At 40.9% G+C, this 57,671-nt stretch carries 49 protein-coding genes, 1 tRNA gene and 1 pseudogene (2 of these 51 cut by a window edge); 42 read left to right on the plus strand and 9 right to left on the minus strand.

What is annotated here, in order from left to right; genetic code table 11:
- On the plus strand, positions 1-1,465 hold the 3' portion of the coding sequence (locus tag BET01_RS06125) for an ABC-F family ATP-binding cassette domain-containing protein (protein WP_120195911.1). It extends 65 nt beyond the left edge of the window; only the last 1,465 of its 1,530 coding nucleotides appear in the window; its start codon lies beyond the left edge, outside the window; it ends in the stop codon at positions 1,463-1,465.
- A gap of 67 nt (positions 1,466-1,532) precedes the next feature.
- Here BET01_RS06125 and BET01_RS06130 read toward each other — a convergent pair whose 3' ends face one another.
- Positions 1,533-2,123 (minus strand): methyltransferase family protein, encoded by a 591-nt coding sequence (locus BET01_RS06130; protein WP_158584992.1) that lies wholly within the window; start codon positions 2,121-2,123, stop codon positions 1,533-1,535.
- 113 nt (positions 2,124-2,236) lie between these two features.
- Between BET01_RS06130 and BET01_RS22495 the strand changes: the two genes are divergently transcribed.
- The 5 genes from BET01_RS22495 to BET01_RS06155 all read left to right on the plus strand — a co-directional run bounded on the left by BET01_RS22495 (position 2,237) and on the right by BET01_RS06155 (position 5,359).
- Entirely contained in the window at positions 2,237-2,371 is a 135-nt protein-coding gene (locus BET01_RS22495; RefSeq protein ID WP_279221925.1) for an AraC family ligand binding domain-containing protein, read from the plus strand.
- 206 nt (positions 2,372-2,577) lie between these two features.
- Entirely contained in the window at positions 2,578-3,180 is a 603-nt protein-coding gene (locus BET01_RS06140) for a uracil-DNA glycosylase family protein (RefSeq protein ID WP_120195915.1), read from the plus strand.
- 114 nt (positions 3,181-3,294) lie between these two features.
- Complete coding sequence (locus BET01_RS06145; RefSeq protein ID WP_120195916.1) at positions 3,295-3,864, plus strand: PadR family transcriptional regulator; 570 nt, start codon at positions 3,295-3,297, stop codon at positions 3,862-3,864.
- Positions 3,833-4,486: a class I SAM-dependent methyltransferase gene (locus BET01_RS06150; RefSeq protein WP_120195918.1), complete on the plus strand. Its 654-nt coding sequence runs from the start codon at positions 3,833-3,835 to the stop codon at positions 4,484-4,486. Before BET01_RS06145 ends, BET01_RS06150 begins: the two co-directional genes overlap by 32 nt.
- A gap of 168 nt (positions 4,487-4,654) precedes the next feature.
- Positions 4,655-5,359, plus strand: coding sequence for a hypothetical protein (locus tag BET01_RS06155; RefSeq protein WP_120195920.1), 705 nt, complete (start codon positions 4,655-4,657; stop codon positions 5,357-5,359).
- A gap of 110 nt (positions 5,360-5,469) precedes the next feature.
- On the opposite strand, the gene BET01_RS06160 is transcribed toward BET01_RS06155, so the two are convergent.
- Entirely contained in the window at positions 5,470-6,048 is a 579-nt protein-coding gene (locus BET01_RS06160) for a hypothetical protein (protein ID WP_120195921.1), read from the minus strand.
- Between the two features lie 688 nt (positions 6,049-6,736).
- Between BET01_RS06160 and BET01_RS06165 the strand changes: the two genes are divergently transcribed.
- Positions 6,737-12,856 (plus strand): glucoamylase family protein, encoded by a 6,120-nt coding sequence (locus BET01_RS06165; protein WP_158584993.1) that lies wholly within the window; start codon positions 6,737-6,739, stop codon positions 12,854-12,856.
- Positions 12,857-12,875: 19 nt separating this feature from the next.
- Positions 12,876-15,308 (plus strand): GH36-type glycosyl hydrolase domain-containing protein, encoded by a 2,433-nt coding sequence (locus tag BET01_RS06170; RefSeq protein WP_120195925.1) that lies wholly within the window; start codon positions 12,876-12,878, stop codon positions 15,306-15,308.
- 574 nt (positions 15,309-15,882) lie between these two features.
- On the opposite strand, the gene BET01_RS06175 is transcribed toward BET01_RS06170, so the two are convergent.
- Entirely contained in the window at positions 15,883-16,353 is a 471-nt protein-coding gene (locus tag BET01_RS06175) for a MarR family winged helix-turn-helix transcriptional regulator (RefSeq protein ID WP_120195927.1), read from the minus strand.
- Positions 16,354-16,739: 386 nt separating this feature from the next.
- Between BET01_RS06175 and BET01_RS06180 the strand changes: the two genes are divergently transcribed.
- The 9 genes and pseudogenes from BET01_RS06180 to BET01_RS06220 all read left to right on the plus strand — a co-directional run bounded on the left by BET01_RS06180 (position 16,740) and on the right by BET01_RS06220 (position 26,625).
- Positions 16,740-17,675, plus strand: coding sequence for an alpha/beta hydrolase (locus BET01_RS06180; protein ID WP_120195928.1), 936 nt, complete (start codon positions 16,740-16,742; stop codon positions 17,673-17,675).
- Positions 17,676-17,728: 53 nt separating this feature from the next.
- Positions 17,729-18,706, plus strand: coding sequence for an amidohydrolase family protein (locus BET01_RS06185; RefSeq protein WP_120195930.1), 978 nt, complete (start codon positions 17,729-17,731; stop codon positions 18,704-18,706).
- A gap of 727 nt (positions 18,707-19,433) precedes the next feature.
- Entirely contained in the window at positions 19,434-20,039 is a 606-nt protein-coding gene (locus tag BET01_RS06190; RefSeq protein ID WP_120195932.1) for a TetR/AcrR family transcriptional regulator, read from the plus strand.
- Between the two features lie 2 nt (positions 20,040-20,041).
- A complete protein-coding gene (locus tag BET01_RS06195) occupies positions 20,042-22,606 on the plus strand; it encodes a PEP/pyruvate-binding domain-containing protein (RefSeq protein WP_120195933.1) in 2,565 nt (854 codons plus the stop codon).
- A 172-nt stretch (positions 22,607-22,778) separates the two neighbouring features.
- Positions 22,779-23,042: pseudogene (tnpA, locus tag BET01_RS06200) on the plus strand (IS200/IS605 family transposase); the annotation flags it as partial.
- A 191-nt stretch (positions 23,043-23,233) separates the two neighbouring features.
- Positions 23,234-23,887 (plus strand): response regulator transcription factor, encoded by a 654-nt coding sequence (locus tag BET01_RS06205; RefSeq protein ID WP_120195934.1) that lies wholly within the window; start codon positions 23,234-23,236, stop codon positions 23,885-23,887.
- Entirely contained in the window at positions 23,888-25,306 is a 1,419-nt protein-coding gene (locus BET01_RS06210) for a sensor histidine kinase (RefSeq protein ID WP_120195935.1), read from the plus strand.
- Positions 25,290-25,838 (plus strand): hypothetical protein, encoded by a 549-nt coding sequence (locus BET01_RS06215; RefSeq protein ID WP_147422797.1) that lies wholly within the window; start codon positions 25,290-25,292, stop codon positions 25,836-25,838. The genes BET01_RS06210 and BET01_RS06215 overlap by 17 nt, the downstream gene beginning before the upstream one ends.
- A gap of 73 nt (positions 25,839-25,911) precedes the next feature.
- A complete protein-coding gene (locus tag BET01_RS06220) occupies positions 25,912-26,625 on the plus strand; it encodes a hypothetical protein (protein ID WP_120195937.1) in 714 nt (237 codons plus the stop codon).
- A 237-nt stretch (positions 26,626-26,862) separates the two neighbouring features.
- On the opposite strand, the gene BET01_RS06225 is transcribed toward BET01_RS06220, so the two are convergent.
- A tRNA-Ser gene (locus tag BET01_RS06225) sits at positions 26,863-26,950 on the minus strand.
- A gap of 372 nt (positions 26,951-27,322) precedes the next feature.
- Here BET01_RS06225 and BET01_RS06230 point away from each other — a divergent pair.
- The 3 genes from BET01_RS06230 to BET01_RS06240 all read left to right on the plus strand — a co-directional run bounded on the left by BET01_RS06230 (position 27,323) and on the right by BET01_RS06240 (position 30,107).
- Positions 27,323-27,544 (plus strand): HPr family phosphocarrier protein, encoded by a 222-nt coding sequence (locus tag BET01_RS06230; protein WP_120195990.1) that lies wholly within the window; start codon positions 27,323-27,325, stop codon positions 27,542-27,544.
- A 165-nt stretch (positions 27,545-27,709) separates the two neighbouring features.
- The gene (locus tag BET01_RS06235; RefSeq protein WP_120195938.1) at positions 27,710-29,293 is read left to right on the plus strand and encodes a ClC family H(+)/Cl(-) exchange transporter; all 1,584 of its coding nucleotides are present in this window, start codon (positions 27,710-27,712) and stop codon (positions 29,291-29,293) included.
- Positions 29,294-29,378: 85 nt separating this feature from the next.
- Positions 29,379-30,107 (plus strand): peptidoglycan recognition protein family protein, encoded by a 729-nt coding sequence (locus BET01_RS06240; RefSeq protein WP_120195939.1) that lies wholly within the window; start codon positions 29,379-29,381, stop codon positions 30,105-30,107.
- Here BET01_RS06240 and BET01_RS06245 read toward each other — a convergent pair.
- Both BET01_RS06245 and BET01_RS06250 read right to left on the minus strand, forming a co-directional pair.
- Positions 30,085-30,501: a C-GCAxxG-C-C family protein gene (locus BET01_RS06245; protein WP_120195940.1), complete on the minus strand. Its 417-nt coding sequence runs from the start codon at positions 30,499-30,501 to the stop codon at positions 30,085-30,087. The two genes, BET01_RS06240 and BET01_RS06245, sit on opposite strands and share 23 nt — an antisense overlap.
- Positions 30,502-30,518: 17 nt before the next feature.
- Positions 30,519-31,313, minus strand: coding sequence for a TMEM164 family acyltransferase (locus BET01_RS06250; protein WP_120195941.1), 795 nt, complete (start codon positions 31,311-31,313; stop codon positions 30,519-30,521).
- Between the two features lie 208 nt (positions 31,314-31,521).
- On the opposite strand from BET01_RS06250, the gene BET01_RS06255 reads away from it, so the two are divergent.
- From BET01_RS06255 to BET01_RS06265, 3 genes are read left to right on the plus strand one after another with little or no spacing between them, the layout of a single operon-like run.
- Positions 31,522-32,343, plus strand: coding sequence for a basic amino acid ABC transporter substrate-binding protein (locus BET01_RS06255; protein ID WP_120195942.1), 822 nt, complete (start codon positions 31,522-31,524; stop codon positions 32,341-32,343).
- Positions 32,344-32,360: 17 nt separating this feature from the next.
- Positions 32,361-33,053, plus strand: coding sequence for an amino acid ABC transporter permease (locus BET01_RS06260; protein WP_120195943.1), 693 nt, complete (start codon positions 32,361-32,363; stop codon positions 33,051-33,053).
- Positions 33,054-33,108: 55 nt separating this feature from the next.
- The gene (locus BET01_RS06265; RefSeq protein WP_279221926.1) at positions 33,109-33,792 is read left to right on the plus strand and encodes an amino acid ABC transporter ATP-binding protein; all 684 of its coding nucleotides are present in this window, start codon (positions 33,109-33,111) and stop codon (positions 33,790-33,792) included.
- A 42-nt stretch (positions 33,793-33,834) separates the two neighbouring features.
- Here BET01_RS06265 and BET01_RS06270 read toward each other — a convergent pair whose 3' ends face one another.
- Positions 33,835-34,329, minus strand: a complete 495-nt coding sequence (locus BET01_RS06270; RefSeq protein ID WP_120195945.1) for a GNAT family N-acetyltransferase — start codon at positions 34,327-34,329, stop codon at positions 33,835-33,837.
- Positions 34,330-34,490: 161 nt separating this feature from the next.
- On the opposite strand from BET01_RS06270, the gene hemA reads away from it, so the two are divergent.
- From hemA to BET01_RS06315, 9 genes are all read left to right on the plus strand, one after another.
- Entirely contained in the window at positions 34,491-35,654 is a 1,164-nt protein-coding gene (gene hemA, locus BET01_RS06275) for a glutamyl-tRNA reductase (protein WP_243117138.1), read from the plus strand.
- Positions 35,655-35,656: 2 nt separating this feature from the next.
- Complete coding sequence (locus BET01_RS06280) at positions 35,657-36,298, plus strand: precorrin-2 dehydrogenase/sirohydrochlorin ferrochelatase family protein (RefSeq protein ID WP_120195946.1); 642 nt, start codon at positions 35,657-35,659, stop codon at positions 36,296-36,298.
- Positions 36,288-37,190, plus strand: coding sequence for a hydroxymethylbilane synthase (gene hemC / locus BET01_RS06285; protein WP_120195947.1), 903 nt, complete (start codon positions 36,288-36,290; stop codon positions 37,188-37,190). Before BET01_RS06280 ends, hemC begins: the two co-directional genes overlap by 11 nt.
- A 12-nt stretch (positions 37,191-37,202) precedes the next feature.
- Positions 37,203-38,735: a uroporphyrinogen-III C-methyltransferase gene (gene cobA, locus BET01_RS06290; RefSeq protein WP_120195948.1), complete on the plus strand. Its 1,533-nt coding sequence runs from the start codon at positions 37,203-37,205 to the stop codon at positions 38,733-38,735.
- Positions 38,736-38,739: 4 nt separating this feature from the next.
- On the plus strand, positions 38,740-40,014 hold the full coding sequence (gene hemL, locus BET01_RS06295) for a glutamate-1-semialdehyde 2,1-aminomutase (protein WP_120195992.1): 1,275 nt from the start codon (positions 38,740-38,742) through the stop codon (positions 40,012-40,014).
- A gap of 184 nt (positions 40,015-40,198) precedes the next feature.
- Positions 40,199-40,741 carry a flavodoxin family protein gene (locus BET01_RS06300; RefSeq protein ID WP_120195949.1) on the plus strand — a complete coding sequence of 181 codons (543 nt, stop codon included), beginning with the start codon at positions 40,199-40,201 and terminating at the stop codon, positions 40,739-40,741.
- Positions 40,725-42,593 (plus strand): ATP-dependent zinc metalloprotease FtsH, encoded by a 1,869-nt coding sequence (gene ftsH / locus BET01_RS06305; protein WP_120195950.1) that lies wholly within the window; start codon positions 40,725-40,727, stop codon positions 42,591-42,593. The genes BET01_RS06300 and ftsH overlap by 17 nt, the downstream gene beginning before the upstream one ends.
- A gap of 217 nt (positions 42,594-42,810) precedes the next feature.
- Positions 42,811-43,428, plus strand: coding sequence for an RNA polymerase sigma factor (locus tag BET01_RS06310; RefSeq protein ID WP_120195951.1), 618 nt, complete (start codon positions 42,811-42,813; stop codon positions 43,426-43,428).
- The gene (locus BET01_RS06315) at positions 43,421-44,203 is read left to right on the plus strand and encodes a hypothetical protein (RefSeq protein ID WP_120195952.1); all 783 of its coding nucleotides are present in this window, start codon (positions 43,421-43,423) and stop codon (positions 44,201-44,203) included. The genes BET01_RS06310 and BET01_RS06315 overlap by 8 nt, the downstream gene beginning before the upstream one ends.
- Positions 44,204-44,288: 85 nt before the next feature.
- On the opposite strand, the gene BET01_RS06320 is transcribed toward BET01_RS06315, so the two are convergent.
- Complete coding sequence (locus BET01_RS06320; protein ID WP_120195953.1) at positions 44,289-45,239, minus strand: helix-turn-helix domain-containing protein; 951 nt, start codon at positions 45,237-45,239, stop codon at positions 44,289-44,291.
- A gap of 285 nt (positions 45,240-45,524) precedes the next feature.
- Here BET01_RS06320 and BET01_RS06325 point away from each other — a divergent pair, with 285 nt between their 5' ends.
- From BET01_RS06325 to gnpA, 5 genes are all read left to right on the plus strand, one after another.
- On the plus strand, positions 45,525-46,481 hold the full coding sequence (locus tag BET01_RS06325) for an ABC transporter permease (protein WP_120195954.1): 957 nt from the start codon (positions 45,525-45,527) through the stop codon (positions 46,479-46,481).
- 12 nt (positions 46,482-46,493) lie between these two features.
- On the plus strand, positions 46,494-47,408 hold the full coding sequence (locus BET01_RS06330; RefSeq protein WP_120195955.1) for a carbohydrate ABC transporter permease: 915 nt from the start codon (positions 46,494-46,496) through the stop codon (positions 47,406-47,408).
- Positions 47,409-47,441: 33 nt separating this feature from the next.
- Positions 47,442-49,118: an extracellular solute-binding protein gene (locus tag BET01_RS06335; RefSeq protein WP_120195956.1), complete on the plus strand. Its 1,677-nt coding sequence runs from the start codon at positions 47,442-47,444 to the stop codon at positions 49,116-49,118.
- Positions 49,119-49,205: 87 nt separating this feature from the next.
- The gene (locus BET01_RS06340; protein ID WP_120195957.1) at positions 49,206-50,447 is read left to right on the plus strand and encodes a rhamnogalacturonan acetylesterase; all 1,242 of its coding nucleotides are present in this window, start codon (positions 49,206-49,208) and stop codon (positions 50,445-50,447) included.
- Entirely contained in the window at positions 50,444-52,606 is a 2,163-nt protein-coding gene (gene gnpA / locus BET01_RS06345) for a 1,3-beta-galactosyl-N-acetylhexosamine phosphorylase (protein ID WP_120195958.1), read from the plus strand. Before BET01_RS06340 ends, gnpA begins: the two co-directional genes overlap by 4 nt.
- Positions 52,607-52,610: 4 nt before the next feature.
- Here the strand turns inward: gnpA and BET01_RS06350 are convergent, their stop codons facing one another.
- Positions 52,611-53,612 (minus strand): saccharopine dehydrogenase NADP-binding domain-containing protein, encoded by a 1,002-nt coding sequence (locus BET01_RS06350; protein ID WP_120195959.1) that lies wholly within the window; start codon positions 53,610-53,612, stop codon positions 52,611-52,613.
- A gap of 201 nt (positions 53,613-53,813) precedes the next feature.
- Here BET01_RS06350 and BET01_RS06355 point away from each other — a divergent pair, with 201 nt between their 5' ends.
- The 5 genes from BET01_RS06355 to BET01_RS06375 all read left to right on the plus strand — a co-directional run.
- The gene (locus tag BET01_RS06355) at positions 53,814-55,787 is read left to right on the plus strand and encodes a BglG family transcription antiterminator (protein ID WP_120195960.1); all 1,974 of its coding nucleotides are present in this window, start codon (positions 53,814-53,816) and stop codon (positions 55,785-55,787) included.
- Between the two features lie 132 nt (positions 55,788-55,919).
- Positions 55,920-56,327, plus strand: a complete 408-nt coding sequence (locus BET01_RS06360) for a PTS sugar transporter subunit IIA (protein ID WP_120195961.1) — start codon at positions 55,920-55,922, stop codon at positions 56,325-56,327.
- A gap of 16 nt (positions 56,328-56,343) precedes the next feature.
- Entirely contained in the window at positions 56,344-56,835 is a 492-nt protein-coding gene (locus tag BET01_RS06365; RefSeq protein WP_120195962.1) for a PTS system mannose/fructose/N-acetylgalactosamine-transporter subunit IIB, read from the plus strand.
- A 12-nt stretch (positions 56,836-56,847) separates the two neighbouring features.
- Positions 56,848-57,654, plus strand: coding sequence for a PTS mannose/fructose/sorbose/N-acetylgalactosamine transporter subunit IIC (locus BET01_RS06370; RefSeq protein ID WP_120195963.1), 807 nt, complete (start codon positions 56,848-56,850; stop codon positions 57,652-57,654).
- A protein-coding gene (locus tag BET01_RS06375; protein WP_120195964.1) for a PTS system mannose/fructose/sorbose family transporter subunit IID crosses the window boundary here: on the plus strand, positions 57,654-57,671 show its 5' end (the start). Its footprint extends 801 nt past the window's final position; only the first 18 of its 819 coding nucleotides appear in the window; it begins with the start codon at positions 57,654-57,656; the stop codon falls past the right edge of the window. Before BET01_RS06370 ends, BET01_RS06375 begins: the two co-directional genes overlap by 1 nt.

The raw sequence follows: 57,671 nt of genomic DNA on the forward strand, positions 1-57,671 counted from the left end.
AGAATTATCCTTAAACAAAGGGGAGCATATTGGAATTGTAGGCCAGAACGGAACAGGAAAAAGCACATTAATTAAGGTTTGCACGGAGCAGATTATACCAGATCAAGGACGAATTTCATGGCAGCCAAAGATAACGGTTGGGTATCTGGATCAGTATGCCAAAATCAATAGAGATGTCACAATTAATACCTTTTTAAAGTCTGCTTTTTCAAATCTTTATAAGATTGAGGAAGAAACGATAAAGTTATACGAAAAGGGGGCTTTAGGTTGTATGGAATCCTTAAGTCAGGCGGCTCGGTATCAAGAAGAGCTGGAAAGAAAAGGGTTTTATTCCATAGATACCAGCATTCAACAGGTATCCAGTGGATTAGGTCTGTCTGCTATCGGATTGGAACGATCAATAGATCAAATAAGCGGCGGCCAGCGGGCCAAAGTAATTCTTGCAAAGCTTCTTTTAGAAAAGCCAGATGTATTGTTGCTTGACGAACCAACTAATTTTCTGGACAGAGAGCATATTGCCTGGTTGTCAGAATATCTATCGGGGTTAGAACGTGCTTTTTTGGTGGTGTCTCATGATTTTAAGTTCTTAGATAGAATCACAAACCGAATCTGTGATATTGACAATAAAATCATAACAAAATATCACGGCACCTATTCTGAGTTCTTAGGAAAGAAAACACTCTTAAGAGAAGACTATATCAGACAATACACGGCTCAGCAAAAGGAGATTAAAAAGACAGAAGAATTTATCCGTAAAAATATAGCAGGACGGAAGTCGAAAATGGCAAGAGGGCGCCAAAAGCAGCTCGACCGCATGGATAAAATTCAGTCTTTGAATCTAAAAGAGATAAGACCAAACTTTCATTTCCCAGAGCTACCCTTAACAAATGGGGATCATTTGTCTGTGAGTAATCTAGCGGTGGGGTATCAAACATCTGTATTATCTCACATTGATTTCGGTATGAAAGGAGGTAAGAAAGCAGTTATTACCGGATTCAATGGAATTGGTAAGTCTACGTTACTAAAGACATTAATGGGCCAAATTCAGCCAAAAGATGGGGTATATCGATTCTCGGATCAGGTCAAGGTAGGATATTTTGAACAGGATTTATTATGGGAAGATGAAGGAAAAACACCAATAGAAGTTGTATCAGATGCCAACCCGGTTCTGACCGGAAAAGAAGTGCGTGAGCATCTTGCTCGAAATGGAATATCCAGTAAACATACTATGCAACCCATGGGAACATTAAGCGGAGGGGAGCAGGCTAAGGTTAAATTGTGCTTACTGTCATTAGTGCCATGCAACTTTTTAATTCTAGATGAGCCTACCAATCATTTGGATGCTCAGGCAAAAGATTCTCTTAGGTCAGCTTTGATTCATTTTACTGGCACGGTGCTCATTGTGTCTCATGAGGAAGCATTTTATTGTGATTGGATTGATCAGATTATAAAGATAGAGAAGTGATGAACTAAAAAATCCCCTGTCTGTAAGTTGGAGACAGGGGATGCAAAAGTGTTTTCTGTATAGAAGTTTACAAAAAGAGAAAGTATCTGGGGGTTTTCTTCTTATACTGCTTATATTCGTCACCAAAAATCCGAAATAAATATACTTCTTCTTCTAAAATCTGTAAATGCATAAATAAGAGTCCCCCAGCAGCGGCCACAGCAATGATTCCACTTGGCATAGCAAGGGCAGAGCCGATATAGAGAAGATCAAACCCCACAAATGCAGGATTACGGCTTATTTTGTAAATGCCACTTGTAACCATAGTAGTCTTCTGGCCTTCGTCGATACCGGCCCGCCAGCTATCTCTCATGGAAGTGATGGCAAGAATGAAGAAGAGAACCCCTAATCCGGTTAAGACGATACCGATCCATTGAATGACTGACGGTAGTTTAACTGGGAGCATATATCTCTGTAGGAAAAAGCCAGCATATTGAATGACTGCCATACCATATGTGATGGTGAGCAGGCATGATTCAATCATTGCCGTTTTTTTAGGCTTACTTCCTTTCGCCAGGCGGTTTGTAAAAATCCCCTTTTTTCTTAGAAGGATCTGCTTTGCAAAGTATGCAATGTAAAACGCGGTTATCAGTACAAATAATAAGAATTTAGTAATCATGAAATCACATCCTGACATTGTATTTGTGATTATTATAACACAGAGGCTGAGATTATACGATTAAAAATATGAACCATGAAACACGAATTATTAAGTATAATGCAAGCATAAAAATGGAAGCTTATCATTTTCAGGGAATTATGCAGAAGTTTCCGAACCATTTTCATGAATATTACGAGATTGGATATATTGAAAATGGTAAACGGAAGTTAACCTGTAAGGAAAGAGAGTATATGCCCTCTGAATGAGAGGCCACAGCAATTGCTATAGAGCTTGTATAAACATCAGAATTGCTATTAAAACGAAATAAATTAAACAATAACTTTGACTTTCACTGTCAAGGTTATTATTATATAATGAAACTATGAAAAGAATTGATTGAAAAAGTTTAGGTTTTCTGGATTTTAGTTGAATATTATAAGATGTGCTAAATCATTGTAAAGGAGCATGAGAAATGAATATCAAAAAAGAATTGGAAGAGATAACAGGCAAGGCTGACTGCTTATATTTCAATGATATTGAGATCGACCCTTTGACTATTAAAGCAGTAATGATTAATGAGGTGGTGCCGTCCGATCCCCTACAGGATTTTTATGGACAAGCTGACGCTGATTATATGAAGACAACAATTCCACTTTTTCAAGGGGCCGGAGCATCCGTCTCATCTATTGAGGACATATTAGGGCTGGGAATCTATATTACCAATGCTGTCAAAGCTCCTAAATCCCAATACACCATTGAAAAAAGCATGATTGAAAACAGTTTGCCTTACTTGGAAAAGGAGCTTGCTTTGTTTCCAAATGTTAAGGTAATTATGCTTATGGGTGACGTAGCAAAAAAAGCCTTTAATATGATTGCCAAAAAAGAGACCAAGAAAAATGTTGTACCCTCTATATCTACTTATAAGCTAAGAAACAGTGAATTGTATTATGGAAATGTACGGGTAATGCCTTCCTATATTATGACAGGCGGAAATATTTTGATTGAAAAATCAAAGATGAAGATGGGGACGGAGGATATTCATACAATGCTTCTTATGATTGGAGCACAGCCATAGGCACTGCTTGATATAAGAGGAAAAGAGAATCATAATTAAAAAAAATCTTGACAAATAGTCAGCGCTGAGTATACTGATACTCAGTACTGACTATTTGAGATAAGGAGCGATTTTATGATTCCACTATATATTCTTGGCCTTCTCTTACGGTTTGGCCCTCAGCACGGATACCAGATAAAGAAACTGATAGAAGAACAGTTGAAGGATTTTACACAGATTAAGCTACCAACAGTATATTACCATCTTGAAAAGATGGAAGCGTCAGGGCTAATTACAGCCACCTGTGAAAAGCAGGGAGAGCGTCCGGAAAAGACGGTGTATCAAGTAAGCAATATAGGAGCAGATAAGTTTGGAGAACTGCTTTCCCAGTCCTTGCAGATCAAGTACCACCCGACCTTTGATATTGATTGCACGTTTTATTTTTCTGATTCACTGGATCAAAATGAAATGGTGAATAGTCTCGAAATTCATATTGGTGTCATGAAAAAGACATTGGAAAAGTTAAATATTCACCATAGGGAAACCCTGGAGTATATGCCAGAAAGCTATAAAATCTCTGCAAATATTATTTTTGAACATCACATCATGCATTATAAAGCGGAACTTGCATGGGCGGAGCAATCTTGTAACACCTTGAAGGAGGTAAAATCATATGGGAAAGACCAGGATCATCGAGACCAATGAGGGAATTCAAAATGAAGTTACAGTGGAGATGTTTGATGTATTTGCCAGTAAGATGAGAGACAAAGGTTGGAACGGCGTTGACGGCATGATTGCTTCCGGCATTAAGGGCGGTGATCTGTTAGAGGTGGGGCCCGGCCCTGGCTATGTAGGACTCGAACTGGCAAAGAAGATACACCCTACTTCTCTTACTGGCTGTGAGATCAGCCCTGCCATGCTCCGCTTTGCTGAAAAGAATGCCGCCGAATACGGGATTTCTGCCCACTATGTCCTTGGAAACTGCATGAGTATGCCATTTAAAAATGAAAGTTTTGATTCTGTGATATCCAATGGCTCCATGCATGAATGGGAAGATCCAATTCTTGCCTTTGATGAAATCTATCGTGTATTGCGTACTAGCGGAAGGTATTGTATCACAGACTTATGCCGTGATGTGAGCCCAATGAAAAAAGCTATGGTGTATTTCTCTACCCAGCCAAAAGAAATGCGTCCCGGATTGGTGTCTTCATTAAATGCGGCATACACTGTTTCGGAAATCACAGAGCTTCTCCGCCATTCAAAGCTATGTGATGCGGTGGTGACCAGAGAATTCTTTGGTCTATGTATTGCTGGTCAAAAAGAATAGACTAATTGATCATAATATATTATTTGCTTGTATTTTTATAATGATATAAACTTTTATGATAAGCAGGTAAATTTATTTATATTAATTTAAACAATTTTTTGTCGATATTCTAAATAGATGAATTATTTATCATTCCAACGGAAAAAACATGAAAGGAAGTGATAATGTATGACAAATATTAATGTTGGCAGAATGTCTGGAGTTCAGTATCAATCTTTCTCACAAACATCAAAAGTCAGTGGCTTGGATTGGGAGAAGATACCACATAAAGGGATGGAACGCCCATCAGAAGCGGAATTTACAAGCAAGATTGACGAACTTGCTAAAGGCTTGGCAGAGGCGCGTTACAGCAATGACAACAGCAGATATAAAAGTCTTAGCTCGGAAGGCGAGAAGATGAGAGCACAGTATATATCATCTGTGTCACCAGATCGGAAGAACATGGTAGATGAGGCTTCAGAGCTTATGAATCAATCCCGTTCCAATGCCGGAAAAGAAGAAACAGATAAACCTCATGATTTTATGGACTATCTAAATAAGAAAGACGGAGTTGGAGAATATGCCAAGAAAGGGAGCCGTGGTTCAGCTTCTAAGTCCGGCACCACAGTCGTTCTTACGGGATCTGATTTACAGCCAGATACATTTGAGATAAAGGGCAGTAAAGCAGGTCAAACAGTGATGGGTTATGCATCTGGTAATTGGTATCATGTGAATACATCCGAAGAGCAGAACATGCAGCAAAATTTTCTTTCCAGACTGAATAAAGCGGAAGACCGATATTATAGACAGTATATAAATGCTGGCCCATTGAATACTGGGCAGGATTTTGATACAGCGTCAGCGACCAAAAACAGAGTGGATTATACCGCATAACTTTAAGGGCAAAAAGCAGGGACTTGATTAAAAACAAGTCCCTGTTTTTTGCTGTATTTAGTAAGTTGTCAACCTGCTTGGCCTAATTATTTCATATTATGGTAACTGAATTAATAACTGTATGTGACGCGGACCTTAGTCCCCCTGATGGTAAAGCCATCTGAACCTGTATAGTTACTGAGCACCCTGCCTTGAATCTGAATATAATAGGTGCTGTCAGCATTTAAACCGTTAAGAACCGTTGTATTACAAGGATTTGCAGTACTAGGATTGTCTGTCACCCAAAACTTAAAGAATCCAGATGCTTGTCCGCCGCAGAAGACTTGTACGTTCTCAATGGCTGTAAACTTTCCTTGAGAAATGTTGCTTTTTGAGGGATTCCAAGCCTGAACATTTGTTATCTTAGCACCGGTTGGAATGTTAGTAAACTTAAAGGTTGAGCTGGTGCCTACAATTGTTCCTGTAGCATTCTTAAACAGCCGTGCTTCAACTGGTCCTACTGTGGCTTCTTTGCTTGACGAAGCAGCTCTCACGGCTGCAAGTGTATCTGTCCCCATTAAGTCTGACAATTTATAGTCCGTATATCCTATGCGGGTTCCAGGAATTTGGGTGGTATCAGCAGCCCATGCAGATACAGTAAAACATAAGGTCATAACCATACTTAAAAACAGGGAAAATAGCTTTTTCATATAAATCCTCCTTCTATGCAGTTTGACAACTTACCTATATGTAAAATTTACTTACAACCGAGACTGATAAGACGATGGATTATATGGTTAGTATATATTTTTAGATAGCATATATCAAGTTAATTGATGGAACAAGGAAATACCTACGCTTCTTTTGTGAATAAGCTAGATCATAGGGGGAATTGGAGTTTATAAGGGGAGATTAACATAATAAAAACAGTTGCACTGCATCAATGTCTTATCCACCCATGACCTGCTGGTTTTTAGGGATGCGTGCCATAGTGAAGTGGTGCTTTCGTTAGTTGTTGATAACGGAAAAATGGTGTAAATACAATTGAGCTTTTAAAAAATGATAAATAAGTAAAAGGAGTTGTTCCATTGAACGGCTCCTTTTGTCATGAGGGCTGTTAAAAGTAGATTAAAAATTGCAATGGTTTTTGCAAAAGTACAAAATAAAATGCACTTTGCCATACATGGAGAATTGGCTGATGAAGTAGATAGTTAGCCATGGATAGGGTACGTTGGAACACAGAGTTTATAGAAATATTATAAATCTGACAGGAATTAATAAAAAACGTAAAAAGTGCTACAATATAATATTGTGCTATTTTTTATGAAAAACAGACAAACTAACTGTAAAGAGATGCCGTCTCGTCTGAAGGATCTCTTTAATAAGGAGGAGCCTCAATTGCAGATCTTGTTGGAAAAAATTAATTTATATATATATTCACCGCTTCTGCTGGCTATTTTACTGATACTAATTGCATTGTTCTGTTTCATTCTGTTAATGCTGTATTGCCGGTGCAACCATTTTGGTAAGAAATTACATTTTCCGCTTTGTTCTCCGGGAGAAGGAGATAAACCGGGTCCCAGCGAGTGGGAGAAGCAGATGCTTGATCTGGCAGAAAGCCACAGGCAGGTCAGATTGATTGGATATAGCTTTGTTCTTAATAATTATAATCAGGCGGCCTATAAAAAGCTGAATAAAATCAGAAACAGCATCTCTGCTGTGTCTGCCGATATGATTTCCCTGATTCCGGCAGCCCGCTGGCTCTATGACAATTTCCAGATGCTGTACCGGGAAATTAAAAAAGTGCGTAACTCGGGAACTGGCTATGCCGTACTGCCGGTGCTGAAGGGAAAGGAATACCGTAACTTTCCCCGTATTTATGTTGTGGCAAAAAAGATGGTGGCTCTTTCCGGTGGCCATTTAAGTGAGGAAAATATATCTGTGATGCTCAAGGCTTATCAGCAGAAGATACCGCTTACAGACAAGGAAATCTGGGTCTTGCCGGAAGTGCTGGGCTTTTGCCTTCTTGAAGAAATCATTGCAATCGCCAATGAAATCCTCCATATGATTGATGTGAAGTCGAAGGCAGAAAAATTTCTCCGGGATAAGCTTCCCCATAAGCAGGGACCGGCTTGTATATCAGCACTGTTTTGCAAAATAGAGGATAACTTAAGGCTGAACTATTCGTTTCATGCCCATGTAATATACCTGCTGAAAAATATGTCTTTTGATGAGGCATCCATTCAAAAATACCTGGAATTTCATTTTGCTTCCATGGAAAGACAGGTGAAGACTTCCGACATATTCATGGAAGAAGGAAAGATTGAATCATTTCTTGAGACGAATATGCGGACTCTGATTGTCAGCCTGAGGGATGTCAATGAAGTGGATGAGGAAAAATTCTTTGAGGAATATTCCTGCCTGGAGCAGATTTTATCACAGGATCCGGATGGGGTCTTTAAAAAGATGGATCTGGAATCCAGGGGCATGTACCGTGGGGTCATCGTTAAATTATCGCTCCGTTATCGCCTGAGGGAGGAAAAGATAGCGAAGGACTGCCTGGAGCTGGCAGTTCAGGGAAGGGAAGGACTGCATTGCTCTCATCATGTGGGAACCTATCTTTTGGGGAAGGGGTATCCAATTCTGAAAGCAAAGGTATTAGGAAAGCCAATCCCCAAAAGAATTAAAAATAGACGAAACGTAAATGGTTTCCTTTATTTCCTTACCCTATTTTTCATTATTCCGGGGCTGAGCTTCTGCCTGCTCTATGCTTTCAGGGCTCTTGGCGGGCTACAGGATAACAGCCGGAAGATCATTACTCTTCTGGCGGCAATGCCGCTGTTAATTGGGATCTCTATGGAGATTACAAACTTTATATTTACCAGAAGAATTAAGGTTCAAAAGATTCCTTCCCTGAACTATCTGAAAGAAATACGGTCAGAAGCAAGAACCTTTGTGGCCATGCCGGTCATCGTTTCCACGAAAGAACAGGGTATGGGATACATGGACCGTCTCCAAAAGCATTATCTGGCAAACCGGCAGCCCAACCTTTTTTTTGCATTGCTCCTTGATTTTGAGGATTGCCCGGACCCGTTCATGACAAAGGATGAGGTGATTGAAATTGCTCTAGCTGCACGAATGAAGGAACTGAATGAGCTCTATCCATCGGAGCACCAGCGTTTCTCGCTGTTCTTACGCTGCCGCAAATGGAATCAGGCGGAAAACTGTTATATGGGCTGGGAGCGAAAGAGAGGAAAGCTGGAAGAGTTTAATAACCTTTTAAACGGGGAAAAAAAAGAGAATACTACCTTTTCCTCCATTTACTGTGATGAAAAGCTTCTTTCCACCTTTCGGTATGTGATTACACTAGATGCGGATACAAATCTGCTTCGTGACAATGCCGCGAAACTGGTCGGACTGATTGATCATCCTTTAAATAAACCAATTCTGGATGCCAAAGGTCAAAAGGTGGAGGAAGGCTATGTCATCATTCAACCTTCGGTAAGAAACCATATCGTGGATAAGAACGGCAGCAGATTTACAAAAATCTTTGGAGGAGAATCAGGTCTTGCCCATTACGGAACCGTAATATCAGATATCTATCAGGATATTTTTAACGAAGGAATCTATACCGGGAAGGGCATCTATGACTTGTATGCTTTCTACAAGGTGCTTCAAAATAAGGTACCGGAAAACCGGATTCTCAGTCATGACCTTTTTGAGAGCTGCTATGCACGGACGGCTTTTTCCAGCACAGTCAAGATTATGGACAATTTTCCAAACAGCTTTTTATCTTTTACCAAAAGGGAACACCGATGGCTGCGCGGGGACTGGCAGCTTCTGCCCTGGTTGTTTATGAAGAAGGACTCGGAAGGGAGAAGCTTATGCGCATTGTCAAGATGGAAAATCTTTGACAACTTAAGGAGGAGCCTGGTTCCGCTGAGTAAGACGCTGTTGATATTGTTGAATCTGGCATGGATGCCCAAAGCATATTATCTTTGGGTACCTTTCGTTTTCTTTAATGATATATTTGTTATGGTGACTATGTTGTTTGCAGTGGTCACCCAGAAGCTGATCCGTCCGAAGCTTGTACTTGTTTATAAAGGCTTTTTTAAGGAACTTGCTGTGATGCTGGAAAGAGCATTCCTGGAGTTTACAATCACTCCTTACCGTGCTTATGTCGCATCCGATGCAATAGTCAGAACTTTGTATCGGGTCTTTATCAGCAAAAAAAATCTGCTTCGCTGGAATACGGCGGAAGCAGTGGATGCCTCCATTGTCAATACCAGAAAGGGATATTTTCTTACCATGTGGAGCTCTTTTCTTCCGGCGCTTGCGCTTGTAATAATTCCATTTATGGGATATTTGGAACCGGCGGGAATGATACTGACAGCAATCATAATTGCCGACTGGAGCGTTGCCTTTGAAATCGCATACCGGATCAGTCAGCCGGAAAGGAAGCTTCATCTAAGGGATAAAGCACAAGACAGTGAGCTGCTTCTGGATACTGCACGCAGAACCTGGCTGTTTTTTAAAGAGCTTTCCACGAAGGAAAATAACTGGCTCTGTCCGGATAATTACCAGATATCAATGGTTGAAAAAATCAGCGATAAAACATCGCCGACCAATATCGGACTTCAGTTTCTGGCAATCCTGTCAGCCAGGGATTTTGGGTTTGAAACTCTTAGCGCTACAGTTGAGACAGCAGAGAACCTGATGGAAACGGTTCAGAAAATGCTGAAATGGAAGGGACATCTCTATAACTGGTATCATATTAAAACCTTGGAGGTGCTAAACCCTGCCTATATATCAACCGTTGACAGCGGTAATTTCCTGGGACATCTGGTCGCCCTGAAAAACGGTCTTTTAGAGCAGATCGACAAGCCGGTTTATCCAGACAATTTTCTGCCTGAACTCAGAATTGCGCTAGAGAACAGCAATAATGAAATTCAGCTGAGAACAGGAAATCCCGCCGGAAATAAGCTTAGGGACGGGTATCAAAGGATCGGTGAACTGATAGAAGATATTGCGGATATTTGGGAAAACTTAAACGAGAGGGAGCTACGGCCACCAGCAGATTACCCATGGACCAGGCAATTGATGAACCTCATTGACAGCACTGTAAATGAAGCTGCGGCCTTAAAACTGAAGGAAGAGAGTTTTTCCCCTTATCTTGTGCTTAGTCGTATTGCAGCAGAGGACAATAAATTTGCAAATAGCATGATTGATCGCATCAAAGTACTCAGCAATAAAATTGACTACATGTTAGCAAATGTTAATTTCCATTTTCTATTTAATGAAAAGAGAATGCTGTTCCATATCGGATATCATGTATCCTCGCACATGTTGGATGACGGCTGTTACGACCTGATGGCTTCGGAATCTGCACTCACAAGCCTTCTTGCCATAGCTTTGGGGGAAGTGCCTTTAAAGCATTGGTATAAACTGGGAAGACCCCTGACCATTGCAGGGGGCATTCCATGTTTTGTGTCCTGGAGCGGTACGATGTTTGAATATCTGATGCCGAATCTTGTATTTAAAGAATATGAAGACTCCGTCTACGCGCAGACTTCCAGGGCAGCGGTACTCCAGCATATGAAGTATGCAAAGGAGGCAAATATCCCCTGGGGGATATCGGAATCCCAGTATTATCGTTTTGATTTAAACTCAAATTACCAGTACAAGGCTTTCGGTGTTCCGAAGATAAGACTCCAGCCGGTCCGAAAAAATCCCCTGGTGGTTGCTCCTTATGCAACGATGCTGGCACTGAATATCGCAGAAGAGGAATGCATGAGAAATTTAAAGCGGCTGAAGGAATTAGGTGCCTTCGGCACTTACGGATTCTATGAGTCCGTTGATTTTAACGTACCGAATTCAGTGGAATTGAAACCTTATTGCATTGTAAAATCCTATATGGCCCATCATCAGGGGATGAATCTGGCTGCCATCAATAATTATCTAAATGAGGGCATCCTTCGGGAGAGATTTCATGGCGAGATGATGATAAAGGCTTCAGAAGTTCTTCTGGAAGAAAAACGGCAGTCCCATCTGATTTCCATTGCCAGGCAGGGATATACAATAAAAATTGGAAAGCCTCTATTTAAAGAAGACAGTTACAGTAACCGATATGTCAACCGTGCAGGTGTGAATTCGCCGGTTGTAAATTATCTGTCAAACGGTAAGTATTCACTGATGATAACCACCGATGGGGACGGCTTCAGCAAATATGAGGATCGGATGATTTACCGCTGGCGGCCGGATATTTACGCGAATACAGGAAATTATATCTATATCAAGGACATGAAGCAGGAGAAGGTTTGGAGTGCCGCTTATCATCCGACAAGAACGGAGCCGGAGGATTACCAGGTGGTTTTCTGGCCGCACCAGGCGGAATTTAAGCGCAGGGACGGGGATATCTCATCACACATGATTGTCAGCCTGGATGCGGATCATAACTTTGAGATACGTAAGGTTACATTGACCAATCACGGGAAAGAGGAAAAGCAACTGGAAGTGACCAGCTATGTGGAGGTGGTGGATGATACCCATATGGCAGAGCTAAGCCATCCTGCGTTCAATAAGCTCTTTCTGGAAAGCGAGTACCTGGGAGAGCAGGAAATCTTCCTCTCAAAAAGACGACGGAAGAAGGATGATAATAATCCTTATGTGATGCACATGGTAAGTACAGGAACAAAGCTATGCAAAAAATTAGAATATGAAAATGACAGAAAACGCTTTATTGGAAGAAACAATACCCTGGAGAATCCAGATTCTGTTGTTAACAGCATTGCTTTTTTTAATAATTCGGGCTTTTGCAATGATCCGATTATGAGCCTGCGGGCACAATTTTTCATAGGAGCAGGTGAAACTGCCTGCATTTCTTTCATTACCGGAGTGTGTGGAAGTAAGGAAGAAGCAATAAAAATCGCAGAAGATTTGAAGGTAAGTTATCGGATTGATGATATCTTGGAGAAATTCAAGCTTCAAACAAACCTGGAGTTAAAGTATCTGGAGATTACTGGAACCCAGTTGAACGCTTTTCAGGAACTGATCAGCCCTGTCTTCTATCCTATGGGAATTTACCGTGGGCCGGATGAAAATATAAGACGGAACTTTATGAATCAGAGCTTCTTATGGAAATTCGGTGTATCCGGCGATAATCCAATTCTGCTTTTACTGGTTCGATCCATTGAAGAGGAAAGAATTGTGAAGGATGTATTAAAGGCTTATGAATATTTAAGAATCAACCGTGTTATGATGGATCTGATTATTCTGATTGATTCCAAGCATGGTTATCTTCAGGAGGTAGATGATTTTATCAACGATATGACAAGCTCTCTTCGGATTTATGACTCTAGAAGTGAGAAGCCAAGCTTCTTTACACTGCATACGTATGAGATGAAACCGGCAGAGATTGATTTGCTGTATACGGTAGCGCGGGTCGTATTTTCCGATAAGACAGGGATTTATTTTACCAATGGGAAAGAAAATATGTATGAGTTACTTGAGGAATATTAGGATTTAAGGAGGAAGTGGCTTGAATACAGCAGATGCACCATCAACACAGGAGAAAGAAATAGAGGATTATGAATTTTTTAATGGCTTCGGAGCATTTGTCTGTGAGGGCAGAGAATATGAAATTCTGCTGGAGGGAAATAACAGACCGCCGGCACCCTGGATTAATGTAATCTCAAACAAGAACTTTGGATTCCAGATATCGGAGTCGGGGGCAGGCTTTACCTGGAATATCAACAGCAGGGAGAATAAGCTCACGCCCTGGTCCAATGACCCAGTAAGTGACAGAGCCTCCGAGGCAATTTATATTTTGGATGAAATAACCGGTGAGGTCATGACACCCATGTCCCTTGGAAGGGAAGACCGGGGCATTTACCGGGTAAGGCATGGTTTTGGATATAGCAGGTTCCTTCATGAGGAAGCGCTGGTTGATCAGGAGCTGACGGTTTTTACTCCTTTGGATGAGTCCTTGAAGCTATGGAACTTAAAGCTGACGAACCGTTCGGATAAAGTGAAATATTTAAGCCTGACCTATTATGTGGAATGGGTTATGGGTACGCAGAGAGAGCAAACCGGTCCTTATATTCTGACCGCCTACGACAATGAGCATGAATGTTTATATGCAAAGAACATCTATACCATGAACTTTCAAAACAGCTATTCCTACTTGTTTTGCAGTGAGACAATCATTGGTTATACCGGCGACAGACAGGAGTTTTTGGGGCAGAGGGGCAGCATCCAAAAACCCCGGGGAGCAGAGGTCAAGCTATCCTGCAATACGGGTGTGTGTTATGATCCCTGCGGAGCAATTCAGGTATCAATAGCAATACAGCCGCAGGAAATAAAGACTGTGCAGTTCGGGCTGGGGCAGAGCAGTGATCTTAATGAGATATACAAAAGCGGATACAAATACAGGGATGCCGCTGCTGTGGATAACGAGCTTGACAGGGTGAAAGCCTACTGGGACAGGATGTTAGGGACGGTTAAAGTGAAGACGAAGGACCGGTCGGTCGATATCCTGGTTAACGGCTGGTTGCTCTATCAGACGGTGTCCTGCCGCATTCAGGCAAGGGCAGGCTATTATCAGTGCGGAGGAGCTTATGGATACCGGGACCAGCTTCAGGATGCCCTTTCGCTTCTCTTTACAGATTCCAGTATTCTGCGCAGGCAAATTCTAATTGCCTGCAGCAGGCAGTTTGAAGAAGGGGATGTTCAGCATTGGTGGCATCCTCCCATGGGGATCGGGGTAAGAACGAGAATATCCGATGATTTACTGTGGTTGCCTTATTGCACCGCCGCTTATATTAAATGCACCGGAGATTACGCAATTTTAAAGGAGCAGGTGCCTTACATCAAAGGCCCAGTTCTTAAGGAGGATCAGCAAGATATCATGTTTACCCCGGAAATATCCGGGCGTTCCGAATGTGTTTATGACCATTGCAAAAAAACCATCGACCGGACTTGCTTCGGAGAACATGGACTTCCTCTCATGGGCGGAGGCGACTGGAATGACGGGATGAATGAGGTAGGAATGATGGGAAAGGGAGAGAGTGTTTGGCTGGCCTGGTTTTTGTATACCGTATTGGGTGACTTCATTCCCTTGTGCTCTCAGGAAGGTGATGAGGCTTACGGCCGGGAGCTGGAGCGGAAACGGGAAACCCTGCTTCAAAGCATCGAAGAACATGCCTGGGATGGGGAGTGGTATCTTCGGGCCTTTTATGACGACGGAACGAAGCTTGGCTCAAAGGAAAACGATGAGTGCAAGATAGATTCCATCAGCCAATCCTGGAGTGTGATATCAAAAGGGGCCAAAAAGGAACGGACGAAAACAGCAATGCAGTCGGCATGGCGTTATCTGGTAAGGGAAGAGGACGCCCTTTCCTTACTTTTGGCACCTCCCTTTGATAAGACAAGAAAAAATCCGGGTTATATCAAAAATTATATCCCCGGAATCAGGGAAAACGGGGGCCAGTATACCCATGCGGCGGTTTGGCTGGCAATCGCCTCATCGATGCTGCACGACTATAACATGGCTCAAACCCTGTTCACCATACTTAATCCGATTTACATTACGCAAAACAGGAAGGATGCGCTCAGGTACGAGAAGGAACCCTATGTAATGACGGCGGATATATCCTTAAGCCCGCCCTATACCGGAAGAGGTGGTTGGAGTTGGTATACCGGTTCCGCAGGTTGGATGTATCAGGGGCTGTTAAGCTGGTTTTTGGGTATTCGGAAGGAAGGGAATGAGCTGATTATTGATCCGGCGACACCTGCAGGTTTCGGCGATTTTTCCATTGAATATAAGTATGGGAGTTCTCTCTATGAAATCAGGGTTGAGAGCAGAAGCAAGGGAACGCTGACAACGGAAACAATTACTGTGGATGACAGGTTAATTCAGGGGAACAGGGTTTTATTGGTTGATGATGGAGAAGAGCATCGGATCATTGTATAAATTAGAAAGGATCCGATGTTTCTCTTGGAATCAGAACCGCTCGTTCATCTGAGCAACAACAAACTCCATGGCAGTACTGGCTTATATAGTGTTAGCCATGGTCTGTACCCCCATTTTCAAAAGAGCTTTTAGAAAACACCAGGTTATGTAAAAAATATATAGTTGGGAAGCAATATAATTGCACCTGTTTTCATGAAATTCCACATAATGTACAGCATTCTCTAAATAGGAACATCTGATGTTGAAGTAATAACACTCTGTACAATCATGCACGAATAAGGTTAGAAATAATACATTTGGGAAAGCATATCGAACCATGATTGAAGAAGGTCTGGAGAGTATTATGGTTGGGCATATTGCATTACCTGAAATGAGTAGAAAACTTAGTCCTGGTATCAAAGAAGAAGAGATCATATACAGTTAATAAAAGAGTTTTTAAATCATTTAGAATAACATGTAATTACCAAAAAACGTAGCCTAAAAAATAGATGTGAGAGCAGGGGGGCGGACATTTTCTTGGACTGGTTAAACCACCAATCCGAGGCTTTGTCTGTATTCCCTGCTCCCTACTGCCTTAAATATCAATTTCATGATTAATATTAGATTCTATCAATTTATCATAATCTGCATTACCGGCTTTTTCAGCCATGATTTGAATCTGTTTAAATACGAAATCCAGAGTGTCTTTATCTATACCATCTGAAATATATTCAATCCATTTTTCTAATAAATTAAGAATTTGCTCTTTATAATTCAATCCTTTGTCAGTTAAATAAAGATTTTTGGCTCTTCTATCTTTTTTTGATATCGTTCTTATTAAAAATCCTTTAGTTTCCAAAGATTTTATCGTTTTTGCCGTGATTGCTTTATCAATTATTAAAAAGGAAGATAGTTCCTCCTGATTGATGCCTTCATTTTCATATAAGTTAGCCAAAAAAATGCATTCCGAATAACCTAAACCTATATCCTTAAATGCACTATTGATATAAGTTTGAAACTGTCTGTTCAATATTCCGAAGAATCTTGTATAATTCCTTATATTCATGTTTATATCCTCGCTTTATATAGTCATAGCCGCTTTTTACTTTCTCTACAGCTTAGGCTATGTTATTTGTCATGCAGTTTTCACGTTCCTAATTTATCTAAACTGTATTTCTGTGCTTAAAAAAATATTAGCTTAGGCGTTGTCTTTTAATAATTAGTCTATATTTAATTATTGATCTGCATTATATCTATTTTGGTTGACAATGTCAACTTATTTGATTGCGAATAATTTCAACTATCGCGATTGAAATTTTAAGTTTATTGAGTATCTTATTAAAATTACTTTGTTAAATCACAGCATTATTAGTTGACAAACTCAACTAATATTATTATAATTTAGTTGAGTTAGTTAACTAATAATCAATTAAATGAAAGAAGTGATTACTTATGCCGTTAAATCCAATATTTAACAAATTATTAGAAACAGATTTCGATCGTATGTATTCTTCTCTTAACATTGATCAGTTGAGAGAATATTACAAGAAAAGTTGGGATGATTTTAAAGGAGATACCATCGAGGTAGGGAGTGTTAGCAATTGTACTGTTAAAACTTCCATAAGAGATACTCCAATCAGGATCTATAATCCGAAAGCCAAAGGAGCTCACCCAGTATTTATCTGGATACATGGTGGCGGATTTTCTTTTGGAAGTATTGAAGTCTACGATTCCATATGCCGATCAATAACAAACAATGTGAATTGTATGGTGCTTTCTATTGATTACGGCCTTTCTCCGGAATATAAATTTCCTAAGCCAGTGGAAGAATGTTATCAAGTGGTAAAATGGGTATATGAAAATGCAAAGAAATTGAATATACAGCCAGGTAAAATTGCCATTGGAGGTGATAGCGCTGGTGGAACTATTACGGCGGTAATTGCTCAACTCTCAAGAGATAGAGGTGAATTTCCAATTGCTTATCAAGTAGAGGTTAATACTATGTTTGATTTGCTTGGAGAAACAAAACCTTTATCCAGAGTGGAAAACGCAAAAGGGTACAGACTGACCGTAGAAGCCAATAATACGTTTTTTGTTCCAAATTATTTAAATGATTTAAGCGAGGCTAAGAATCCTTTAGCTTCACCATTACTTGCAGTGAATTTCAAAGACCTACCTGCGGCATGTATCATTACATGCGAATATGATCCGTTAAGAGATGAGGGCGAGGACTATGCTAGGAGGTTGTCAGAGGCTGGCGTTGACGTATGTCTTAAGAGATATGACGGAATGATTCACGGCTTCTTTAACATGCAAAGGACAGTGGAAGAAGCGAGGGATGCTCTTGCATTGGTATGCACAAAATTGACGGAAGCATTTCAGCTGTAAGTCTGTTTATTGCAGCAACCAAAAATCAGATAAATTGAGAGGAAGTTAGACAAATGGATGCCTTCAAAAAAGAGAACATATCCAAAATAGATGTCCATGCACATTATTTACCGAAATCATATAAAGAAGCATTGTTGAAATATTGTGGAAAGTATCCTGACGATTATCCGACACCCGATTGGAACCCGGAAATGCATCTTGAAGTCATGAATCGTCTGGGTATCGCAACGTCAATTCTTTCTTTATCGTCCCCCCATTTTAATTTTGGGGACAGAGAGATTACAAAAGTATTGGCAAGAGAGTCTAATGAGGAAGGAGCAGCTCTTGTGAGAAAGTACCCTGGACGTTTTGGATTGTTTGCCTCTTTGCCATTGCCTGATGTGGAAGACAGCATTGCAGAGATTCAATACGGAATGAATATTTTGCATGTCGATGGGTTTACACTGCCTACAAACACACAAGGAGTATATTTGGGGAATAGGTGTCTGGATCCTGTTATGGAAGAACTAAATCGATATCAATCAGTTGTTGCGATTCATCCCAATAGACCAAGCAGTGTCCCAGCTGAAGTTGTGGAAGGATTGCCGATACCTGTTATGGAGTTTTTCTTTGATACAACCCGTACGGTAGTAAATATGATTTTAAAGGGTACAATGAAGCGTTTCCCGGACATTAAATTCATCATACCTCACGCCGGAGCGTTTCTGTCAATACTTTCGGACCGGCTTGCGTTATCTCTTCAAGCGTTACCAGGGACATTTGGTGAACCGATTAAGCCTAAGGAAATTGATGTCTACTCCTCACTGAAAGGCTTCTACTATGATCTTGCCGGCGTTTGCCTGCCAAGACAACTGCCTTGCCTGATGCAACTCGTTGACACAGATCACTTTTTGTACGGCAGTGATTATCCATATACGCCCGTGTCTGGGTGTATCACTTTGGCAGATATGCTTGATAAAACAGGAATACTGATGGAAGAACAGCGTCGCAGCATTCATTCAGAAAATGCTCTGGGTTTATTCCGAAGGTAAGTAGAAGATAAATACATAAAAAAGTTTGTTATTAAAAAGCAGATTTGAGCATACACCCAATACAGGCAAATGAAATGTGCAAAGGTACTTCCCAGCAGCTTACGGTCTATTGAATTATTGCACTGATGATAATATTCAGCAGGCATGATGAGGCTGCCCAAAATACAAAATGCGACAAAAAGAAAAGGGCTTGCAACACCATTGATTGCTGCAAGCCCATACTAGCGGAGACGGTGGGATTCGAACCTAAAGAACCCACGGCACCTTGCGGTTCAACTGATTTCGAGGCGCATGAAAGAGCAAAAACCCTTTATATCTACGTATTTCTTCCCGTCAGTTGTTCCCTGTAAAGCCTGTAAATACGGGCTTTTTTTATTTCATGTTATTTGTGTCCACAACTTCTCACAACACTATTTTTTCCGTCCGGGCACCATTTGGGCACCACGGATTTTAACCTGTTTTTGCTCAAAATAACACCGGAACACACATAATAGAAAGGTAAAAACGTCTTTTTGATTCGGGCTAATCGCATATGAGGCGTTGGACCGCACCTGTACACATTGTATAGGTGATTTGGTACAAGCTGAAATGATGTGATATGCTTTTGTAATTAAGAAAATAAATCATATAATGTTAATAAAAATAAATAATCTTGACAAGCGACTTACGGTCGCTATATAATGAGAATAAGAAGCGACCAGCGGTCGATATACGGAGGAATAGTCAAATGCCAAAAGGAATTATACTTACCCCTGAACAACAAGCAGAGCGCCGAGAAGAAATAGTGGGCATTGCTTTGCGCCTCATAGAGGAAAATGGATTTAAAAAAACATCAATGCGGGAAATAGCGGCTTTAGCAAACATGGGAAAGTCCAGCCTATATGATTTTTTCAAAACAAAGGACGAGATTGCCGTATACGCAGTTGAAAAACAAATAAAAGAAACCACTCAAGAAGCTCGTAGGATTGTTGCTGATGAATCTTCGCCGGAACAGTGTCTAAGAAAAATCATGCTCAATCATCTTGGAGTGCCAAAGCAGTATAGAACTGTGTTGATGTGGTTAAATACAGAATCTGACTATTTAGAAGAGGAATATCGAAATCGACTGCAAGCTATTCGCTACGCATATCAAGATGTTGTGCAATCCGTCATTGAGAATGGAGTTGCCCTGGGTGTTTTTCGTAAGACAGATGCCGCCCTTGCCTCCCGTTTGTTAATTAACTCCATGCTATCAATTGTCTACACGTCCCGGCCATCAACCAGCCCGGAAAAAATGCTGGATGAAACAATGAATATAATTCTACGAGGAATTATAAACCATGGAGGTGCATGAGTATGGTTTATATCCTGCCATTGGCGCATAAACAGGCGACCCTTGAAATGGTTGGTGGAAAAGGTATGTCTTTATCGAAGCTATTGACTGCGGGTATACCTGTTCCGGATGGATTTCATGTTACCATTGCCGCATACCAGAATTTTGTTGAAGCAAACCATATTCAGCCTCACATAAATAAGCGATTGGACTGTATTGATTCCAACAACATCAACCGGCTTGAAGATGTATCCAGACAAATTGGGATGCTTTTCCATGATGGAGAAATGCCTCAGAAAGTGGCGGCTGCGATTAAAACCGCTTATGCAGAATTGGGGAGCATTGCGGTAGCTGTTCGTTCTTCTGCGACCGCAGAGGATTTGCCTGATGCTTCTTTTGCGGGCCAGCAGGAAACTTATCTTAACATACAAGGTGAGAATGAAGTCATTGCCGCCATAAAGCGGTGCTGGGCTTCCCTGTGGACGGCTCGCGCGATTGCTTACCGCATGAAAAATCATATAAGGCAGGAGGAGGTCGCCCTTGCTGTTGTAGTACAAAAGCTTGCCTTTTCCGATGCGTCCGGCGTTATGTTTACGCGAAACCCGCTCAATGGCAGACGTGGAGAAATGATTATTAACGCTGCGTGGGGGCTTGGCGAATCAGTGGTTTCCAGCTTAGTCATCCCTGATACAATCGTTGTGGATAAGAAAGCCGAGCGAATCGTATTATATCAAGCGGCAAGTAAAGAGATTATGACAGTTCGTACCTCAGACGGAACGGAAGAAACTACGGTTTCCGAACGGTTGAGGAAAAAACATGCGCTTACCCGTAATCAAGTTATGCGGCTGGCACAGCTTGGAAAGAGAATTGAGCAGTATTATCAAATGCCTATGGATATAGAGTGGGCGCTTGAAAAAGATACATTGTATATTGTGCAGGCTCGTCCCATTACTGTCCTGCCGCCGGAATGGCTGTCCCCAGAAAGGGATGTTATATACACAAAGGGAAGTCTGGCGGAACATTTGCCAAATCCTGTTACGCCTCTGTTTGCCACGCTTGGTCTTGAAATCGTCAACCGCGCCTCGGAACTTTTGTGGGTAGATATGTTTGGTAAAAGCGCAACAAAGTTACTGCCTGATAATGGGGTATACGCGATTATTAACGGCTATGTCTATCTTTCTGCGAAAGCAAAGCCGCTTTTGATTGCCGTCAAATCCTTTTCGCCCCGCTCTTTGCGCCGGACGCTTACAAACAGCGTCGAGCGCTTTCAATCGGCAAGAGAAGAATTTGAAGCTGTAGTTAGAGAATGGGAAGGCAAGCCTCTGGACACTCTGAACGCTCATCAAATCATGGAGGGTATTCAGGTAGTATTTTATGCCGTGTGTACTTATTTCACAAGGATTCAACTTACACTGCCTGCCGCATCTCTCAGCGAAACATTATTTACAAAGGTGTTTCAGGGAGCGGCTCGCGGTGCTGGTATTGCGGATACTTCCGTTTTTCTGCTTGGCTTTGATACCATAGCCCTGCAATCGGAAAAGTCCCTGTTCAACCTCACCGAATGGGTAAAGCAAAATAACGCTTTCGACTTTTATCTGCAAAACAATTCCACAACAAAGATAGCGATAGATTTCATGTCTTCAGTTTTGCCAGCCGAAGTATCACAGGAAGCTTGGGCAGAATGGAAAACCCGAATTAATCAGTATTTCATAAAGTTTGGCCGTACCGCTTATGAATTCGATTTTGCGTACCCCACGCCCGGGGAAACGCTTACGCCGACCCTTGAATCTATAAAAACATTTGCGGCAGGAAAAGGGGAGAGTCCTTTTTTACGCCAAGCCACGCTTGAAAATCGCAGGAAACAGGCGGAACAAGAGATTTTGCAACACATACGAGCTCCTTGTAAAAAACTGTTTTTAAAGCTGCTCCGCTGGGCGCAGGAAACCGCCCCTATGCGCGAAAATGCTATCTATTTGATGGGAATGGGGCATCCGCAAATCCGCAGTATGTTTCATGAAATCTCAGAACGATTGATACAAAGCGGAGCAATTTCACAGCCGGCTGATATTTATTGGCTCACAAAATCAGAATTGGAAGCGCTCATAGTGCGGTTGGATGAAAATAAGTCTTTGTCTGATATGAGCGGAGCAATACCAGTTCGAAAAACTCAATTGGAAAAACAACGGGATTATATGCCGCCCTCTAAGCTGCCAGAGAAAATCGGAAAAATGATATCTGGCGCACCACAGAAGCGGAAAGACGGGAAAATCGTATTGACGGGTATTGGTACCAGTACCGGAATTGTGAAGGCTTCCGCCTGTGTACTGCACAGCCCGGCGGATTTTGAAAGCTTTCAGCCTGGATGCGTGTTGGTTGCAGTTACCACAACTCCCGCATGGACGCCTTTGTTTGCTTTTGCAAGTGCCATTGTAACGGACATTGGCGGCCCTCTCAGCCATTCAAGTATTGTCGCCCGTGAATACGGCATCCCCGCCGTCATGGCGACGCATACCGCCACACGATCCATCAAAAACGGACAAATGATAACGGTTGATGGCTCGGTGGGAGTGGTAATAATTGATGAATAAGAAACCCCGCGTAAACTCTTGATTTACGCGGGGTTTTTGTTGTATATCAGTCTTTTAATAAGCCACCTGCTATGCAGATGCGTCCATAGTCGCTTTAGCTTACAGAAAAAACCTCCAATGATACAATAAGTGTAGGTTCGCCAATCACACTAAATCAAAGGAGGTATCCTAAATGGATATTAACAGTTTATCACATACAAAATGGAATAGTAATTATCACATTGCTTTTGCACCAAAATATCGAAGAAAGATAGCATATGGGCAGTTAAAACAAGATATAGCAAATATACTGAGTACCCTATGAAAGAAAAGGTGTAAAGATTGTAGAAGCAGAAGTCTGCCCAGATTATGTACATTGCTGGTAGAATTGCTACGAAGTATAAGTGTTTCAAGTTTCGTAGGATACTTAAAAGGGAAAAGCACACTTATGATTTTTTAGATGGTATATTTTATTTACCTACGTGATACGCTAATTATTTACAAAATTGATACAAATATATGTTTTTTATATAATAAGAGGAACAATATAAAATAATAAGTAAAAGGTTATTGACAGATACCATAAATTAGTTTTTGTATCTGTTCTGTTCGTTGGGAAAAGAGGAATTGGTTAGAAAGGAAATGAAAATGTATAATATTTTGATTATAGAAGATGAAAAGCCCATATCTGATTTCATCAATCTAAGCTTGAGAGCTATGGGGTATGGATGTGAACAGGTTTATGACGGGGAAGAAGCGGCAGATAAAATTTTAGAAAAGAGGTATTCCTTGATTCTTTTGGATATTATGCTGCCGAAAGCCAATGGATTTGAATTAATGGAATTTATTCGTCCAATGGAGATCCCGGTAATTTTTTTGACTGCAAAAGCAAGTGTACAGGACAAAGTAAAGGGTTTCAAGTTGGGGGCTGATGATTACTTGACAAAACCCTTTCAGATTGAGGAATTGCAAGTTCGAATTGAAAACGTGCTTAGACGGTACTACAAAACAGATGAAATTCTGACTTATAAAGATATATCTGTGAATGTATCATCTCACAAAATTACAAAGGGTGAAAAGGAGATTCCCCTTACGGAAAAAGAATTTAAATTGCTGGTGCTGTTTATTAGCAATAAAAATCTGGCATTGTTTAGAGAGCAGATCTATGAAAAGGTATGGGATAGGGAGTATATTGGAGATAGTAGGACGGTGGATATGCATATACAAAGGCTGCGTAAAAAATTAGATTTATATGATCAGTTGGTGTCTGTGTTTAAAGTTGGATACCGTTTGGAGGAATAAATGAATCTTTCCTGGAAAATATTCTCAAATACCCTTCTAATGGTGCTATTTGCTTTAACGTTAGAAGGGGTTGTACTGCTGTCAATGACATTTCACAAAACATATTTATTGGAAGTTGAACGGGAAAAAGAAAATATTGAAAATATTCATAGAGAATTGGTAACAGTGCTTGCAAATGACAGCAGCACGATGTATAAGGAATCAATGAACAGTATTGAGGAAGCAATTGATATTTTAAAGGATAATTGGCAAGAAGAATCTTATAGAATAAGGGATGAAAGCGGAAAGGTGCTTTTTCAAAACAATGATGAAGAATTTTCAGATAAAGAGACCGCCGGATTATCTCCGTATAAGATTGTTTATGGTGTAGGAAAAAATGAAAACAGATATTTTTTGAAGATGTCGGTTTTGACAGAACTGTTGGATGAACCTGTTATCATAGAGACGCATAAAGACCTTACACAGATTTTTGCGGAGAAAGCAGAGCAGCAAAGAATCTTTCTTATAACTGTAATCCTGGTAGGAATCTTAAGTGCGTTCATCAATGCGTTTAATGCTATAAAATTAACAATGCCAATTCATAAATTGATTGATGCAGTTAAAAAAGTCAGATATGGAGACTATACGGAGAGAGTGGAATATAAAGGAAATGATGAAGTTGGCATCTTGGCAACTGATTTTAATAGCATGGCAGAGCAATTGGAAGAAAAAATCCAGTTGCTGAAGGAAACAGCAAAAAAGCAGGAGGAGTTGGCAGGAAGTCTGGCGCATGAGATCAGAACCCCCCTTACTGCAATGATAGGGTATGCAGATTTAATAAAGAGAAGCAAAATGAAAGAAGAAGATTTATTATATGCGGTAAACTATATTATTTCAGAAGGAAAGAGGCTGGAGGCACTTTCTAACAGGATGATGCAGCTATTGATAGATAAAAACGCAATGCCCAACATTACCATCAGTACAGTTCAAAATTTGTTGGAAGACGCACTGGAAGCAATGAAACCAGTCTTTGACAAAAAGAAAATTACGGTAAAAAAGTCTGTTGTAGATTTTCCTATAAGGGCAGATACAGAGCTTATGAAAAATGTATTATTAAATATATTGGACAATGGAGGAAAAGCGGCTGGAATCAATGGTAAGATAACCATTGAAGCTGGTTGCAAGAATGGGAATGTATGGATTTCTATAAAGGATAATGGAATTGGAATGCCTAAAGAGGAAATATCTAAAATTCAGGAAGCGTTTTACCGGGTGGATAAGTCTCGTTCCAGATCAGAGGGGGGAGCAGGCCTGGGGTTAGCCATCTGTTCTAACATTATGAATATTCATAATGGTGAAATGCTGTTTGAAAGCGAGGTTGGGAAAGGAACTACCGTAACATTGGTATGGAAGGGAATTGTGGATGAGCAGGATGTTTAACCATGTATTATATATAACAAAGATAGCTGCTTTAGCGTTTGGAATTCTAATCTTTCCATATTTTTATTTTCAATATGAAGACCAGAAGGTGTTTCGTGAGACAAAAGAAATGGATATGGAAGTTTTTCAGATTGACAAAGTAGAAAATAATGCCTTAACTCTAGAAGAAAAATTGAATCTGCTTGCTGACAGCAATGCCGATCTAAAGCTTACCCAACTTAAGACAGGAGACAGGTATAGCTTATATGAGGCACGCAGACAATGTTTCCGGGAGCTGTGCAAAATATCTGTTTTAGAGGCCAGTATCTATGGTCCTATCTTAAGTGAGATCGACATAACCCCTTATCTGTTAATCGACTCAGAGACACCGTCAAGCACGATGTTGATTTGGAAAGGCATCATTACAATAAAGGATATCAAATATCAAATTACGTTGGAAGAAGAGAGCGGTAAACTGCTATTTGTTCAGCCCATTGGAATAGAAGATGATGTTTTAAAAATGCAGTGGGAAAATTATTTAAAAAATTCGTAGGGATTATACAAGTTTGTTACATTCATTTGTGAAAATACAGTATAACATAAAAAACAGATGGAGGATTAAAAGAATGAAGAAAAGAAATCACAGGATGCTGCTGTTAGGAAGTCTTGCAGTTGCTGTTACATTGTCTATTAGCGCTTGCGGGAATAAAACATCTAACCTGCAGAAGGATCATAAGGCTACAAGCGCATCAGAGGAAACATCGGTTTCTAATGTATCTACAGTAGCTGATAACGTAAAGGCTGGAACAGACGAAATCCCAATGCTGACGCTACCGGAAGGCATAACAGGCATGAAAGCGGAGACAAAGCCCTTTAAAGAACTGAGAGATCTGATCATTGAAGATATGGTGGTACCGGAGGATTATTATGAAACAACACATTATTTCTATAACTATATTGATTTAAATGATGACGGGAAAAATGAAATATTTGCTATGGTTACGGGTCCCTATACCAGCGGCACCGGAGGAAGCAGTGCATTGCTGCTGTCTGAAAATGGCGGAAAGCTGCACATCACACAGGAGTTTACGTTAGTAAATGAACCAATCATTGTCAGTGATACGTTGGATAATGGTTATCATGATTTAATTATTCCTTATTATAGTGATAATAAAACTCAGTATTCTGTATTGAAGTATAATCACCAGGCTTACCCCAATGTACCGGATGGAGAAATCATTGATCATTTGGATGGCGTTAAGGGAAAAGCGATCATTGCCAATGACAGGATTAACGAAGTGCAGACAGGAATCATGGGGCTTAGTCTTTTAGATAAGTAAATATCTCAATGATGTTATAAGGATCAGACAAAATAAGGCCAGCACATTGTGCTGGTCTTTAAATATGCTGAATTATATAAAATCTCATACATTCCTGTGCCAGCTTATTACTGGTAAACGGTATATCAATGAAGCTAGTACAATGGAGATCCACTGAAACAAAAGAACTCTCTACTTAAAGAGTATATAATTCATTAAAGAGCCTATCGTAAATATATACAATAGATAGGCTTACAGCGGAGCGGGTGGGATTTGAACCCACGTGCCGGTTGCCCGACAACCTGATTTCGAGTCAGGCTCGTTATGACCACTTCGATACCGCTCCATATTTTATTTTTAATACATACAGCCTTTCCTAAAAAATCAAGGCAAAGTGTAGAAAAAACGTATTAATCGGTAAATAACTTAAATTTCAAAATTCCGTAAATTCAAATAAACTTCAGTTGATTCTGTGAAATCATTATCATCTTGCATTCCACCATCATAAGATAGATATGCAGACCATACGATTATACACGATAAAACTAAATTTGTGTAGTGGTTTTTTGTGAAATAAATCCATTTTAACAGAATAATGTTAGGAACAATGGAAAGAATAGGATTAAGTCGTAAATAAGTCCATATTTTTATGAAAATCCCAATCATTTTTGTGGAATACTTATATAAAACCAAAGAAATTCATGGAAGAGGTGTAGGAATGAGGAACATAAAACACACATTTTCAACAGTGGAAGAATTAGTTGCATTTGTGGTAAAGGCTGAAAAATGCAATTATGAAATCAAAGTCATTTGCAATCAGTTGGTAATAGATGGGAAATCCCTGATGGGAATTATGATTATAGGCATAGGGAGACAGGTAGAGATTGTCTGCTATAATGATACCGCCTCTCCAGAAGATTTAATCGATCATGCTGCTTGATGTCCAAACCATACAAAATGAACTCTTTTTGTTTTTCTTAGCAAACAAAAGGGGTTTATTTTTGATTTGTCGGTCTTTTTCTTGCAAACATCTGTAGTTAGGGCTATAATTTTAAATTGTTTCTTATAGAAGCAAGTATGAATGAAATTGACAGGAGGTATTGGAATGCAGGCAGAAGAACATTCTGTTAAAAATACAATGAATCGTTTTCGAAGTTTTCGTTACGCTTTGATATTGGAAGGAATCGTCGTGGGAGCCGTTTCAGGAGTAGTTGTGGTGTTCTTTCGGTATTTACTCAGCTATGCCGAAGAGTTGCTTCGCTCTCTTTTGGCATATGGGAAAACTCATACCTCATTAATCCCTTTCTGGTTTGTCTTCTTGGTGGTCTCGGCCATGATTGTTGCCAAACTTTTGACTTGGGAATCTTTCATATCAGGAAGCGGGATTCCCCAAGTGGAAGGGGAGATGATTGGTGCCATAGATCCTTGTTGGTGGAAAGTCCTTTCTGCAAAACTGATTGGTGGCTTGTTAAGCATTGGCTGCGGCTTATCACTTGGAAGAGAAGGCCCCAGCATTCAGCTTGGTGCTATGACAGCCAAGGGATTTTCCCGTCTAACCAAGCGGGTTAAAACAGAAGAGAGGCTTCTAATTACATGTGGAGCAAGTGCAGGTCTTTCTGCCGCCTTTAATGCACCCATAGCCGGAGTTTTATTTTCCTTGGAAGAAATACATAAGAATTTTTCTCCAGAGGTGCTTTTATCTACCATGGCATCCTCAATTACAGCGGACTTTGTTTCCAGGAATGTCTTTGGATTAAAACCTGTGTTTGATTTTCAGATTACCCGTATGATGCCTTTAAGCACTTATGGACATGTCATGATTTTAGGCGTGCTTCTTGGAGGCCTTGGAATCTTGTATAATACCTGTCTTTCCAAAACTCAGGACCTATTTCAAAAGATACCGAGGCAGACGATACGGTTTTTAATCCCCTTTTTATTGGCAGGAATCTTTGGTTTTACATACCCCTATGTATTAGGCGGAGGTCATTCACTGGTAGAAGGTTTGACCGCTGATCAGATGATGATAGGTGCGCTTTTGACCCTGTTTGTACTTAAGTTTTGTTTTTCCCTTATTAGTTTTGGCTCAGGTGCGCCAGGAGGGATCTTTTTGCCACTTTTGGTGTTAGGTGCTATCATCGGCAGCATTTATTATAAGGCGGTCCAGGGGGTAAGCAACTCGTTCGATGGTCTTTTAGGCAATTTTATTATTCTTGGTATGGCTGGGTATTTTTCAGCCATTGTACGGGCTCCCATTACGGGGATTATATTAATTAGTGAAATGACGGGAGGTTTCTCTCACCTTTTGACTCTTTCTATGGTGTCTCTAGTCGCTTATGTAATCCCGGATTTAGTGCATTGTGCTCCTGTGTACGATCAGCTCCTTAACCGACTGTTAACAAAACTTGATCCTAGAAAATGGTCTGAATCCAAAGGAGAAAAGGTTTTGGTAGAAGGTATGATATTTCATGGAAGTGAGGCTGAGGGGCGAAGGGTATCTGAAATCCACTGGCCCAGAACTTGCCTGTTAGTCTCTTTGATAAGGGGAGAGGCGGAATTTGTACCTAGAGGAGAAACTGCGCTCATGCCTGGAGACAAGATTGTGGTTCTGTGCGAAGAAACCGTTCAAAGGGATCTTCACCAACTGTTACAAGAAGTATGCCAGACCGTTAAAATGGAATCCAAGGCCTGATCATTTATGGAAATCCTGATTTTTGGTTGACTTTTTCCCGTGATAAGACGTAAACTAATAAAAAGTCATTTCAGGAGTTTAGCATATGAAAGATCAGACAAAGGATAGCTTTAACGAGCTGGAACGGCGCCGGCGCCAAAGAGAGAAACGCAGGAAACAAAAGAAGAAGCAGACATTATTAAATATCCTGTACATAATTGTAAAAATTTTAATCTTAGCCTCTGCCTTGACCGTGCTATTAATTGCACTCAGTCAGCTTTTTCAAAGAAATTATGTGGATTTAAAGACTGTTGCCATGCCAGAATGGGTAAAACAGGATTTTATCACACCAAATCAATATTCAAGGCCTCAGACCCAGATGAAACGGGTCAAACAAATTGTAATTCATTATGTTGCAAATCCAGGAACCACCGCCAAGCAGAATATGGCCTATTTTGACAGCTTAAAGGATCAAAAAGGGATTAAAAAAATTTCAGCCAGCAGTCATTTTATCATCGGTCTGGACGGTGAAGTTCTTCAAGGCATTCCAATCACAGAGATGGCATATGCCACATCAAAGGAAAAGAATTCAGATACCATTTCCATTGAATGTTGCCATCCCGATGAGACTGGAAAGTTTAATGAAGATACCTATGAATCTCTAGTAAGATTCACGGCATACCTTTGTGAGAATCTGGGATTGACTGAAAAAGATGTAATCCGTCATTACGATGCTACCGGTAAAGATTGTCCCAGATTTTTTGTCGCTCATGAAGATCTATGGAAACAATTTTTGCAGGATGTCAAAGGGGCTAGAAAAGAGTTTCATCAATAATCCGCACAGAGTCGGCGATGCAGTCATTACAGGAGCGCAGTACCGTTCCTGTTTCTGCTCCCTTTAAGTCCTTGCAGATTACGCTGCCATTTTGGTTCTTGAAGTTTGATAAGCACTGACTGGACATCTCATAAGAGAGCTTTTTAGAATCAGGGCTTTCCAGATGGGCAGAACTATTTTTTAGACCAGAGAGTATGGAGGCTGCGCCAATGGCGCCACAGGTGCCTTCCATGCCTCCCATACCAAGTCCCATGCCTTCGGTAAAACGAAACATGATTGCTTCGTTGATGCCTACTTTGTCGCAGAATACGCAGGAAACGGCCTGTGCACAGTTATAGCCCTTATCGTGTTTTTTTAAAGCTTCTTCTATTCTTTCTCTTGTTGTATCTGACATGTGAAAATTCCTCCTTTTTAATCAGCAGAAGTCATTGGCCTTTTGTAAGATACAGGCCGCAGATGAATTCTGTTAAAGATGCAGTGAAATACAAATCCACCAAAACAGGTAGCAAATAAATAAACCAGATTCCCAATTCCTATGCCCAAAGCGACTGCGATTTCATGAAATACAATCTGCGCGGAGGGATAGTAAGGGGAGATATAAAACATGTCAGCCTGACCCAAAGGCTTGGCAGTTCTATTAATAATAGAAGCGATGAAACAGCAAAGCAGAAACAAAGGTATGGTTTTTACAAACCCTTTTAAGGTGTCATCAGATAATTGGGAGAATGCAATGACCAGACCAATGTAAATCAAAAGCAGATGCCAGATAAGTCCGTGAAGGGTTAAAAGCCAATAAGGGTGGAACAGTCCGGAAGGCTCTGCCAGAGCCATGACCCCTCCTAAGAGATTAAAATCCTGCATAAAGGTGCATAGAATAGTTTGCCCCTTTTTCCCAGGAACAAAGGGGAGAATCAGACAAAAATACATGGGAAGGCTGCAAAGTTGAAATGGAAAATACCACCAGTTATAGGACTGCTCATTGACTACATAATAAAGAAAGAGTTGCTTATAAGCTTCTGTTCCTGCGAGGACAAGTCCACAGACGAAAAGTAGCCTGGTCAGATGTTTCTTATAAATGTGTTTGCTTGTAATATAAGCCAGCAAAACTGCCAGTGTAAGCCCAACCGCCAGAAAGAGAATGTGAAACAGGGAGTAGGGGAGAGGCGGATTCATAGGCCATGCGGTTCTTTCAAGAAAATCCCTCATTGATTGTTACCTTCATTTTTCCTGTTATCCAAATTTAAACTATATTATAATGGATTGGAAAAAAACATGCAAGATAAATGAAATTATGTATAAAATTAAGCGTTTTCTTCTAATGAAGTACTTGATTAATTCCGAAAATGCTATATAATGAATAACTGATACTTGGTTTAATAATTATGCAGATTTATGCATATAAGGAGGAATCATTATGAAAAAGAATGTAATTTTAATTGCCGCTGCTGTATGTATGGCTGCAGCTTTAACCGCGTGTGGCGGATCAGGAACGAAGACAGAAACAACTGCAAAAGCATCAGAAAAAGCAGGAGCAGAAAGCTCTGCAACAGAGACAAAGGCAGGGGAAAGCGCGACAGGCGGAAAACTTGTTATGGTTACTAATGCTGAATTCCCACCTTACGAATTTCATGAAAAGAACGAAATTGTTGGTATTGATGCTGAAATCGCAAAAGCGATTGCAGATAAATTAGGCATGGAGATAGAGATCCAGGATATGGCATTTGATTCTCTTATTCCAGCTGTTCAGACTGGCAAAGCAGATTTTACCGCTGCTGGTATGACAATTAATGAAGATCGTAAGAAAAACGTGGATTTTACTGATACCTATGCTAAGGCAGCTCAGGTTATCATTGTAAAAGAAGGAAGCGACATTGTTGAACCAGATAATCTGGAAGGAAAGAAAATCGGTGTTCAGACTGGTACTACCGGCGATATCTATGCTGCTGATATTAAAGACGGAGATATTAAAAGATATAACAAAGGTATGGATGCAGTTATGGCTCTTACTCAGGACAAGATTGATGCGGTTGTCATTGACCGTGAACCTGCAAAAGTATTTGTAAAAAACAATGCAGGTTTAAAAGTACTTGATAAAGCATTTACCGAAGAAGAGTATGCCATCGCCGTTAAAAAAGGCAACACAGAATTATTAGAAAAATTAAACGGGGCCATTAAAGATTTAAAGGATTCCGGTGAACTGCAAAAGATCGTAGATAAGTATATTACTGCAGAATAAAAAAAAGGAAGAGTGCCATGTGGGAAAAGCTAAGAGATGATTTTTATCAAAATTTTATCGTAGATGACCGTTGGAAGTACATTGTCGATGGTTTGCAAAATACGTTGAAGATTACGTTTTTTGCTGTTTTGATCGGTATTTTATTAGGATTTGTGGTTGCGATCATTCGTTCCACCTATGAAAATACCGGCAAATTAAAGATTTTAAATGCCATTTGCAGTGTATACCTGACGGTGATCCGCGGAACGCCAGTTGTTGTACAGCTCATGATCATGTATTTCATTATTTTTGCATTTCATGATCCAGGTCAGATTTTTACGGCAATCCTGGCATTCGGAATCAACTCCGGCGCCTATGTGGCAGAGATTTTCCGCAGTGGAATCAGTTCTATAGAGCGGGGACAGTTTGAGGCAGGGCGGAGCCTGGGATTTAATTATGCCCAGACCATGTTGTTTATCATCATGCCTCAGGCGTTTAAAAATGTAGTCCCAACTCTGGCTAACGAATTCATCGTTCTTTTGAAGGAGACGTCTGTAGCAGGATACATAGGACTCCAGGATCTGACAAAGGGCGGCGATATTATTAAAAGCCGTACGTATAACGCATTTATGCCTCTGATCTCTGTGGCCATTATTTACCTGATCATGGTAATGGTATTTTCATATCTAGTCACATTACTTGAGAGGAGGCTGCATAAGAGTGAACATTAATGAAATAGGAACCCCACTGATTCAGGTTCAAAATCTGGGTAAAAAATTTGGTGATATGGAAGTACTTAAGGACATCTCCGTTGATATTTATAAAGGAGATGTAGTCTGTGTGATTGGACCTTCTGGTTCTGGTAAGAGTACCTTTCTTCGGTGCTTAAACCGTCTGGAGGAGCCTAGCGGCGGACATATCCTTTTTGAGGGGACTGACATCGTAGATAAGAAGACGGATATAGACAAGCACCGTCAGAAGATGGGAATGGTATTCCAGCAGTTTAATCTATTCCCTCATATGACCATCTTAAAGAACTTAACACTAGCACCCATAAAGCTTCAGGGGAAAAGTAGCAAAGAGGCAGAGGAACAGGCCTTAAAGCTATTAGATAAGGTAGGATTAAAGGATAGAGCAAACGCTTATCCAAATCAGCTCTCAGGCGGTCAGAAACAGCGTATTGCCATTGTCCGTGCCTTATGTATGAATCCAGATGTGATGCTTTTTGATGAACCGACTTCTGCCCTTGATCCAGAGATGGTAGGCGAGGTGTTAAATGTTATGAGAGAGCTTGCCGAAGAGAAGATGACTATGGTGGTGGTGACCCACGAGATGGGATTTGCCAAAGAGGTAGCCACCCGCGTTATGTTCATGGATGGCGGCTATTTCATGGAAGAGAATGAACCAGTGGAATTCTTTGAAAACCCAAAGAATGATAGATTAAAACTATTTTTAAGCAAAGTGCTTTAAATCATAAATGCCCCCGGAGAAAGTATCCGGGGGCATTTTAAATTATATAAGTTTTGCCATTGCGTACTGATCTACGTAAGCTCCATTTACAATCATGGAATGAACCAGTTTTCCTTCCATCTCAAAGCCCATGTTTCGGTATAGCTGAACGGCCTTTTCATTATGAGACATAACCGTAAGTTCCAATCTTGTAATGCCGTTTTCTGGAGCCCATTTTAATAGTTCCCTAAAGAGTGAAGTTCCGTAGCCTTTTCCTCTGTAATCTTTTAAAACTCCACAGACTATATAGGCGGAGTGCTTGATCCGGTTGGCAGCGCCTCTTTTGGCAGATAGAAAGCCAGCAACTTCTTGACCATCAAATAGGAGTAGCAAAAGGGAGTTGGATTTTTCCATGCTAAGAAGGTAGTGCTCCATATCCTCAGCGGTTGTGGTTCGCTCTCCTGGCTCCAGCATCATGAATTCCGTCTCGTGGTCCAGTTGTTTCATTAATCCTAAGAAAAGCTTGGAGTCTTCTGGTTTTGCTTGTCTTATGTTCATTGGTCATTCCCCTGTCTGTTTTTTAGAATTATATCACAATTAGAAGATGCTGCAATTTTTTTCTTCCTGCCATTATGGATTGCTCTTTTTGCTATGGTTATGTTAGAATAGGAAGGAGTTTATATATGTTTTAATATTAACGAGTAAGAAGGCAAAAGAAGATGATGTATTGTTTGAGTGTAAGTCATAAGATGGCTCCTGTTACCATTCGGGAACAGTTTGCGTTTCGGGAAGAGGAGAAAAGGGAATTCATAGAGATTCTTTCTGGCAAGGAAGCGATCACAGGAATTGTGATTCTTTGTACCTGTAACCGAAGCGAAATTTATGTCTCTGGTACCAAGCAGGCGGTATCAGAACTACAGCAAGAGTTGGCAGAATTTAAAAAGGTGCGTCTGGAAGAAGTATTAAAATATTTAAATATCTATAATGGAGAAAGTGCCATAGGGCACTTGTTTAAGGTAACCTGTGGATTTGATTCCATGGTACTTGGAGAAGATGAGATCTTAGGTCAGGTAAAGGAAGCATATCAGATATCCAAAGATATGAAGACTGTGGATTATGAGATGAATGTATTATTTCAAAGAGCAGTGTCCTGCGCAAAGCGGATCAAAACGGATACTAACTTATCTAAAACTCCTTTGTCCATAGCTACCCTAGTAGCCAATGAAGTGTTTCATTTTGAAAACGGGAATGAGTGTAAAAAGGTAATGGTGATTGGCATGTCTGGAAAGATGGGAACTACCATTACAAAGAACCTGATTTCAAAGCAAGGCATCGAGGTTACTGGTACGGTTCGCAAACACAACGAATGTTTAACCGTTAATATACAAAGTGATTATGTAAAAGCCGTTGATTATAAAGAACGGTATCAGTACATGGACGATATGGACATTGTTATCAGTGCAACCCTTGGTCCCCATTACACCATAACGTATGAGGACTTATCAAAGGTTCTAAAAGACAAGAAAAAGCGTCTTTTTATTGATGTGGCAGTGCCAGTGGATATGGATGCTTCTATTGAAAGGCTGGAGGGGTTGACTTTGTTTGATATCGATTACTTTGAAACCCTTTCTAAAAATAACACAGATATAAAACTAAGGGAACTGGATCTTGCAAATGCCATTATGGAAGAAGAATTGGATGCCGCTATTAAGGAAGTGGTATTTCACCCTTATATTCGTCGTATGGACGAGCTTAAGGCAGCGTTTACAGGAAAACGTCTGGAAAGCCTTCTTTTTCGTGTGAGAGACCAGTTAAAGAGCGATGAGCTTAAGGTAGTGCTTAAAACCTTAGATGACTTGGAGAGTTGGATTAAGGAGGATTAACTATGGCATATTTTCCGTTTTTTGTGGATTTAGAAGATAAGAAATGTCTCATTGTAGGAGGAGGCACTGTGTCGTACCGAAAGGTCGAAGTGCTTATGGATTATTGTCCGCAGATTACGGTGGTGGCGCCTAAGTTTCATCCGGAATTAAGAAAGCTTCAAAAAGAATGGCGTGGAAACTTGAAGCTGGAAGAACGAGAGTTTAAAGAATCTGATCTGGAAGACCCGGATTTTGTTGTGGCTGGGACTTCTGATGAGGCGCTTAATAAGCATATATCTGATTTGTGCAGGGCCAGGAAGATTCCCATTAATGTGGTTGATGTGCAGGAGGAATGCAGCTTTATTTTCCCTGCTCTCATTAAAGATAAGCACATTACAGTGGCAATATCCACAGGGGGACATTCGCCTACCATTGCCAAATATTTAAAGGATAAATTCAAAGAAGCGATCCCAGATGGTTTTGGGGATCTGGCAGAGCAGCTTGGGGCTTACCGGGATTTGGTAAAGGAAAAAGTAGATCTTATTTCTATAAGAACAGATATATTTAAAACCATGGTAGAACAAGGAATCCAACAGGGAGGAATCTTTACCAGAGAGCAGGCAGAAGAACTGATAGAGAGGAAACTTGCGGAACATGAAAGATAAAGTCATACGAATCGGAACCAGGAGAAGTGAGTTGGCTGTTGCCCAGACAGGTCTTGTAGCCGAAGCGATCGAAAAGGCTGGAAATGGGATTTTGACAGAACTTGTGTTAAAGCAGACGGAAGGGGACCGGATTCTTGATAAACCACTTTTAGAATTTGGCGGAAAGGGCGTGTTCGTAACCGAGTTTGAACAGGCCCTTTTACGCGGAGAAATCGATCTCGCTGTCCACAGTGCCAAGGACATGCCTATGGTATTAGAAGAGGGTCTTGGCATTGTAGCAGTCTTAGAAAGAGAAGATCCAAGAGACGTTTTAGTGACCTTAGCGGGAAGTAGTTTTCTAGGCAAGAAGGAACTTGTAATAGGAACTTCCAGTTTAAGAAGAAAGATGCAGATTCACGAGACTGGAAAGATGCTTTGGCCAGATATGGAGATTCGTTGTGAGAATTTAAGAGGCAATGTACAGACTCGTCTTTTAAAGATGGCAAAGGGAGAATATGACGGCATTATCTTAGCAGCGGCAGGTCTTAAACGACTTGGGCTTTGGGAAGATGGAAGATATGATTATCAATGCTTTGACTGCGAGTCCTTTGTACCAGCAGGAGGTCAGGGGATTTTAGCGGTAGAGGGACGGATAAACTCCGGCATGGAATCTTTATATGCTCAGATCAATGATGAAAATGCAAGTCTCTGCCTTAACCTGGAACGACATATTTTAAAGCTTTTAGATGCAGGTTGTCATGAACCAATCGGCATCTATTCCAGATTCGTAGATGGAAAGATGGAAGTCTTTGGAGTCAATCGAAGAGGGGAAGAAACAAAAAGGATTCATTTATTTGGAGAGTTAACAGAACTGGATCACCTGGCTCAACTGGCAGCCAAAGGTCTTTCATAAAAGGAGAAAAGAATGAAGGAAAGAGGAATTGTCTATCTGGTAGGCGCAGGCCCTGGTGATCCGGGGCTCATTACGGAAAAAGGACTGTCAAGACTTAAAAGCTGCGATGCAGTGGTATATGATTCCCTGGCATCTGACCTTCTTCTTAAGGCAGTGCCTGATCATTGTGAGAAAATCTATGTGGGGAAACGGGCTGGTGCTCATTCCATGAAGCAGGAGGAGATTAACCAGCTACTAGTAGAACTGGCTGAAAAAGGGCTTCATATCGTTCGGTTAAAAGGTGGAGATCCCTTTGTATTTGGCAGGGGAGGAGAGGAAATAATCGCACTTCAAAAGGCAGACATTCCATTTGAAGTAGTTTCTGGTGTTACCTCTGCTGTGGCAGCCCTTGCCAGTGCCGGCATTCCGGTTACCCACCGGGCATTAAGCCGCAGCTTTCACGTAATGACAGGACATACTCTTTCGGAAGGAGGAACCCTGCCTCCAGATTTTGATGCCTTTGCAAGGTTGAGTGGAACCTTAATCTTTCTCATGGGACTTGGAAATCTTCCTTTGATTGTAAAAGGGCTTATAAAGCAGGGGAAACCTGATACCACACCGGCGGCAGTTATTGAAAGTGGAACATTACCAGGGCAGAAGGTGGTTCGAGGGAATTTACTGGATTTAGAGCAAAAGGCAAAGGATGCTGGAATTAAAAGTCCTGCCATTATCGTGGTGGGAGATACGGCTGCCCTTGATTTTTCTTCTACCAACAAACTTCCTTTAGAAGGGTGCCGTATTGGAATCACGGGAACTCCTTCTTTTACAGGAAAGCTTCATAAGGAGTTGTCTTATCTTGGTGGAACTGCAGAACAACTTTTCAGTCTGGAACTTAAGACATATTGGGACGAAGAGAGAATGTTAAAAGCCTATAAGGAACTTTCTGGCTACACCTGGATTGTATTTACCAGTGCCAATGCTGTTCGAGAGTTCTTTGTAGGGCTTATGAAATGTGGAAAAGATTATCGGGCCGTTGGTCACGTTAAATTCGCTACGGTTGGAAAAGGTACGGCTGATGAGCTTCTAAAGTATGGATTCCGTTCTGATTATACCCCAAAGAAATACCAGGTGATTGATCTGGCAGAAGGTCTGCGAGATGAGATAACAAAAGAGGACAGACTTCTGATTCCAAGGTCCTCTCGTGGATCAAAGGAATTGAACCAGATTCTTAACGAGATAAAAGCAGTTTATGATGATGTGGTGCTTTATGATGTGGTATCGATAGAAGAAACAAGCGGTAACCGTTTAGACCTTATAAATGAATTGGATTATGTGACCTTTGCCAGCGCTTCTGGAGTGGAGGCATTTTTTGAAAAGAATTCCTTGGGGGCAAAGAAGTCATTAGAGGATGTTAATGTTGTCTGTATTGGAGATATTACGGCAGAAGCATTGGCTTCTTATGGAAGAAAAGCGGATCTCATTGCAGAAGAATACAGCACCCAGGGAGTGGCAAAAGCCATATGCCAGGACTGGAGTAAGAAAACCAATGGAAGGAATGGAGTATAACAATATGAAGTTTGAAACGTCAGAAGCATTGTTTCTAGAATCTCAGAATTATTTCCCGGGAGGAGTCAATAGCCCGGTACGCGCCTTTGGTTCCGTAGGAGGAGCTCCTGTGTTTATCAAAAGAGCATCAGGCTCTCGTATCTTTGATGAAGATGGCAATGAATACATTGACTTCGTTAATTCCTGGGGACCATGTATTTTAGGACATGGTTACCCTCCTGTGATTGAAGCAGTCAGAGAAGCTTGTCTTGATGGTTTGTCTTTTGGTGCACCTACGAAAAAAGAACTTATCCTTGGACAACTGATTAAAGAATGTATTCCTTCCATGGAAATGATGCGTATGGTGAGCTCTGGTACGGAAGCGGTTATGAGCGCCATTCGTGCAGCCAGAGGATTTACGGGAAGAGATAAGATTGTGAAGTTTAAAGGATGCTATCATGGCCATTCCGATGGGCTTTTGGTAAAAGCTGGTTCAGGCGCCTTAACTGGCTCATCACCAGACAGTGCTGGAGTCCCTGCATCCTATACGGAGCATACGCTACTTGCATCGTACAATGGGGAAACATCTGTAAAGGATTTGTTTGAACAGTTTCCGGAATCCATTGCAGCGATTGTGGTTGAACCGGTGGCTGCCAATATGGGACTGGTTCCTCCAAGTCCTGGTTTTCTGGAGTTTTTAAGAGAGATTACGACTCGTTATGGTGCATTGTTGATTTTTGATGAAGTAATCACCGGATTTCGTATGGGAATCGGTGGGGCGCAAAAATATTATAACGTTATCCCAGACATAACCACACTTGGTAAAATAGCTGGAGGCGGAATGCCAATGGGAGTCTATGGTGGCAGACGAGAGATTATGGAAACCGTTTCCCCCGTTGGGAAGGTGTATCAGGCAGGAACTCTTTCCGGTAACCCAATCGCAACGGCAGCAGGAATCGCAACCATAAAAGCCTTAATGGAACAACCAGAAATCTATACGGGACTTGAGAAGAAGGCAAGTAAGCTTGTGTCTGCACTAAAAGAAGCGCTGCCAGATACCCAGGTGAATCAGGCTGGTTCTTTGCTTAGTGTGTTCTTTCAGACAACTCCGGTAGTGGATTTTGAGACAGCCCTTACTTCTGATACGAAAAAGTATGCAAAGTACTTCCACTATTTGTTAGACCACGGTATCTATACAGCTCCATCTCAATTTGAGATTTTATTCCTCAGTGCAGCTCACACGGACGAGGATATTGAGACAACTTGCAACATCATAAAGGAAGCAGCCAGACATCTATAAAAGAATTGTTTGGCGGGCCGGAGAATGGAGAGAACTCCCCTTTTTCCGGCCCGTTTTTAATCCATAAATGACAAAATTAAATTCTTTAAAATTCTAAAAATTACATAAATTGTATTAACATTTGGGATTTCTATTGATAAAAAAACAAATTTGGTATATTTTAGTCTTATAGGAGGCTCAATCTATGGACTATTTGGTTGTATATATTAGTAAAACCGGAAATACTCAAAAGGTAGCTCTCAGAGTATTTGAATCCCTTCCCGGAAAGTCCAAAGATATTGTCAGACTGGAAGAATTACGTGCAGAAGAAGCTGATACGTATTTCATTGGTTTCTGGAATAACCGGGGAACCTGTGAGACTGAGATGATGGACTTTCTTTCTGGTCTGCATGGAAAGAAAATTGCATTGTTTGGTACTTGCGGGGTAATGGGAAATGATGATTATTTAAAACAAGTGGAGCGGCAGGTGGCTGTTTTTCTGCCAGATGATAACGAATATCTTGGCTGCTTTTTATGTGGAGGTAAGCTGGGACCTTTCATACTTGAAAAATACAGGTTGATGCAGAATGTCAGCGACACTCCGCAAATCAGAGCTTTGATTTCCGCTTATGAAGATGCAATGCTGCACCCCAATGAGCAGGATTTAGATAATGTATGCCAGTTTGTACAATCCGTGTTAAAACAGGATACAAAGGAAGAGGAGGAACATGATGGGGTTAAAAGATGATAATAACTCAGGAAATAAAAAGAACAAATCATTTATGTATTATTATGCCATTGTATTAATACTTATGGTTATATTTAATGCTCTTACAGTACCTTGGATTCAGTCAAAATCCATGACAGAAGTGCCATACAGCACCTTTTTGGAAATGGTGGATCAGGGAAAAGTACAGGCAGTGGCAAAGACAGAGACAGAGATTCAGTTTAAGTCTGACACCGGAAAAAAGGACTGGGAAGGAAAGCCCGTACTTCAAGTATATAAAACTGGTCCATGGCCGGATGACACTTTAATGGAGCGGTTAGTTTCCCATAACGTCCAGTTTGAAAAGGCCATTGTAGTTCAGATGTCTCCCATGATTTCTTTTCTGCTCACATGGATTATACCAATTCTGATATTTGTCTTTTTGGGTAATTTTTTATCGAGACAATTACAAAAGAAGATGGGCGGCGGCAATGCAATGTCATTTGGTAAGTCCAATGCAAAGATTTATGCGGAATCTGAGACAGGAAAGACATTCGAGGATGTAGCTGGACAGGAGGAAGCAAAAGAAGCCTTAAATGAAATTGTGGATTTTCTTCACAATCCTAGTAAGTATACAGATATTGGGGCATCTCTTCCAAAGGGAGCTCTTTTAGTAGGACCTCCCGGAACTGGTAAGACTCTTCTTGCAAGGGCCGTGGCAGGAGAGGCTCATGTGCCGTTTTTCTCCATCTCCGGTTCGGAATTTGTGGAAATGTTTGTGGGTATGGGTGCTGCTAAGGTCAGGGATTTATTTAAGCAGGCCAATGACAAAGCACCATGCATTGTATTTATTGATGAGATTGATACCATAGGTAAGAAACGTGATGGAGGTGGCTTTTCCGGAAACGACGAAAGAGAACAGACCTTAAATCAGCTTCTGGCTGAGATGGATGGGTTTGACGGAAAGAAGGGCGTTGTCATCCTGGCAGCGACCAACCGCCCCGATTCTCTCGACAAAGCATTGCTAAGACCAGGACGGTTTGATCGACGCATTCCTGTAGAACTGCCTGATCTAAAAGGTAGGGAAGCCATTTTAAAGGTTCACGGAAAGAATGTAAAGTTATCTGATGACGTGGATTTTAGGGGAATAGCCCTGGCTTCCTCTGGAGCGAGCGGTGCGGAGCTTGCCAATATTATTAATGAGTCAGCGTTAAGAGCGGTGCGTATGGGCAGAAATACCGTTACCCATAGAGATATGGAAGAAAGTGTTGAAGTGGTTATAGCAGGATATCAGAAAAAGGATGCCTCAGTCAATTTGGAAGAAAAGAAGATCATTGCATACCATGAGGTTGGACATGCCCTGGTTGCGGCTTCTCAGACTCACTCAGCACCGGTTCATAAGATTACCATTATTCCAAGAACCTCAGGTGCCCTTGGCTATACCATGCAGGTGGATGAAGAGGAACGTCATCTTTTGACAAAGGAAGCTGCACTGAATAAGATTGCTACCTTTACCGGAGGAAGAGCCGCAGAGGAACTTATCTTTCAAACAGTTACCAGCGGTGCCTCCAATGATATTGAGCAGGCCACAAGAATTGCCAGGGCAATGGTTACCAGGTACGGAATGACAGATGAGTTTGATATGGTGGCATTAGAGACAGTGACCAATCAGTATTTGGGAGGAGATACATCCCTTGCTTGCTCCCCTGATACGGCAAAGCGGATTGACGAAGCTGTTATAAAAATAGTTCGTGACCAACACCAGAAGGCGTTTAAAATATTAAAGGACAATGTGAACAAGCTCCATGAAATCGCTGAATATTTATTAGAGCGGGAGACAATTACTGGTGAGGAATTTATGAATATCTTCCGGAAAGAGGTAGTACAAGTATAAGCCTCAGTGGTTTGTAAGTGATAATAGGAATTATCAATAAAAGAATCAGAGACGAAAACGGCTTTGACTGCAGTTAAGGGATAAGGATCACGTATGCCGTATGACTGCAGGCCCGTTGTTTTCAACTTTGGTTCTTTTTTTGTAAAAAAAGTGAACCAAAGGAGTATTTGCTGTCTCTTAGTATATAGATGCATCTAAAAAAGGAAAGGAAAAGGTTATGGACGGAGAAAAAAGAGCTTTGGTAGAAAGCATGCTTGGGGGCAACGAAGCAGCGTTTGATGAACTATACCGTTCCTGTTCCAAAAAGCTATACCGTATGGCGTATTTTATCACTGGCAACCGGAGTGACAGTGAAGATATCCTTCAAGAGACGTTTGTTAAATGCTTTCTTTACAGAACTACATTAAAGGAACCCGAACGGTTTGAGTCTTGGCTTTACCAGATCATGGTGAGAACAGCCTGGCGTCTTGAAAAAAGAAAAAAGGGAAGAGCGGAACTCTCATTTGAAGGAATTCTAGATCAGGAAGATGAAAAAACGAGAGGGGAACAAATCCAGGAAGATGGAAGGGATAAAGGCCCTCTGGCAGCAATTTTGAAAGCCGAAGTTTCCTCTGAGATTCAAAGTGCACTTCAATGCCTTGACTTAAAATACCGGACTGTTGTTTTATTGTATTATTACAATGAGTTAAGTACCAAAGAGATAGCAAAAGTGACTGGAACCATGGAGGGGACTGTAAAATCCCGTCTATTCAAGGCTAGGAAGCTTCTAAAGGATTTGCTTAAGGAAGAGAGCAGTGCGGATATAGAAGAGGAAAGGGGAGTTTGCCATGGCTAGGAATTTAGAGGATGATTTAAGAGATATGATAAAAACGGAACTTGATTCCACAGAACCAGACATGGATGAAGAACAGCGTCTATTAGAAATCCATAAAAAATGTAATCAAAGGAGTGGGCATATGAAATTTAGAAGAAATAAGTTAGCAGTAACCTTAACAGCAATCGCATTTATTACAGTATTAGGTACAGTTACCGCAGTTGCAGCGGGGAAGATCACCAATTTAGTTAGCTCAAGCTATAGTAAAGATGATATTCATTCCATAGAAGAACTTCGTAAGCAGGCCAGTGATCAGATGAAGGCTTCCCCGAAGATCATAGAAACGTTTTCTAATGGTTTGAAATTTCAATTAGGATACATCTCACAGGTAAAAGGTATGGATGAAAACAGCAATCAGGTCATCGCCTATCCAGAGACATACGCAAGTTTTGGAGATAATGGGCAGGTGACATTAGCGAGTCATGTACACCAGGAAGCTCTGGCAGAAGAATCAAATCTTGAATCAAATCAGGAAAGCTATCAGGGAATTACATTGAAGGCAATGAAACAGCAATATTTGATGCTGCCAGGAGATGCGGTCGCTTCAGACGCAGATTTAAAACTTGAGAAAGAAGGAAAATTAGCAATTAGTTATGGAAGCACTAAGGAAGAACGGAAAGAATTTAAAACCATAAGTTGGTCAGAAGAAGGGATTGATTACTTGCTATTTACATTTGAAGATGTGAAATTAGATGCTTTAAGCGGTATGGCAAAAGAAGTGATCGATATGAAGTGATTTTAAGCGATTTTATGTTATCTATTAAGCTGCCAGTCTAATCCATTGCTTTTAGCAAGAGGAGAAGGCTGGCAGCTTTATTCTATCATTCATTTTTCTTTAATATCTCAGCATACATCCAGCCGTTGTATTTAAATAAAGATTGATCTTTAATAATGGACATCTGCTTACGCCACTCTCTTGGTGATTTCCCCATGATAGTAAGAAAGTACCGATTAAAGCTTGAGATGGAATGAAATCCTACCCGCTCAGAGATGCTTAAGACGGAGTCTTCTGTCATGCGCAGCAGATCAGCCGCCTTTCGAATTCGTGTGGTATTTAAGTGATCTAAGGGCCTTTTACCTGCAATGGAGGAGAACAATCTCCGAAAATGAGTGGGGCTTAATCCACATAAGGTTGCTAGGTGTTCCATAGGGAAATCTTCCATATAGTGATACCTGATAAATTCCAGTGCCGGGGCAATGACCAGAGCATTTTCCGGTTGCTGGTCTTTTTTCTTTTGGTTATGGACGGCAATTCTCATAAGATTAGAGGCCAGTGTTAGGAAAAGACCACGAACAGCAAGCTCATACCCGGCTTCCTTGTGTTTCATCTCTTCCATAATTTCGTAAACAAGAGAGTGTATGACCGGATATTTCTCTTTCCCCATAATCAGGTTTAAATGATGTTCCGAGACAGAGAAAAGCTCTACATTGTGAAGATCTGTGCCATAGAAAAACGGATGAAGAAGCTCTCCCATATCTACAAACAGATAAGACCATTTGCTATTAGCCCCAGGTGCACTACATGTGGTATGTGGGATGTCGCAAGAAACGGCAGTGATATCTCCTGCCTGAAAAGGAAAAGAGGTATCCTCAAACTTCATAATTCCGCTGTCCGTCTCACAAATGCCAATCTCAAGGCAATTATGTATATGAAGACGTCCCGAAGGAACGTCGGAGATTCTCCAATGTTCCCCTGTTAGGAGAAGAACAGGAAAATGAACTGGCAAATCATAATCTCTGAACTCAATAACAGTCTTTTTTTGTCTGGGCATATCTGCTAAATCCCTCCTGGTTTTAATCTATTAATTATACATGATATATAATTCGAATTTCAACCAAAAAAACTTCAAAATACCATTGATAATACGGAATAAAGCTTGGATTCAAGTGGGTTTTGAAAAAAAGCTCGAAAGACCGGGAAATATAAATGGTATTTCTCTAGTCTCTAAAATAATAAAAGGTTGAAATTGCATAGTTTTCATATGGATTTGATTGGAAACAGTATTGTGAATTTTCTATAATATAACTATCACTAATTGCACATATGGGGGGATATTATGAAACGTTCTGAAACGCAGAGAAACCCAGGCAGTTTAAATCAGAGTAAGAAAAATGGGATCCTTCGTTATTTGCAAAGGGATTGGCAGCTTTATGTGCTCATGTTTCTTCCTATGCTTTTTATACTGGTATTTAAATTTCTGCCATACAGTGGACTGTCCATCGCGTTTAAAGATTATAAGGTGGCAAAGGGGTATGCAGGGAGTGAATGGGTAGGGTTTTCCATATTCCAGAAGGTATTTGGAAAAAGGGATTTTGGTCAGGCCGTAGGCAATACGCTTTTGCTAAACGTCCTGGATCTTGTATTCGGATTTCCTATGCCGATTATCTTAGCCCTCATCCTCAATGAAATTAAAAATCGGTATTTTAAAAGCGTAGTTCAAACTCTTTTGTATTTGCCCCATTTTCTATCCTGGGTCATTATCGGAGGGATCGGATATTCTCTGTTTTCTGTTAGCAGCGGCGTGGTTAATGTTTTGATTCAGAATGCCGGAAACAGCCCTATCCCATTTCTTCAGGATAATACTTGGTGGCTGATTAGTTATGTGCTCATTGGAGTATGGCAGTCCATGGGCTGGGGAACGATTATTTATCTGGCGGCCATTACCGGTGTCAATTCCGAGCTTTATGAGGCGGCAAGGGTAGATGGCGCAGGACGCTTAAAGCAGTGCCTTCACGTGACAATTCCCTGTATCCGAAGCACCATAGTTACTTTGCTGATTATGAATCTTGGAAAGCTTATGGGAGGCTCTTTTGAACGGATATATGCACTGGCCAATGCAAAGGCCACTGAATACACCACCACAATTCCTGTTTTGGTATACCGATGGGGAATTGAGAGTGGGAAATTCAGTGAAGCCACGGCGCTAGGTCTGTTCCAGTCTGTGATTGGTCTGGCTCTGGTCATAGGAGCTGATTACATAGCCAAACGTCTTGGAGAAGACGGTCTCATATAAGGAGGAACCATCATGAGCCAAAATCAGTACATAAAACCCAGGGCATGGACGAAAAAAAGAGGAAAAGATCTTTTGGTTGATCTCTTCTTTTATGGTTTGCTTCTTGCCATTTCAATGACTTGCCTGCTTCCTTTTGTTCATATTTTTGCAAAATCCATTAGTCAGGAAGCCTATGTCATCGCAAATAAGATTTTTCTAATCCCCAAGGGAATTAATTTCAATGCTTACAAAAAAGTCTTTCAGGATGCCTCCATCGTTCGGTCTTTATATGTATCCGTGATTGTAACGGCAGCCTTTACAGCCATTGGAACCTTTTTAACCATAAGTTCGGCCTATGCTTTAAGCAGAGTCCAGTTAAAAGGGAGAAAGTTCATGACCTTTCTCATTATGTTTACCATGTATTTCACCGCAGGTACCATACCAGATTACTTACTGATGAATAACCTGAATATGCTGGATACTTGGTGGTGCATGATTTTACCGCTTTCCTTTGCGGCCTATAATTTTCTGATTATGAAAAATAACTTTAAGGCTTCCATTCCTGACAGCCTGATTGAGTCGGCACTTATAGATGGTGCCAGTCATTTTAAGATCCTAAGCCACATTGTGGTTCCGTTATCCAAACCTATTATAGCAACGATTTCCTTGTTCTACGCTGTAGGACGTTGGAATGCTTATTCCGATGCCTTGTTTTATATCAAGCAGCGGGTGGATCTGCGGCCTTTGCAGCTAAAACTTTATTACTTGGTTGTGGCAGCCAGCGAATCCTTTAAGGCCGAAGGGGGAACCGCCGTAGGTCAGATTACAAATCCAGAGGTGTTAAAGGCATCCTGCATTATCTTTGCAACATTACCAATTATCTGTATTTATCCCTTTGTACAACGATATTTTGTTCAGGGAACCATGATAGGTGCAGTAAAAGGTTGATGATATTGGAATGAAAAGAAAAGGAGGGTATTTATGAAAAAAGGGAAGGTATGGAAGAGGGCGGCAGCCTTTGGTCTTGCATCTGTTATGGCAGCGGGGGTGCTGTCTGGTTGCGGTGCAAAGAAAGAGGTATCTGCCTCTACGGCAAATGATAAAAAAGAGGGGGAAACAAATAAGACAGAGGAAGCCAAAGCAGAAACTGGTAGCACTGAATTCACCGATTATTCCAAAGGGTTTCCTGAGAAGGTAACCATTAAAATCCCTGTGTATGACAGAGGATTTGAAGGCTGGGATCCGGTAAATAATTATTACACCCGTTGGATTCAAAAGGAATTTGGAGATAAATATAATGTAACGGTACAGTATGTAGCAATCAATCGTCAGAAAGAGATTGCAGATTATATGCAGATGATTGCAGCAGGCAATGCACCTGATATCATCTACCATTACGACATGCCCCAGGCAGTGAACTATAATTCTGAGGGAGCCATGCAGGAACTTAACTTAGAAGAAATGAAATATTATGCTCCCGATTATCTTAAGAAAGCGGAGAAAACCATAAACACATACGGAAAATTAGATGAGAAAAACACGTTCTTCTTTGCAGATCGAAATCCCATCTATTATAACTGGGTCACCCTCATCCGTCAGGATTGGTTGGATCAGGTAGGAAAAGAAAAGCCCACAACAAGAGAGGAGCTTATAGAGGCAGCAAAGGCATGGAAGACAGCAGGACTAGGTAAGCTGGGTGCTCAGATTGTGAATAAGAGCTATACCTATGAATATCCCTTCATCGGTTCCTCCCCAGATAAAAAAGATCTAAACCAATATCTGGACCTTAATGTGGCACCTCTTACCTGGAATGTGACCAAGGATTATTTAAAAGCCATGAATCAAGATTTTAATGATGGAATCCTTGATCCAGAGTTTTATTTAAATGCCGATGACGCAGCATGGAAAGCCGATTTTGTGGCTGGAAATGTGGGAACCTACTCTTTTTATATCTCCGCAAATACGGACGTTATAAATAGCTTAAAGGCCAACGATCCCAAGGCAGAAGTCTCCGTCATTAGTCCATCTGCCCAGGCACCAAAAGGAAGCCACCCATACTATTATAAATACCCACCCTACGGAATGGTTATGGGTATTAATTCAAAGACAGACGAAAAGCAAAGAGCTGCAGTTTGGATGTTCTTAAACTGGATGTCACAGCCTAAGAATCTGTTCTTTTTACAAAATGGTGCAGAAGGGGTTAACTACACTCTGGATTCCGACGGAATTGCAGTACCTGTTAAGGATTTCAAAGGAGAATCCAAGTTATCCAATAACAATAACAAAGATTATTGGTGCCTGGTTACAGAGATGACCGATTATGGCAATGATGAGAAAAACCTAAAAGCCAATATTAGACTTCTTGCCCCAGCTGGATACGAGGATTTGGTTACTCAGTCCTATGATTATGCCAAGGAAGTGGAACAATATGGCCTCATCAGCCCGATTTTCACAAAGAGTATAGAATCCACAGGAGAGTATGCAGCAGACTTAACTGCCATGTGGCAGGAGTTTTATGTGGATATGATTACCTGTAAGCCAGAGGAACTAGATGCCAAATACGAGAAGTACAGTAAGGAATATTTAGATAATGGATATCAGGAAATTCTTGATGAAAAGCAGAAGTTAGTGGATTCTGGAGATTTTATCGCGCAATAAGAAAAAGGGGCTGTTGCAGATTAGGCATCAGCCCTTTCTTAAAAACAAGGTGGGTGTAACCACTTAGAGACAGTAAAGGGAGTTTTTATGACAGAATATTTATTTCATCAAACAGACAATCAGACCAAAGATTCGATTGTTGTAAAACCATGTGATTATTATGAGCCCGGTTTGGGCTATGGTTTTTTTACAGAAAAGTCAGCAAAATCGTCTCATTCCTTAAGTTTACCGGAGATTAATACAGGTTTTGTTCCAGCTGCTGAGTTTCAGCAAGAAATTCAGATAAAACAAGATGATAAGGGTTGCTTTGTGGAATCCCAGACATTGCCGGCCCAAATTCCCTTATCTTTTAAAGGGGATGTATCCACTCAAGGAAATTTTCTTCTTACTATCACACTTTATTCGGAGGAGGAAGAAGAAGAGGTCTTGTTGTTTGTTGGAAGAAGACAGTTGGTCTATCGAGGAAGCTTAAAGTCTAAGGAAGAATGGAGCGGTTCCGTTCCTGTCTCTGTCTGTGATTTTATACCGAGAGGGGAGACTGATCGATTTCTGCATCAGGAAGTAGAGGTAACGGTCATAAGCCGGTCAGTACATATAAAAAGGCTAAAAGTTGAATCGTGGCTGGGAAAAACCATATATCTTGCCGGTGATTCTACCGTGACGGATCAAAGTGCTGAATATCCTTATACTCCTAATTTAAGCTATGGGGGATGGGGACAGATGCTTCCTGCTTTTTTAGATGGTGTTTATGGAGTATCGAATCATTCCCATTCCGGTCTGACCACAGAAAGTTTTCGCGCTGAAGGACATTACAACATTCTTATGGAGCAAATTAAAAGTGGAGATATCTGCCTGTTTCAATTCGGTCATAACGATCAAAAGCTTGACCATTTAAAAGCGTTTGGAGGTTACCGGGTAAATCTGATTCAATATATAAAAGAAGTGCGAGAAAAGGGGGCTATTGCGATTCTAGTCACTCCACTGGCAAGAAATAGTTGGTCTGAAGATGGAAGTGTCTATCATGACCTTTTAAAAGAATATGCAGAAGAGGTTATTAGTCTTGGGAGAACCATGTCTGTCCCTGTTGTAGATCTTCATGGCAAGAGCATGGAACTGATAAAGGAGTATGGTCTGGAAGGTTCGAAACAGTGGTTTTATCCCTTAGATTATACGCACACCAATGATTACGGAGCCTGGAAGATGGCTGGTTTTGTTTGGAAAGAACTGGTTGATTTGGGCGTAATAGATTCTGACGGGAGTGAAGTTCCTCTCTGGGAGACACCCAAGGAAAATGCCTGGTTATCATATGAAAAAGGAGAACATTTATGAGAGAGACAAAAAGAGGAAGCTTTACGCTTCCAGGAGAATCCGGATATGAAGAACTGACCCTTAACCTGGCTGAGCGATGGGGAGCAGATGTGATCCGTGACAGCGATGGAACTGCACTTTCCAGTGAGATCACAGAAGCTGGATTTGGCATTTATTCCACCATCTGTCTCATTCGGGATCATAACGAATGGGCCAATGCTCACAAAGATCAACTTCAGCAGACCTTCCTGGTCACAGAACCAAGACTTGCTATTTCTCAGGAAGAACCATTCTCCATATCTCTAATGGAAGATTTTTATGAAGATCAGTTTACCATCAACGACAACCCGGAGTCTCTAGGTTACTGGCAGGTGTACGACCGTACGGAAAATAAGGAGATAGTAAGAAGCTCATGGACTTATGATGCGTTCACCGGTCGTGTGAGGCTTATAGAGTTTCAGCCATTTCACCAGTATACCGTAAGCTTTTTCGCATACCGGATATGGGAAGAAATCTCCATGTATAATCACGTAACCAACAACTGGGATAAAGAGCATCTTATGCCTTTGGACCCAAGACACGAGGAAACCAGGGAATATTTATATGGTTGGCTTAAGACGTGGTGTGAGGAACATCCTGCCACAACTGTAGTTCGTTTCACTTCTCTATTTTATAATTTTGTCTGGATATGGGGAAGCAGTGAAAGAAAAAGAAATATATTCAGTGACTGGGGTTCCTATGACTTTACGGTAAGTCCCAGAGCGCTTATTGAGTTTGAGCAAGAATTTGGCTACGCGCTCACCGCAGAAGATTTCATCAATCAAGGAAAATTTCACGTAACTCATATGTCTCCAGGTAAACGACAGTTGGATTATATGGCATTTGTAAACCGGTTTGTGGTGGATTATGGAAAAAGACTGGTAGAACTGGTTCATAGCTATGAAAAAAAGGCTTATGTATTTTACGATGATAGCTGGATTGGACTAGAGCCATATCACGAAAACTTTAAGGAATTCGGGTTTGACGGCCTGATTAAATGTGTATTCTCCGGTTATGAAGCAAGGTTGTGTGCCGGTGCGAAGGTAGATGTTCATGAATTAAGGCTTCACCCCTATCTATTTCCCGTTGGCCTTGGAGGTGCCCCCACCTTCTGCGAAGGAGGAGATCCTGTAAGAGATGCAAAGGAATACTGGATTCGAGTTCGTCGTGCACTTTTGCGAGAGAAAATTGACCGGATTGGTCTTGGTGGTTACCTTCATCTGGTGGAAGGCTATCCCGATTTTTGCAGCTACATAGAAAAGATTGCAGATGAATTTAGAAGACTTAAATCCTTTCATGAAGATGGTGAGGTTTACTGCCTTCCAATCAAAGTGGCGGTTCTTCATTCCTGGGGGAAACTAAGGTCCTGGACATTATCCGGACATTTTCATGAAACCCATATGCATGATCTCATACATATCAATGAAGCCTTATCTGGACTTCCAGTGGCTGTGGACTTTATAAGCTTTGAGGATGTTAGACAGGGAGCGTTAAAGAATGTAGATGTTGTGATCAATGCAGGTGCAGCAGGAACGGCCTGGAGTGGCGGTAATGAATGGTCAGATATTCAGGTCATGGAAGACTTATCAGACTTTGTTTCTAAAGGTGGAGTATTGATCGGAGTGAACGAGCCTTCCGCCATAGAAGGGTATCACACGTTCTTTCGTATGTCCCATGTACTGGGAATTGATAAAGACACGGGCGCCAGAGTGTGCCATGGCCGATATGAAATGTCCGATGAAGAAGTTCCTGGTTTAATTCCCACTGGAAGTAAGCTGCGAAAAGGGAAGAATCTCTACCTGACAAGCGAGAATACCCATATACTTGCCATGGAAGAACAGGAACCGGTGATTACATACCATACCTTTGGAACAGGCTGCGGTATTTTCCTAAGCAGTTTCCAGGTGACCAATGAAAATACCAGACTGCTCTTAAATCTTATGTTGTTTGGCCAAAAGATGGGACTGGATCAGAAATATCTGACGGATAACCCACAGACAGAATGCGCCTGGTATCCAGATAGCCGAAAGCTGGTTGTAATTAACAACAGTGAATTGGTTCAAAGTACCTGCGTTAAAACTGATTTCGGCGTATCTGAAATACGGCTGGAGCCGTTTGATACGGCAGTGATTGAATTTTAACCCTTTATTTTACTTTCTTTAACACTTTAAACCCAACATTCTTACTAAGCTGGTCCAGGCTTATAAGATCCTCAATGAAAAGACAGCCAGGTTGTAGGTTGCTGCTTACTAGAACCTTAGCCACTTCCCCAGCTACCAACCCTGTAAATCTGGCTTCATCATTCCCTATGACTCGAAGGATTTTACCCTGGGCTTCTGCTGAGGCCATGAACATATCTGAACCTATAATCGGCTTTTTCATGGTCTTTCGTATGGCAGACTGTATCCATTTCCATTGAAAGACATGCATCAAGTTTGCTTTTTGCATAAAATGAAGAAAGCGGCTTAAGAAGGCCACATCAAATCCAAAGTAAGTGGTATAGATAACATCTTCGTTCCTTCTATTTAACATGTGTTGATCCACAAAGTTAAAGTTATAGGTTGGAAGTGATTTGTTTTTGTATCTGGTAGCCGAAGACATGGAAAAAGGTTTTAATTTCTTATATTTTTTATGAATGTAGGGGCTTGTAAATTGCTTCAAAGTCCAGGAAATAGCCTCATCCCCATGCTTGTCCCCCATACCAAGGATTACATGAAGCTGAACTTCTGCAGGAGTGGTCAAATATTTGGTTAATTCCTGAGCCAATAGATTCGTGATTCCTGGGGCAAGGCCGATTCCTAATACTACGGAGGACTGGTTAATGTCTAGTGCAAGTACATGGTTAATGAAATCAGAGTTGGCCGTTATATCCATATAGACCATACCATTTTCGTTGCAGTATTTTATCAGCTTTGTATCTGTTTGGTCGACACATACAATCAGTGTTTTCACATCTTCAAGAAGTGTCCAGTCGGGATCTTTTATATCTAAAATCCGTATCTCACAATCGATTCCATTGGTTTTCATAAATGCAGTTATTTTTTCCTGGCTGCGTCCTGCCAGTATAAGTGCTTCCCCTTTTAAGGCACGGGTGATATATTGTCCTACCTGACCGTGTCCTCCGATTATCATAATTTTATTTCTCATAGATTCATCCGTCTCCTTTTGTATTTTATTGATAGTTATGAATAAAATAGATTTTATGGAATCTCTCAAGCGCCACGTTCTATATAGGTGTATTATACCATTTTAAATTAGTTTCATGTCTAAGACATTATATAGGCTTGAAAAATAGAAAGCCGTATCAAAGAATTTCTGATATAATGAGTTCAAACAGGGGGACTCGAAATGAAACGTAGACAGGAAAGTATCATCTATCAATTAGCAGTCAGCGACAGACCGCTTACCACCGATGAACTGGCAAAAAGACTGTCAGTCAGTTCCCGTACCATAAAATATGAGATGACCGAGGTGAGAGAACGACTTCGAGGCATTGGTGCAGAACTGATTGCAAAGCGGAATGAAGGTTACTCACTGCACGTAACAGATCAGGAATTGTTTAAGCGTTATTTGGAGCCCATCGGTCTTCAATCCAGCCTTGCCAATAATTTTGGTTCTGATGACAATGCCAGATTTCTCTACATTGCCAGGAAGTTAGTTTCCTCCTCCCGCTTTTCAAGACTGGAAGATATTGCAAACGAACTGTTTTTATCAAGAAGTGCCATAAGGGAAGCAGTAAACCACGCAATGAACTTCTTAAAAAGCTATCATCTGGAGACGGAGAGTAAACCAGGACTTGGCATCCGGGCATTTGGTACGGAATACCATATGAGAATGGCAATGACAGAGCTGTTCGCCGTACATTTTCATAAGGTTCTTTTGGATAATGCCGGAATGGATTATGCAAAATGGACCACTTGTGATTATGAGGAACGACAGGATATCCGACATGTATTTTTAAAGACATTAAGAGAGAGCGAAATTAAAATTTCTGATGTCAATACCCAGCGCCTTGCCATTTATTTTATCATTGTAAGAAATCGTTGTCTTGCAGGTTACCGGCTCAAACTTCCACCAGAATGGAAGTTTGAGATCATAGATTCTAAAGAGTTTGGCGTGGCCAGCTCTATTTATAAAAACTTAAGCGAGCAATTTGAGGGTTTTGATCTTCTAGAAGAGGAAACCATATTTCTAGGAATCTATCTTATGGCCTGTCGGGATATGTGGAACGTAGATCAGCCGGAGGTGGAGTATCGTGCCTATTATAAAGAGGCAACCATTATTTATGATGAGTTGTGTGCTTATTTTAGAGACACGTGTGATTTGGAACTAATGGGTCAGCCTTTTGCAAAGATAGAATTTTTAAACATATTGATTTCATTGCTCATCCATATCCGGTTTGGATTGGAAAGCATAGACCGGTTTTGGTACGATTATGAAAATCAGGCATTCAAAAGCCCGGTATCTTGTGCAATTACTTCCATTGTCTCGGAATTTTTAAAGATGCGGCTGCAAATATCTTTATCCACCTCATTTTATTCAAAGATTGCTTCCTTTGTATTTAAGATGGCCTCTATGACTGAATATGAGATCAAAGGGCAGAAGCTTCTTATGGTCAATTCCAATGGGCTTGGATTGAATGAAATCATCATCAAAAGAATCTTAAGAAGGTACAAGCCTCTGATTGCCTCATTTACAATAGTGGAATTATATGAGATCAGAGGACTAGATCAAGCAGAATACGATGTGGTTTTAACAGACACCAGTGAGGTGGCTTATCATTACGATCTTCCATGCTGTGTCATCCACACATTAAGCAGTGAAAAAGAAATGGATCTTCTATTTAATCGAAGCCTGGTGAAAGCATTCCAGGTAGATTCTCTTGTTTTATCGGAAAGTCAGATAGAGATTAACCGAAACTATCACTATACAGATGAGCTTCAGTTTCTTCAATTCTTATCATTTCGTCATGGAAAAACTTCAGAAGAGAGAGAAGAACTATTTGCGTATTTAAAAAGAACAGGGAGTTACGATCCTGGCCTATTTCCAGCAAAGCTTGCAGTTGTATATCTTCCCTTCAAGTTTTGTAAACAAGAATGTATGGAGTTATATTGTTTGAATGTACCAGGAACATGGAGAGGAAAGGAAATTGAATTTATTCTTTTATTGTCCATTGACTGGAAGGATGACTGGAGAAGGGTAAAGGCAATGGAAAATAGCCTGCGCCAGCTTTTTTCAGACTACAAAAGCATTAAGGCTTTTTCAGAAAGAGGTCGTCCCATTCTCCTTGAGATGATTGAGACGTGCATAAAAAGTGAATAATATATCTATGCAAATATTTGCACTAATTCTAAGCGGAATTAGTGCTTTTCACTTTTTGTGAACAAATGCAAACATAGAACAAATGCAATGAATGTATTATAATAAATGTATCAAAAGGAGGAGAGAAAGCATATGAAAATATTCTTATCGTCTCATGGCCATTTAGCAAGCGGATTAAAAAGTTCCCTGGAGATTCTGTATGGGAACTGTGATCATATTACAGTTTTTGATGCATATGTAGATGAAAATTCCGTTCAGGAACAAATAGAATTGTTTTTTGAATCGGTAGAGGAGGATCAGCAGGTTTTGCTGATTTCCGATCTTTATGGTAGCAGCGTAAACCAGGCCATGAGCATGTATTTAGACAGACCAGGTACAACTCTTGTAGCAGGCGCTAATCTAGCATTTTTAATAGGGCTTATGGGCAGAGACTCCATAACAAGAGAGGAATTAAAAGATCTTATAGAACAAAGCCGAAAGATGATTTGCATTGTAAATTTGGAAGAGGAAGAACCTTCCTCCCAGAAAGACTTTTTTTAAAAGGAGCGTGAAGAACATGATTGTGATGGTAAGACTAGATGAACGAATGATACATGGACAGGTAGCAATCAAATGGTCAAGACACACAGAGGTTGACCGAATCATTGTAGCCAATGATGAGGCAGCTAGTAACCCTCTGATTCAGAAGTCTCTGATGATGGCAGCTCCCAGTACCGCAAAAACAGCCATAAAGGATGTGAATTCATCCATTGAACTTCTAAAAAATCCGAAAGCGGCTGAACACAAGATCCTTATTATTGTCAGCACTCCAGAAGATTTGCTTCAGATTGTAACAGAGGTACCTGATATTCCTCTTGTAAATGTAGGCAACTATGGCAGGGTGGCAGCAAAGGTGAACGCAGAACCAAGAAAATCCTACCGCAATAACTTATACGCCTACGACAACGAGGTTTCCACTTTAAAGAAAGTAATAGAAACTGGAATCAAATGTAATTACCAGACAGTTCCGGATGATGCTCCGGAGGAACTATCAAAAATATTTGATTAAGGAGGAGTGAATATGTCCGTTATAACAGTTGCTCTCATTGGTACTCTCACTTATTGGATCTTTTTTGTATTAGATCCCTATATTCTTTCCTGGCAGTGTTTAAACCGCCCCATTGTAGTGGCTCCAATCCTTGGATTGCTGTTAGGCGACTTTCAAACAGGCATCATCATGGGCGCTTCCTTGGAATCCATCTTCATGGGCATTTCAGCCATTGGAGGTTCCGTGCCAGCAGATGCACTTTCCGCCAGTATCGTAGCAGTATGTTATACCATATTAACCGGTTCTAACGTGGAGACTGGACTTGCCATCGCACTTCCAATCGGAACCGTTATGGCTTCTCTATCAAGCGTTGTGTTATCCTTTAGTTCTGCACTGGCTCCTTACTGGGAGAAGCTTGCAGTATCCGGGAAACCCAGAGCATTTCTTGCACAAAACCTGGTTTTCTCCGGACTTATATACCCCCTTCCTAATGTAATCATTATTTTTTTAGGCATTGCATTTGGAGTAACTGGATTAAGCAACACACTCAATGCACTTCCGCCGTTTGTTATGACTGGTTTAACTGCAGCGTCTAGTATGATGGTTGCAGTTGGATTTGCAATCCTGATCTCCATGATCTGGTCTAAGGACGTTGCTAGCTTCTTCTTCGTTGGATACGTAATGGCCAAGATTCTAAAAATGGATTCCCTGTCCATTGCAATCATCGGTGGAGCCATTGCCATTACCATGTTCTTCTATGAAAAGCAGTTGATTGATGTGAAAAATTCCATGGTGGTTTCTGAAAAGAAGTCGCCAGACGATGAGGAGGATTTCTTCTAATGGATAAAAAAATATTA

The sequence above is a fragment of the Lacrimispora algidixylanolytica genome (assembly GCF_003609635.1).
GTDB classification, from domain to species: domain Bacteria; phylum Bacillota; class Clostridia; order Lachnospirales; family Lachnospiraceae; genus Lacrimispora; species Lacrimispora algidixylanolytica.

Coding starts and splice junctions, on each gene's coding strand:
- ftsH (WP_120195950.1), top strand. CDS start 40,725: ATGGGGTTAAAAGATGATAATAACTCAGGAAATAAAAAGAACAAATCA.
- BET01_RS06150 (WP_120195918.1), top strand. CDS start 3,833: ATGGGAAAGACCAGGATCATCGAGACCAATGAGGGAATTCAAAATGAA.
- BET01_RS06340 (WP_120195957.1), top strand. CDS start 49,206: ATGACAGAATATTTATTTCATCAAACAGACAATCAGACCAAAGATTCG.
- BET01_RS06235 (WP_120195938.1), top strand. CDS start 27,710: ATGCAGGCAGAAGAACATTCTGTTAAAAATACAATGAATCGTTTTCGA.
- BET01_RS06325 (WP_120195954.1), top strand. CDS start 45,525: ATGAAACGTTCTGAAACGCAGAGAAACCCAGGCAGTTTAAATCAGAGT.
- BET01_RS06220 (WP_120195937.1), top strand. CDS start 25,912: ATGAAGAAAAGAAATCACAGGATGCTGCTGTTAGGAAGTCTTGCAGTT.
- BET01_RS06320 (WP_120195953.1), bottom strand. CDS start 45,239: ATGCCCAGACAAAAAAAGACTGTTATTGAGTTCAGAGATTATGATTTG.
- BET01_RS06185 (WP_120195930.1), top strand. CDS start 17,729: ATGGATGCCTTCAAAAAAGAGAACATATCCAAAATAGATGTCCATGCA.
- BET01_RS06190 (WP_120195932.1), top strand. CDS start 19,434: ATGCCAAAAGGAATTATACTTACCCCTGAACAACAAGCAGAGCGCCGA.
- BET01_RS06195 (WP_120195933.1), top strand. CDS start 20,042: ATGGTTTATATCCTGCCATTGGCGCATAAACAGGCGACCCTTGAAATG.
- BET01_RS06245 (WP_120195940.1), bottom strand. CDS start 30,501: ATGTCAGATACAACAAGAGAAAGAATAGAAGAAGCTTTAAAAAAACAC.
- BET01_RS06350 (WP_120195959.1), bottom strand. CDS start 53,612: ATGAGAAATAAAATTATGATAATCGGAGGACACGGTCAGGTAGGACAA.
- BET01_RS06250 (WP_120195941.1), bottom strand. CDS start 31,313: ATGAGGGATTTTCTTGAAAGAACCGCATGGCCTATGAATCCGCCTCTC.
- BET01_RS06370 (WP_120195963.1), top strand. CDS start 56,848: ATGTCCGTTATAACAGTTGCTCTCATTGGTACTCTCACTTATTGGATC.
- hemA (WP_243117138.1), top strand. CDS start 34,491: ATGATGTATTGTTTGAGTGTAAGTCATAAGATGGCTCCTGTTACCATT.
- BET01_RS06205 (WP_120195934.1), top strand. CDS start 23,234: ATGTATAATATTTTGATTATAGAAGATGAAAAGCCCATATCTGATTTC.
- BET01_RS06365 (WP_120195962.1), top strand. CDS start 56,344: ATGATTGTGATGGTAAGACTAGATGAACGAATGATACATGGACAGGTA.
- BET01_RS22495 (WP_279221925.1), top strand. CDS start 2,237: ATGGAAGCTTATCATTTTCAGGGAATTATGCAGAAGTTTCCGAACCAT.
- BET01_RS06330 (WP_120195955.1), top strand. CDS start 46,494: ATGAGCCAAAATCAGTACATAAAACCCAGGGCATGGACGAAAAAAAGA.
- gnpA (WP_120195958.1), top strand. CDS start 50,444: ATGAGAGAGACAAAAAGAGGAAGCTTTACGCTTCCAGGAGAATCCGGA.
- BET01_RS06155 (WP_120195920.1), top strand. CDS start 4,655: ATGACAAATATTAATGTTGGCAGAATGTCTGGAGTTCAGTATCAATCT.
- BET01_RS06210 (WP_120195935.1), top strand. CDS start 23,888: ATGAATCTTTCCTGGAAAATATTCTCAAATACCCTTCTAATGGTGCTA.
- BET01_RS06140 (WP_120195915.1), top strand. CDS start 2,578: ATGAATATCAAAAAAGAATTGGAAGAGATAACAGGCAAGGCTGACTGC.
- hemC (WP_120195947.1), top strand. CDS start 36,288: ATGAAAGATAAAGTCATACGAATCGGAACCAGGAGAAGTGAGTTGGCT.
- cobA (WP_120195948.1), top strand. CDS start 37,203: ATGAAGGAAAGAGGAATTGTCTATCTGGTAGGCGCAGGCCCTGGTGAT.
- BET01_RS06355 (WP_120195960.1), top strand. CDS start 53,814: ATGAAACGTAGACAGGAAAGTATCATCTATCAATTAGCAGTCAGCGAC.
- BET01_RS06130 (WP_158584992.1), bottom strand. CDS start 2,123: ATGATTACTAAATTCTTATTATTTGTACTGATAACCGCGTTTTACATT.
- BET01_RS06260 (WP_120195943.1), top strand. CDS start 32,361: ATGTGGGAAAAGCTAAGAGATGATTTTTATCAAAATTTTATCGTAGAT.
- BET01_RS06215 (WP_147422797.1), top strand. CDS start 25,290: ATGAGCAGGATGTTTAACCATGTATTATATATAACAAAGATAGCTGCT.
- BET01_RS06160 (WP_120195921.1), bottom strand. CDS start 6,048: ATGAAAAAGCTATTTTCCCTGTTTTTAAGTATGGTTATGACCTTATGT.
- BET01_RS06240 (WP_120195939.1), top strand. CDS start 29,379: ATGAAAGATCAGACAAAGGATAGCTTTAACGAGCTGGAACGGCGCCGG.
- BET01_RS06270 (WP_120195945.1), bottom strand. CDS start 34,329: ATGAACATAAGACAAGCAAAACCAGAAGACTCCAAGCTTTTCTTAGGA.
- BET01_RS06335 (WP_120195956.1), top strand. CDS start 47,442: ATGAAAAAAGGGAAGGTATGGAAGAGGGCGGCAGCCTTTGGTCTTGCA.
- BET01_RS06300 (WP_120195949.1), top strand. CDS start 40,199: ATGGACTATTTGGTTGTATATATTAGTAAAACCGGAAATACTCAAAAG.
- BET01_RS06230 (WP_120195990.1), top strand. CDS start 27,323: ATGAGGAACATAAAACACACATTTTCAACAGTGGAAGAATTAGTTGCA.
- BET01_RS06145 (WP_120195916.1), top strand. CDS start 3,295: ATGATTCCACTATATATTCTTGGCCTTCTCTTACGGTTTGGCCCTCAG.
- BET01_RS06310 (WP_120195951.1), top strand. CDS start 42,811: ATGGACGGAGAAAAAAGAGCTTTGGTAGAAAGCATGCTTGGGGGCAAC.
- BET01_RS06180 (WP_120195928.1), top strand. CDS start 16,740: ATGCCGTTAAATCCAATATTTAACAAATTATTAGAAACAGATTTCGAT.
- hemL (WP_120195992.1), top strand. CDS start 38,740: ATGAAGTTTGAAACGTCAGAAGCATTGTTTCTAGAATCTCAGAATTAT.
- BET01_RS06265 (WP_279221926.1), top strand. CDS start 33,109: ATGGAAGTACTTAAGGACATCTCCGTTGATATTTATAAAGGAGATGTA.
- BET01_RS06280 (WP_120195946.1), top strand. CDS start 35,657: ATGGCATATTTTCCGTTTTTTGTGGATTTAGAAGATAAGAAATGTCTC.
- BET01_RS06255 (WP_120195942.1), top strand. CDS start 31,522: ATGAAAAAGAATGTAATTTTAATTGCCGCTGCTGTATGTATGGCTGCA.
- BET01_RS06175 (WP_120195927.1), bottom strand. CDS start 16,353: ATGAATATAAGGAATTATACAAGATTCTTCGGAATATTGAACAGACAG.
- BET01_RS06315 (WP_120195952.1), top strand. CDS start 43,421: ATGGCTAGGAATTTAGAGGATGATTTAAGAGATATGATAAAAACGGAA.
- BET01_RS06360 (WP_120195961.1), top strand. CDS start 55,920: ATGAAAATATTCTTATCGTCTCATGGCCATTTAGCAAGCGGATTAAAA.